General features: G+C 63.7%; 37 protein-coding genes and 3 pseudogenes. 21 read left to right on the forward strand and 19 right to left on the reverse strand.

The genetic code is table 11. The annotated features are described in order from the left end of the window. Positions 1-76: 76 nt before the first annotated feature. Entirely contained in the window at positions 77-2,845 is a 2,769-nt protein-coding gene (secD, locus tag QWZ14_RS11315) for a protein translocase subunit SecD (protein ID WP_456307236.1), read from the reverse strand. A 193-nt stretch (positions 2,846-3,038) separates the two neighbouring features. Here secD and QWZ14_RS11320 point away from each other — a divergent pair, with 193 nt between their 5' ends. Together QWZ14_RS11320 and QWZ14_RS11325 are read left to right on the forward strand one after the other, a co-directional pair. Beyond that, positions 3,039-5,660 (forward strand): PAS domain-containing protein, encoded by a 2,622-nt coding sequence (locus QWZ14_RS11320; RefSeq protein WP_290316767.1) that lies wholly within the window; start codon positions 3,039-3,041, stop codon positions 5,658-5,660. Between the two features lie 81 nt (positions 5,661-5,741). After that, positions 5,742-6,677 carry a Gfo/Idh/MocA family protein gene (locus tag QWZ14_RS11325; protein WP_290316768.1) on the forward strand — a complete coding sequence of 312 codons (936 nt, stop codon included), beginning with the start codon at positions 5,742-5,744 and terminating at the stop codon, positions 6,675-6,677. Between the two features lie 174 nt (positions 6,678-6,851). Here the strand turns inward: QWZ14_RS11325 and lpxB are convergent, their stop codons facing one another. Genes lpxB through hisI form a run of 5 tightly spaced genes read right to left on the reverse strand, consistent with a single transcriptional unit; the run spans position 6,852 to position 11,039 of the window. Continuing rightward, positions 6,852-8,006 carry a lipid-A-disaccharide synthase gene (lpxB, locus tag QWZ14_RS11330; protein WP_290316769.1) on the reverse strand — a complete coding sequence of 385 codons (1,155 nt, stop codon included), beginning with the start codon at positions 8,004-8,006 and terminating at the stop codon, positions 6,852-6,854. After that, the gene (locus tag QWZ14_RS11335; RefSeq protein ID WP_290316770.1) at positions 8,003-8,872 is read right to left on the reverse strand and encodes a carbon-nitrogen hydrolase family protein; all 870 of its coding nucleotides are present in this window, start codon (positions 8,870-8,872) and stop codon (positions 8,003-8,005) included. Before QWZ14_RS11335 ends, lpxB begins: the two co-directional genes overlap by 4 nt. Next, positions 8,869-9,468, reverse strand: coding sequence for a GNAT family N-acetyltransferase (locus QWZ14_RS11340; protein WP_290316771.1), 600 nt, complete (start codon positions 9,466-9,468; stop codon positions 8,869-8,871). The genes QWZ14_RS11335 and QWZ14_RS11340 overlap by 4 nt, the downstream gene beginning before the upstream one ends. 9 nt (positions 9,469-9,477) lie before the next feature. After that, positions 9,478-10,596: a CobW family GTP-binding protein gene (locus QWZ14_RS11345; RefSeq protein WP_290316772.1), complete on the reverse strand. Its 1,119-nt coding sequence runs from the start codon at positions 10,594-10,596 to the stop codon at positions 9,478-9,480. Next, positions 10,593-11,039 (reverse strand): phosphoribosyl-AMP cyclohydrolase, encoded by a 447-nt coding sequence (hisI, locus tag QWZ14_RS11350; protein ID WP_290316773.1) that lies wholly within the window; start codon positions 11,037-11,039, stop codon positions 10,593-10,595. Before hisI ends, QWZ14_RS11345 begins: the two co-directional genes overlap by 4 nt. A gap of 41 nt (positions 11,040-11,080) precedes the next feature. On the opposite strand from hisI, the gene QWZ14_RS11355 reads away from it, so the two are divergent. The 6 genes from QWZ14_RS11355 (at position 11,081) to QWZ14_RS11380 (ending at position 17,430) form a co-directional block, all read left to right on the forward strand. Continuing rightward, on the forward strand, positions 11,081-11,599 hold the full coding sequence (locus QWZ14_RS11355) for a Fur family transcriptional regulator (RefSeq protein WP_290316774.1): 519 nt from the start codon (positions 11,081-11,083) through the stop codon (positions 11,597-11,599). After that, positions 11,599-12,180, forward strand: a complete 582-nt coding sequence (locus QWZ14_RS11360; RefSeq protein WP_290316775.1) for a tetratricopeptide repeat protein — start codon at positions 11,599-11,601, stop codon at positions 12,178-12,180. Before QWZ14_RS11355 ends, QWZ14_RS11360 begins: the two co-directional genes overlap by 1 nt. A 301-nt stretch (positions 12,181-12,481) precedes the next feature. Next, positions 12,482-13,738, forward strand: coding sequence for a sarcosine oxidase subunit beta family protein (locus tag QWZ14_RS11365; RefSeq protein WP_290316800.1), 1,257 nt, complete (start codon positions 12,482-12,484; stop codon positions 13,736-13,738). Continuing rightward, a complete protein-coding gene (locus QWZ14_RS11370; protein ID WP_290316776.1) occupies positions 13,738-14,010 on the forward strand; it encodes a sarcosine oxidase subunit delta in 273 nt (90 codons plus the stop codon). The genes QWZ14_RS11365 and QWZ14_RS11370 overlap by 1 nt, the downstream gene beginning before the upstream one ends. After that, positions 14,007-16,949 (forward strand): sarcosine oxidase subunit alpha family protein, encoded by a 2,943-nt coding sequence (locus QWZ14_RS11375; protein WP_290316778.1) that lies wholly within the window; start codon positions 14,007-14,009, stop codon positions 16,947-16,949. The genes QWZ14_RS11370 and QWZ14_RS11375 overlap by 4 nt, the downstream gene beginning before the upstream one ends. Then, positions 16,942-17,430, forward strand: coding sequence for a sarcosine oxidase subunit gamma (locus tag QWZ14_RS11380; RefSeq protein WP_290316779.1), 489 nt, complete (start codon positions 16,942-16,944; stop codon positions 17,428-17,430). The genes QWZ14_RS11375 and QWZ14_RS11380 overlap by 8 nt, the downstream gene beginning before the upstream one ends. Before the next feature lie 59 nt (positions 17,431-17,489). Here QWZ14_RS11380 and QWZ14_RS11385 read toward each other — a convergent pair whose 3' ends face one another. Beyond that, complete coding sequence (locus tag QWZ14_RS11385; protein WP_290316780.1) at positions 17,490-20,303, reverse strand: PAS domain-containing hybrid sensor histidine kinase/response regulator; 2,814 nt, start codon at positions 20,301-20,303, stop codon at positions 17,490-17,492. A gap of 310 nt (positions 20,304-20,613) precedes the next feature. After that, positions 20,614-20,727 (reverse strand): annotated as a pseudogene (locus QWZ14_RS11390) (DUF2312 domain-containing protein); the annotation flags it as partial. A 345-nt stretch (positions 20,728-21,072) separates the two neighbouring features. Here QWZ14_RS11390 and QWZ14_RS11395 point away from each other — a divergent pair. The 7 genes and pseudogenes from QWZ14_RS11395 (at position 21,073) to QWZ14_RS11425 (ending at position 30,470) form a co-directional block, all read left to right on the forward strand. Further along, complete coding sequence (locus QWZ14_RS11395; RefSeq protein WP_290316781.1) at positions 21,073-22,302, forward strand: tyrosine-type recombinase/integrase; 1,230 nt, start codon at positions 21,073-21,075, stop codon at positions 22,300-22,302. Continuing rightward, complete coding sequence (locus tag QWZ14_RS11400) at positions 22,299-25,811, forward strand: VPA1269 family protein (RefSeq protein ID WP_290316782.1); 3,513 nt, start codon at positions 22,299-22,301, stop codon at positions 25,809-25,811. The genes QWZ14_RS11395 and QWZ14_RS11400 overlap by 4 nt, the downstream gene beginning before the upstream one ends. Then, a complete protein-coding gene (locus QWZ14_RS11405; protein ID WP_290316783.1) occupies positions 25,811-26,608 on the forward strand; it encodes a hypothetical protein in 798 nt (265 codons plus the stop codon). The genes QWZ14_RS11400 and QWZ14_RS11405 overlap by 1 nt, the downstream gene beginning before the upstream one ends. Beyond that, positions 26,595-27,062: a hypothetical protein gene (locus tag QWZ14_RS11410; protein WP_290316784.1), complete on the forward strand. Its 468-nt coding sequence runs from the start codon at positions 26,595-26,597 to the stop codon at positions 27,060-27,062. The genes QWZ14_RS11405 and QWZ14_RS11410 overlap by 14 nt, the downstream gene beginning before the upstream one ends. Further along, positions 27,062-29,269, forward strand: coding sequence for an AAA family ATPase (locus QWZ14_RS11415; protein WP_290316785.1), 2,208 nt, complete (start codon positions 27,062-27,064; stop codon positions 29,267-29,269). Before QWZ14_RS11410 ends, QWZ14_RS11415 begins: the two co-directional genes overlap by 1 nt. A 167-nt stretch (positions 29,270-29,436) precedes the next feature. Then, positions 29,437-29,956, forward strand: a pseudogene (locus QWZ14_RS11420) (IS21 family transposase); the annotation flags it as partial. Positions 29,957-30,041: 85 nt separating this feature from the next. Next, positions 30,042-30,470 (forward strand): ATP-binding protein, encoded by a 429-nt coding sequence (locus QWZ14_RS11425; RefSeq protein ID WP_290316786.1) that lies wholly within the window; start codon positions 30,042-30,044, stop codon positions 30,468-30,470. Positions 30,471-30,547: 77 nt separating this feature from the next. On the opposite strand, the gene QWZ14_RS11430 is transcribed toward QWZ14_RS11425, so the two are convergent. Further along, positions 30,548-33,379: an Eco57I restriction-modification methylase domain-containing protein gene (locus QWZ14_RS11430; RefSeq protein ID WP_290316787.1), complete on the reverse strand. Its 2,832-nt coding sequence runs from the start codon at positions 33,377-33,379 to the stop codon at positions 30,548-30,550. 302 nt (positions 33,380-33,681) lie between these two features. Continuing rightward, positions 33,682-34,763: pseudogene (locus QWZ14_RS11435) on the reverse strand (IS5 family transposase). Between the two features lie 760 nt (positions 34,764-35,523). On the opposite strand from QWZ14_RS11435, the gene QWZ14_RS11440 reads away from it, so the two are divergent. The 4 genes from QWZ14_RS11440 to QWZ14_RS11455 all read left to right on the forward strand — a co-directional run bounded on the left by QWZ14_RS11440 (position 35,524) and on the right by QWZ14_RS11455 (position 38,784). Beyond that, positions 35,524-35,802 carry a hypothetical protein gene (locus QWZ14_RS11440; protein WP_290316788.1) on the forward strand — a complete coding sequence of 93 codons (279 nt, stop codon included), beginning with the start codon at positions 35,524-35,526 and terminating at the stop codon, positions 35,800-35,802. A gap of 343 nt (positions 35,803-36,145) precedes the next feature. Beyond that, the gene (locus QWZ14_RS11445; protein WP_290316802.1) at positions 36,146-36,988 is read left to right on the forward strand and encodes an IS5 family transposase; all 843 of its coding nucleotides are present in this window, start codon (positions 36,146-36,148) and stop codon (positions 36,986-36,988) included. 91 nt (positions 36,989-37,079) lie between these two features. After that, complete coding sequence (locus tag QWZ14_RS11450; RefSeq protein WP_290316789.1) at positions 37,080-38,114, forward strand: IS110 family RNA-guided transposase; 1,035 nt, start codon at positions 37,080-37,082, stop codon at positions 38,112-38,114. Between the two features lie 241 nt (positions 38,115-38,355). Beyond that, positions 38,356-38,784, forward strand: a complete 429-nt coding sequence (locus QWZ14_RS11455; protein ID WP_353959298.1) for a phosphatase PAP2 family protein — start codon at positions 38,356-38,358, stop codon at positions 38,782-38,784. 44 nt (positions 38,785-38,828) lie between these two features. Here the strand turns inward: QWZ14_RS11455 and tnpB are convergent, their stop codons facing one another. The 7 genes from tnpB to QWZ14_RS11490 form a co-directional block, all read right to left on the reverse strand. After that, positions 38,829-39,176, reverse strand: a complete 348-nt coding sequence (gene tnpB / locus QWZ14_RS11460) for an IS66 family insertion sequence element accessory protein TnpB (RefSeq protein ID WP_290316791.1) — start codon at positions 39,174-39,176, stop codon at positions 38,829-38,831. After that, positions 39,176-39,472: a hypothetical protein gene (locus QWZ14_RS11465; protein ID WP_290316792.1), complete on the reverse strand. Its 297-nt coding sequence runs from the start codon at positions 39,470-39,472 to the stop codon at positions 39,176-39,178. Before QWZ14_RS11465 ends, tnpB begins: the two co-directional genes overlap by 1 nt. Before the next feature lie 803 nt (positions 39,473-40,275). Beyond that, the gene (locus QWZ14_RS11470; RefSeq protein WP_290316793.1) at positions 40,276-40,653 is read right to left on the reverse strand and encodes a hypothetical protein; all 378 of its coding nucleotides are present in this window, start codon (positions 40,651-40,653) and stop codon (positions 40,276-40,278) included. 301 nt (positions 40,654-40,954) lie between these two features. After that, a complete protein-coding gene (locus tag QWZ14_RS31970; protein WP_353959299.1) occupies positions 40,955-41,221 on the reverse strand; it encodes an IS66 family transposase in 267 nt (88 codons plus the stop codon). A 1,139-nt stretch (positions 41,222-42,360) separates the two neighbouring features. Next, a complete protein-coding gene (locus QWZ14_RS11480) occupies positions 42,361-44,268 on the reverse strand; it encodes an ATP-dependent helicase (protein ID WP_290316795.1) in 1,908 nt (635 codons plus the stop codon). Beyond that, positions 44,268-46,181: an ATP-dependent nuclease gene (locus QWZ14_RS11485; protein ID WP_290316796.1), complete on the reverse strand. Its 1,914-nt coding sequence runs from the start codon at positions 46,179-46,181 to the stop codon at positions 44,268-44,270. Before QWZ14_RS11485 ends, QWZ14_RS11480 begins: the two co-directional genes overlap by 1 nt. A gap of 428 nt (positions 46,182-46,609) precedes the next feature. Continuing rightward, a complete protein-coding gene (locus QWZ14_RS11490) occupies positions 46,610-46,768 on the reverse strand; it encodes a hypothetical protein (RefSeq protein WP_290316797.1) in 159 nt (52 codons plus the stop codon). Positions 46,769-46,954: 186 nt separating this feature from the next. Here QWZ14_RS11490 and QWZ14_RS11495 point away from each other — a divergent pair, with 186 nt between their 5' ends. Beyond that, on the forward strand, positions 46,955-48,304 hold the full coding sequence (locus tag QWZ14_RS11495) for an IS1380 family transposase (RefSeq protein ID WP_290316798.1): 1,350 nt from the start codon (positions 46,955-46,957) through the stop codon (positions 48,302-48,304). 262 nt (positions 48,305-48,566) lie between these two features. On the opposite strand, the gene QWZ14_RS31975 is transcribed toward QWZ14_RS11495, so the two are convergent. Continuing rightward, entirely contained in the window at positions 48,567-48,914 is a 348-nt protein-coding gene (locus tag QWZ14_RS31975; RefSeq protein WP_353959297.1) for an XRE family transcriptional regulator, read from the reverse strand. On the opposite strand from QWZ14_RS31975, the gene QWZ14_RS11500 reads away from it, so the two are divergent. Further along, positions 48,885-49,697, forward strand: coding sequence for an IS5 family transposase (locus QWZ14_RS11500; RefSeq protein WP_290316803.1), 813 nt, complete (start codon positions 48,885-48,887; stop codon positions 49,695-49,697). The genes QWZ14_RS31975 and QWZ14_RS11500 overlap by 30 nt on opposite strands. Here QWZ14_RS11500 and QWZ14_RS11505 read toward each other — a convergent pair. Beyond that, a complete protein-coding gene (locus QWZ14_RS11505; protein ID WP_290316799.1) occupies positions 49,665-49,829 on the reverse strand; it encodes a hypothetical protein in 165 nt (54 codons plus the stop codon). The genes QWZ14_RS11500 and QWZ14_RS11505 overlap by 33 nt on opposite strands. Positions 49,830-50,059: the final 230 nt, after the last annotated feature.

Consider the following 50,059-nt stretch of genomic DNA (forward strand, 5'->3'; position numbering starts at 1 on the left):
CGCCGCCAGCAGCGCCAGGGCCGGCAGCACCCGCCGCGGCCAGGCGGCCGCGGCCCCGGGGGGCGGGGACAGCGGCCTAGACCCCGGCTGGCGCCCGGCCCTTGCCGCCCGCCGCGGCCGGCGCCGCCTCCGGCCCGCCCCGCCGCAGCGAATGCTGGCCGGTGTAGAGCACGATCGGCGCGGCGATGAAGACCGAGGAGGAGGCGCTCACCACGATCCCGAACAGCATCACCCAGGCGAAGCCCGAGAGCGTGTCGCCGCCGAACAGCGCCAGCGGCAGGGCCGAGAGCAGCAGGGTCATCGAGGTGCCGAGCGAGCGGTTCAGCGTCTCGTTGATCGACTGGTCGACCAGCTGGCGCAGCGGCATGGTCTTGTACTTGCGCAGGTTCTCCCGCATCCGGTCGAAGACCACCACCTTGTCGTTGGCGGAGAAGCCGATGACGGTGAGGATGGCGGCGACCGTCGTCAGGTTGAACTCCACGTTGAACAGCACCATGAATCCGACCGTCTTGGTCGTGTCCAGGATCAGGGTGATGATCGCGGCGATGGCGAACTGCCATTCGAAGCGGAACCAGATGTAGACCAGCATCGCCAGCATGCTGATCGCCAGGGCGATCATGCCGCCGAGGAAGAGCTCGTCCGAGACCCGGTTGCCCACGGCTTCCACCCGCAGGATGCGCGCGCCCGGCGCCACCTGCTCCACGCCCGCGCGCACCGCGTTGACCGCCTGCTGGGTGCCGCCCTCGTCGGCCTGGACCGGCAGCCGCACCAGCACCGTCTCGGCATCGCCGAAGGCCTGCAGCCCGACGTCGCCGAGGCCGAGGCCGGAGACCTTGCTGCGCAGCGCCGCCAGGTCGGCCGGGCCCGGGGTCCGCACCTCCATGACGATGCCGCCCTTGAAGTCGATGCCCTTCTCGAGCCCCGGATAGAAGGCGCCGATCAGGGATGCCGTGGACAGCACCGCCGAGACCAGCAGCCCGACCCGCGCGCCCTTCATGAAGGGGATGCGGGTCACGTCGGGGATGATGCGGAACAGCGGCCGCGCCATCCGGCCCCAGAAGCCGCGGCCATCCTCGATCACCGGCAGGGTCTTCGGCCGGGTCGTGCGGTACCACCAGGAGACCATCAGCCGGACCAGCGTGGTCGCGGTCCACATCTGCACGATGGTGCCGATGGCGACCGTGACCGCGAAGCCCTTCACCGGCCCGCTGCCGAAGGCATAGAGGCAGGCCATGGCGATCAGGTTGGTCAGGTTGCTGTCCATGATGGTGCCGGAGGCCTTGGTGAAGCCCGCCTCCAGCGCGCTCAGCGGTGGCCTGCCGTTCTTGTATTCCTCGCGGATGCGCTCGTTGATCAGGATGTTCGCGTCGAGCGCGGTGCCGAGCGTGAGGACGATGCCGGCGATGCCCGGCAGGGTCAGCGTCGCCTCCAGCACCGAGAGCGCCGCCAGCAGCAGGATGATGTTCACCAGAAGGGCGATATCCGCCAGCCAGCCGAACAGGCCATAGGCGAGGCCCATGTAGAGGAAGACGAAGACCGCGCCGAGCGCCAGCGCCAGGATGCCGGCGCGGATCGCATCCGCCCCCAGCTCCGGCCCGACCGTGCGTTCCTCCACCACCGTCAGCGGCGCCGGCAGCGCGCCGGCCCGCAGCAGCACGGACAGCTCGTTCGCCCCGCGGGCGTCGAAATTGCCGCTGATCTGGCCGCGGCCGCCGGTGATGGCCTCGCGGATGTTGGGCGCGGTGATCACCTTGTCGTCCAGCACGATGGCGAAGGGCCGGCCGACGTTGGCTCGCGTCACGTCGGCGAAGCGCCGGGTGCCGATGGAATCGAAGGTGAAATTCACCACCCATTCGCCGGTGCGGTTGTCCTGCCCGGCGCGGGCATCGGTCAGGTTGGCGCCATCCACCTCGACCCGGCGCCTGACCGCATAGCGCGTCTCCGGCTGGCCGGGCCGGGCCTCGCCCATCAGGAACATCACCCCGGGCGGCGGCGTCGCGGCCGCGACATTCGCCGTCTCGTCCAGCAGGTGGAAGGTCATCCGCGCGGTCTTGCCGAGCAGCTCCTTGATCCGGTTCGGGTCCTCGACCCCAGGGAGCTGCACCAGGATGCGGGCCTGGCCCTGGCGGGCGATCAGCGCCTCGGAGACGCCGGTCTCGTCGATCCGGCGGCGGACGATCTCGATCGACTGCTCGACCGCCGCGGTCGCCTTGGCCCGGAGCCCGACCTCGGTCAGCGTCGCGGTCACCACCCCATCGGGGGTCGAGGCCACCTCGATGTCGGGCGTCGTGGCGCCCATGCTGGTCGGGATCTGGTTCGCCTGCTCGCGCAGCTGCGCCATCGCCGCCGGCACCTGCGCCATGTCCCGCACCCGCAGGCTGACCCGCCGGTTGGCCGGCTCCGCCGCCAGGTTCACGTAGCCGACATTGGCCTGGCGCAGCCGGGTCCGGCTGGCGTCGGCCAGGCTCTCGAGCCGCTCCTTCACCACCGCGTCCATGTCGACCTCGAGCAGCAGGTAGGACCCGCCGCGGAGATCGAGGCCGAGCGAGAACTGCCGCGCCCAGGAAGGCAGGGAGGCCTTGGGGAAGAGGTTCGGCGTGCACAGCAGCACGCCGAACAGGCAGACCGCCAGGATCGACAGGGTCTTCCAGCGGGCGAAGAACATCATGGGGCGGGGTGACTCATGGGAGGGTAAAGCCCTAGGGGAAGGCGCGGCGAGGGCGGCAGCGGCCCCCGGCAAACCGGCGGGAATGTGACGACGGCCGCCGAGGGATGCAACCCTGGCGGCGATCCGATGTTGGCCACCGTAACATGCTTGCTGCGACTCGAACCGAAAACGTTCCATGGACCCTGGCCGGCGGGCCCGCTCCGGCCCTGGCGCGGCCCCGGGGCCGCCCGGCCGTCGGGGCGGCGCAACCGGGGCCCCTCCCGGGCGTCTTGCCCCGCAGCCCCGCCGCGCCGAGTTTGCGCCGGCGCCGCCCCGAAGCCCCGCCCCGCCCGAGTCGCAGCTTGCCGCGGCCTACCGGATGCCCTGCCCGATGAACTCCCCCGCGCCCGCGGCCAGCCCCGCCACCCAGGCCCAGGTCGAGGCCGACCAGGAACGGATCGGCGCCGAGATCCTCGGCCTCGACCTCAGCACCGACCCCTTCGTCTCCGCCGTCCGGGCCACCCGGATGCCGATGATCATCTCCAACCCGCGGCTGCCCGATAACCCCACGGTCTTCGCCAACGACGCCTTCGTCCGCCTCACCGGCTACCCGCGGGAGGAGATCCTCGGCCGCAACTGCCGCTTCCTGCAGGGGCCGGCAACCGACCGGGACTCGATCCGGCGCATCAGCGAGGCGGTCCGGTCGCAGCAGTCGATCGAGATCGACATCCGCAACCACCGCAAGGACGGCTCGACCTTCTGGAACCGGCTGCTGCTGGCGCCGGTGCACGATGCCGCCGGCGAGCTGACCTACTTCTTCGCCAGCCAGATGGACGTGACCATCGAGCGCGAGCGCCTGGCCGGGCTCGAGAGCCGCAACGCCGCGCTGGTCGCCCAGCTCAGCGACCGGCTGCAGTCGCTGAGCGAGAGCGAGGCCCGGCTGCGCTTCGCCACCGAGGCCGGCAAGCTCGGCATCTGGGAGCTCGACCTGCGCCGCGGCGAGCTCACCGCCTCGGCGATCTGCCGGCTGAACTACGGCCGCCCCGCCGACTCCCCCTTCGACTTCGCCACGCTGCGCGAGGTGGTGCACCCCGAGGACCTGCCGCGGCTGCAGGCCGGGCTGGCCGAGAGCATCGCCAGCGGGGCCGATTTCGGCGCCGAATTCCGGGTGCTCCGGCCGGACGGCACCCCCGGCTGGATCGAGGCCCGGGCGCAGGTGGTCACCGGGCTCGACGGCGCGCCGCTGCGCCTCGCCGGCACCTCCCGCGACATCACCAACCGCAAGAACAACGAGGCGCAGAACCGGGCGCTGCTCGAGCTCGACGACTGCTTCCGCGCGCTCGACCGTCCCGCCGACCTCGCCGCCGCCGCCGCCGAGATCCTCGGCCGCACCCTCGAGGCCTCCCGCGCCGGCTACGGCACCATCGACCTCGAGGCCGAGACCGTGACCATCGAGCGCGACTGGAACGCCCCGGGCGTCGCCAGCCTGGCCGGGGTGCTGCGGTTCCGCGACTACGGCAGCTACATCGAGGACCTCAAGCGCGGCGAGACCGTGGTCTTCGGCAATGCCGAGGTCGACCCGCGCACCGCGGGCAACGCCGCGGCGCTGCGGGCGATCAGCGCCGTCTCGGTCATCAACATGCCGGTGACCGAGCGCAACGGGCTGGTGGCGCTGCTCTACATCAACCACGCGACCGCCCGCGAATGGCAGCCGCACGAGCTGGCCTTCGTCCGCGAGGTGGCCCAGCGCACCCGCATGGCGGTGGAGCGGCGGCGGGCCGAGGACGACCTCCGGGCCCTGGCGGAATCGCTCGAATCCCAGGTCGTCTCCCGCACCGAGGCGCTGATGGAGGCCGAGGCGGCGCTGCGCCAGTCGCAGAAGATGGAGGCGGTCGGCCAGCTCACCGGCGGGCTGGCGCATGACTTCAACAACCTGCTGGCCGGCATCACCGGCAGCCTGGAGCTGATGCGGACCCGCATCGCCCAGGGCCGCCTGCCCGAGGTCCAGCGCTACCTCACCGCCGCCCGGGGCGCCGCCGACCGCGCCGCGGCGCTGACCCACCGGCTGCTCGCCTTCTCCCGCCGGCAGACCCTGGCGCCCAGGCCGACCGACATGAACAAGCTGGTCGCCGGCATGGAGGAGCTGATCCGCCGCACCATCGGCCCGGCCATCACCCTCGAGGTGGTCGGCGCCGGCGGGCTCTGGGCGACGCTGACCGACCAGAGCCAGCTCGAGAACGCGCTGCTCAACCTCTGCATCAACTCCCGCGACGCCATGCCGAACGGCGGCCGGCTGACCATCGAGACCTCGAACCGCTGGCTCGACGACCGCATGGCCGCGGCGCAGGACCTGCCGGCCGGGCAATACGTCGCGCTCAGCGTCAGCGACACCGGCACCGGCATGACGCCCGACATCATCTCCAAGGCCTTCGACCCCTTCTTCACCACCAAGCCGATCGGCCAGGGCACCGGGCTCGGCCTCTCCATGATCTACGGCTTCGCCCGGCAGTCGGGCGGGCAGGTGCGGATCTATTCCGAGATCGGCCAGGGCAGCGTGGTCAGCGTCTACCTGCCGCGCCACGTCGGCGCGACCGAGAGCGCGGAATCGCCGGGTGCCGACCCGGAGCTGCCGCGCGCCGAGGTCGGCGAATCGGTGCTCGTCGTGGACGACGAGCCGACCATCCGCATGCTGGTCACCGACGTGCTGCAGGAGCTGGGCTATGCCGCCATCGAGGCGGAGGACGGCGCCGGCGGCCTCAAGCTGCTGCGCTCCCCGGCCCGGGTCGACCTGCTGGTGACCGATGTCGGCCTGCCCGGCGGCATGAACGGCCGCCAGCTCGCCGATGCCGGGCGGGCGCTGCGGCCGGGGCTGAAGGTGCTGTTCATCACCGGCTATGCCGAGAACGCGGCCATCGGCCATGGCCACCTGGAGCCGGGGATGCACGTGCTGACCAAGCCCTTCGCCATGGAGACCCTGGCCAACCGCATCCGGGCGCTGATCGAGGGCGGCTGAGGGCGGCCCGGCCCGCCCTATGGCGGGGCCGGCCGGCCCTGCTAGAGAGGCGGCCGCAGCAGGATCGGGATCCCCTCCACCATGCCCCTTCGCATCGGCGTTCTCGGCGTCGGCCATTTCGGCCGCTTCCACGCGCTGAAGCTGGCCGCGGCCGGCCTCCTCGCCGGGGTGCACGACGCCGACCCGGCGCGCGCCGCGCTGGTCGCCGCCGAGGCCGGTGCCCCGGCGCTGGCGGTGCCGGCGCTGCTGGCGGCCGCGGATGCCGTCGTCATCACCGCGCCCACGGCGCATCACCACGCGCTGGCGATGCAGGCGCTGGCCGCCGGGCGGCATGTCTTCGTCGAGAAGCCGATCGCCGCCACCACCGCCGAGGCCGCCGAACTGACCGCCGCCGCCCGGGCCGCCGGGCTGGTGCTGCAGGTGGGGCACATTGAGCGCTACTCCGCCGCCATCCGCACCCTGCGGGCGAGCGCGGCCACCGACGGGGCGCTGGCCTTCGAGGCGACCCGCGTCGCCCCCTTCCGGCCGCGCAGCCTCGATGTCTCGGTGGTGCTCGACCTGATGATCCACGACCTCGACCTGGTGCTGACGCTGGCCGGCTCGCCGCTGGCCGAGGTCCGCGCCAGCGGCGCGCGGGTGATGTCGGACCATCCGGATTTCGCCGTGGCCCAGCTCCGCTTCGCCAGCGGCGCCGCGGCGACGGTGACCGCCAGCCGGGTCAGCGTGGCGATGGAGCGGCGGCTGCGCATCCTCGGCCCGCTCGGCGAGACCCGTGTCGACTTCCTCGCCCGCAGCCTGGAGCGGCTGCATCCCGGCGGCGCCGAGGCGGTCGGGACCATGCCCGGCTGGGGCATCACCCGCGCCACCTGGGTCGAGCACGACAGCCTGGAGGCCGAGCAGGCGGCCTTCGTCGCCAGCATCGAGCGGGGCGCCCCGGTGGAGGCCAGCGGCGCGGTCGGGCTGGCGGCGCTGGATGCCGCGCTGCGGATCGAGCAGGCGATCGCCGCCGGCGGATAGGGCTGGACGTTGCTGGTTCGTTCCAGTACGCTGCGGCGTCGGGCCGGGCTCCGGCACCCGGTGCGGCCTGAGGCCTCAATTCTAAAATTTCTCCACCGGATTGCAGCGATATCAACGGCTTGGGGCGGTCCAATTTAGCGGATTTGAGTGGAATTGAGCCGTTTTGAGGCGAATTCAGTCCCGCCCGGCGGCGTCCAGCACCCGCAGCACCGCCACCGCCGCCGCCTCGCTCGGCAGCCCCTCCGGCACCCGCAGCCGGGCCAGCACCGTGGCGAAGCCCTCCCGCTGCGCCGCGACCAGCCCCGGGTCCCGCAGCAGCGCGACCAGCGCCGCCGCCAGCCGCGCCGGGGTGCAGTCCTGCTGCAGCAGCTCCGGCACCACCGCCCGCTCGGCCAGCAGGTTGACCAGGGAGACGAAGGGCACCTGGATCAGCCGGCGGACGATCGCCGCGGTGACCGGGTTGACCTTGTAGCCCACCACATGCGGCACGCCCGCGACCGCCACCTCGAGGCTGGAGGTGCCGGACTTGATCAGCCCGACCGCCGCCGCCGCATAGGCGTCGTGCTTCTCCGCCGCCGTGCGGGCGAAGATCGGCGGCACCGGCCAGCCGGCGCTGCCCGCCCGCACCGCCGCCTCGACCGGCCCGGCCAGCGCCACCACCGGCCGCAGCCCGGGCACCTCGGCCTCCGCCCGGCGCAGCGCCGCGCCGAAGACGGCGAGCAGCCGGCGCACCTCGGACCGCCGGCTGCCCGGCATGACCAGCACCACCCGCTCCCCGGGCCGCAGCCCATGCGCCGCGCGGAAGCGGGCGGCATCGCCCGCGGCGGCGCCGCTCTCGAGCACCGGGTGGCCGACGAAGGTGACGGGGATGCCGGCGCGCTCGAAGAAGGGCGGCTCGAAGGGCAGCAGCGCCAGGATGCGGTCGACCCGCTCGGCGATCTCGGCGACCCGGCCCGGCCGCCAGGCCCAGACCTGCGGCGCCACGTAATGCACCACCGGGATGCCCTTCGGCCGGACGCGGGCGGCCAGCCGCAGGGTGAAGCTCGGCGCATCGATGGTCACCAGCACCGCCGGGCGGCGGGCCAGCACGTCGGCCTCCGCCTCGTCCATCCGCCGGGCCAGCCGGCGCAGGTTGGGGATCACCTCGAGCAGCCCCATCAGCGACAGCTCGCGCATCGGGAAGAGGCTCTCGAGCCCGGCCTCGGCCATGCGCTCGCCGCCGATGCCGGCGAATTCCAGGCCGGGCCGCCGCGCCCGCAGCGCCGCCATCAGGCGGGCGCCGAGGATATCGCCGGAGGCCTCGCCGGCGGCGATGTAGATCAGGGTCATGCGAATACCGCCGGCCGCGGCCGCTCGACCGGGCCGGCCGGCCAGTCCCGGTGGTTGAGCACCGCGCCCTCCCGCCGCACCGTGGCGATGCGCTCGGGGTCGAGCGTGCAGAAGACCCAGCCCGGCGCATCCAGCGCGCCGCGGGCCAGCACCCCATCCTCGGGGAAGCCGCGATCCACCGGGCCGAAGACGGCGGCGAAGCCGCGGTTCACATCCAGCGCGGCCGACCAGGGCGCCTCGCCCACCGTCGGCGCCATGGCGACGAAGCACTGGTTCTCCAGCGCCCGCGCCTGGCAGGCGAAGCGGACGCGGTTGAAGCCGTGCATCGTGTCCGTGCAGGTCGGCACCAGCACCAGCCAGGCCCCGGCCTCGACCTGGGTGCGGACGTGCTTCGGGAATTCCGCGTCGTAGCAGATGGAAACGCCGAGCCGCCCCCAGGGCGTGTCGAAGACCTGCGGCCCGGCGCCGGGGGCGATGCCCCAGCGCTCCGCCTCGAAGCGGGTCATCGCCATCTTGTCCTGGAAGGCGAGGCGGCCGTCGGGGGCGATCAGCGGCGCCCGGTTGAGCACCCGGCCATCGGCGCCCGGCATCGGCAGGCTGCCCGGCAGCAGCCAGATGCCGTGGCGGCGGGCGACGCCGCGCATCGCCTCCAGCACCGCCGGGGCCTCCGCCACCATGGCGCGCAGCTCGCCGGCCTCACCCGCCCCGCCGGCCGCCAGCTCGACGCTGGCATACTCCGGCATGAGCAGAAGGTCGGCCCGGCCGGCGGCCTCGGCGACGAAGCCCTCCAGCCGCGCCGCGTAGCCGGCGACGTCGCGGGGATTGCCGACCGGCCAGGCGAGGACGCCGAGGCGGAGCGCGGTCACAGCGGGTCCTTCAGCCAGAAGCCGAGGCTGTGCGGCGTCTCCCGGTCGTCTCCCACTTCCTTCCAGGAGAAGACGCAGGAGAGGTCGGGCCGCGGCAGGTAGCCGCGCCGGCGCCAGAAGCCGTCCAGCGGCTGGTGGCCGGCCGGCCGGCGGGGGTCGTTGGCGTTGCGCACCACGGCGCAGAAGGCCGCCGCGTGCAGGCCGAGGGAGCGCGCATGCGCCTCCCGCGCCGCGAAGAAGCCGACGCCGGCGCCGCGCCCGCGATAGGCCGGCAGCAGCACGCTCTCGCCGAAGTAGCAGAAGCCCGCGCCGTCCACCCCGCGCCGGCGGAAGGCGGCCTGCACCGGCGCATGCGCCTCGGCCAGCGGCTGGCAGGTGGCCATGCCGACCGGCGTTGCCCCGTCGAAGGCGACGACGATCGCCGCGCCGGGGCTGGCGGCCAGGGTCGCGAGGTAGCCGGATTCGAAATTCGGATCGCTCTGATAGAGGTAGGGCCATTCGGCGAAGACCGTGCCGCGCAGCCGCGCCAGCCCGGGCAGCGCCGCGGCCAGCGCGGCGCCGCCGAGGGTTTCGATCCGCAGGGGAGGGGAGCTCATGCCCCCGGCTTAATCGGCCCGCGCCGGGGAGACAACCGGGCCGCCGGCCATCTCCCGCTGCTGCCGGGCGCTCTCGGCGAAGGCGGCGAGGCCCTTCTCCACCGTGGCCCGGTCAAGGTCGCGCAGGATGAAGACCAGGCGGGAGCTGCGGTCCTCGGTGCCATCGGCCCGGCGCGGCCAGGCGGCCAGGCGCACCGGCGGGTGGAACAGGTGCTGCACGCCATGGATGGCGATCGGCCGGTCCTGGCCCTCGAGGTTCAGGATGCCCTTGATCCGCAGCACGCTCTCGCCCCGGGTCATGGTCAGCACCTCGAGCCAGGTGGAGATGCCGTCCCAGGGCAGCGGCGCGTCGAAGCTGAGGCAGAAGCTGTGGATGCGGGCATCGTGCCGGCTGGGGTCGTGCCCATGCTCATGCCCGTGATGGTGGTGGTGGCCATGGTGGGCGTGCGCGGCATAGGCCTCGGCATCCAGCCAGCGGCGCACGTCGGGGTGCTTAGCGGCGGGGTCATAGAGGCCGCAGTCCAGCAGCTCGGCCGGCGCGATCTCGCCATGCAGGGCGTTCAGCAGCGGCGCGCCGGGGTTCAGCGCCCGCAGCCGCTGCCACAGCGCCGAGACCTGCTCGGGCGTCGAGAGGTCGGTCTTGGTCAGCACCAGCCGGTCGGCGACGGCGGCCTGCTTCACCGCCTCGGCCTGGGCGTCGAGGGTCGCCATGCCGGTCGCCGCATCGACCAGCGTCACCACCCCATCGAGGCGGTAGCGGGCCAGCACCAGCGGGTCGCTCATCAAGGTCTGCAGGATCGGCGCCGGGTCGGCGAGGCCGGTGGTCTCGACCACCACGCGGCGGATCGCGTGGCCGGCCGCGACCCGCTCCGCCAGGTCGCGCAACGCGCGCACCAGGTCGCCGCGCACGGTGCAGCAGAGGCAGCCGGCGTTGAGCAGCACGGTATCGCCGTCCAGCCGCTCGACCAGCAGATGGTCGAGGCCGATCTCCCCGAATTCGTTGATCAGCACCGCGGTATCGGTGAGGCCAGGGTGCCGCAGCAGCCGGTTCAGCAGCGTCGTCTTGCCGGCGCCGAGGAAGCCCGTCAGGACGGTGACCGGGATCGGGGTCCCATGGCTTGAAATCATCGGCCGTACAGCGCCTCCGGGTCGGTGGTCGGCTGGGCGATCTCGGTGACCGCGCCGTCGCGCAGCGCGACGAAGAAGCAGTTCCGCCGGCCGGTGTGGCAGGCGACCCCGGTCTGGTCGACCAGCAGCAGCAGCGTGTCGCCGTCGCAGTCGACCCTGAGGTCGACCAGCCGCTGCGCCTGGCCCGAGGTCTCGCCCTTCCGCCAGAGCCGGTTGCGCGAGCGGGAGAAGTAGCAGGCCCGGCCGGTGGCCAGCGTCTCCTCCACCGCGTCGCGGTTCATCCAGGCCAGCATCAGCACCTCACCGCTGTCGTGCTGCTGGGCGATGGCGGGGACCAGGCCGCGCAGGTCGAAGCGGATGGCCTCCAGCAGCCGGGCGCGGGCCTCGGCGGCGGGGGCGGCCCAGGATGGGGGAGGGGCGAGGCTCGTCGGATCGGGGGTCATCACCCTATATAGGACCCGGAGCCGCCGATGGAGGAGCCCCGATGCCGGCCATGGACCAGGACGCCGAGGTGGCGGCCAAGCAGGACGCCCAGATGGAGGCGAGCCTGGAGCGGGCCGCAGCACTTTGCTCCCGCCGCGGCGCCCAGCTCACGGAGCTGCGCCGGCAGGTGCTGCGGCTGGTGCTCGATTCGGCCCAGCCGGTCGGCGCCTATGCCCTGCTCGACCGGCTGAAGGCCAGCCGGGCCGGGGCGGCGCCGCCCACGGTCTACCGGGCGCTGGATTTCCTGGTGGAGCAGGGGCTGATCCACAAGGTGGAACGGCTCGGCGCCTTCATCGGCTGCGCCGAGGTCGACGACCACCCGGCGGATTGCGACTGCGGCACGGCGCACGACCACCCGCATCAATTCCTCATCTGCTCGCGCTGCGGCACCACGACGGAGCTGAGCAACCCCGGCGTCGCCCTCGCCCTGTCGCGCGCCGCCGCCGCCGCCGGCTTCGCCCTGGCCCGCGCCACGGTGGAGGCGGAGGGGATCTGCGCCGACTGCCAGGCGGCCGCCTGATGCGCCGCCGCCTCGTCCTGCTGCTGCCGGCCGCCTGGCCCATGGCCGGCCGGGCGCAGCCGGCCGCGCCCGGGACGCCGCCGCGCGGCCCGGAGGCCCGCAAGGCGGAGCTGGACCGCGCCTTCGAGGCCTTGCGGACCGCCCCGAACGAGGAGGGCGCGGCGCTGGTCGAGGGCCGCATCCGCATGCTCTGGGCCCAGGGCGCCAGCCCGGCGGTCGGGCTGCTGCTGCGCCGGGGCGGCCGCAACCTGGAGGCGGAGCTGCCGGTCGAGGCGCTCGAGGATTACGACGCCGCCATCACCCTGGCGCCGGATTTCGCCGAGAGCTGGTTCCTCCGGGCCCAGGCCAACCTCCGCGCCGGCGCCGGCGCCGCGGCGGCGCGGGACCTGCAGGAGGTGCTGCGGCTGGAGCCGCGGCACTGGCCGGCGCTGACCATGCTGGCGGCGATCCAGAACGAGGCCGGCGACCCGCAGGGGGCGCTGCGCAGCCTACGGGCGGCGCTGGCGATCAACCCGCAGATGCCGGGCGGGGCGGAACGGCTGCGCGAGCAGCGCCGCAAGGCGGAGGGCGACGCCACCTGAGGCCATGCCCATGTTGCATGGCAGCGATCCCCAGGAATGATTGCCCTGTCATGCGAAGCGGTTCAACATTGCCGCCATGACATGTTGCCCGCCGCCGCCGCGGCGGTGCGGCGCCGGCCCTGGGGACCCTGCCATGAACGAGTTGCTGACTATCCTGCCCTGGGCCTTCTGCCTGGTCGCCGCCGCCGCCGCGGTGAAGCTCTCCCGCTGATCCCTCGTCGTTGATCCCTCCTGGCCGGCCGGCCGGGCCCGGGCTACACCCGCGGGGGTGCTGTGGGGTCGGGATGGCGGGCTGGTGACGATGCGCTTCTCCTGGAGGGGCCTGGCGCGGGAGGCGCTGCGCGGGCATGCCGGCTGGACGCCGCACTGGCGCAGCCCCGAGCAGCCGCAGCCGGGCTACGACGTGGTCATCCTGGGCGGCGGCGGGCATGGCCTGGCCACCGCCTACTACCTCGCCAGCCAGCACCGGCCCGGCCGCATCGCCGTGCTCGAGAAGGGCTGGATCGGTGGCGGCAACACCGGCCGCAACACCACCATCATCCGCAGCAACTACCTCTTCCCCGAGAGCGCGGCGCTGTATGACCATGCGCTGCAGCTCTGGGAGGGCCTCTCCCTGGCGCTGAACTACAACGTCATGTTCAGCCCGCGCGGGGTGATGATGCTGGCGCATTCGCAGCACGACGTGCAGTCCGGGCTGCGCCACGTCCATGCCAACCGCCTGGCCGGCGTCGACAACGAATGGCTGACGCCCGCGGAGGCCAAGGCCTTCTGCCCCCCGCTCGATACCTCGGCGGCCATCCGCTACCCGGTGCTCGGCGCGGCGCTGCAGCGGCGCGGCGGCGTCGCCCGCCACGACGCCGTGGCCTGGGGCTATGCGAGGGCGGCGAGCGCGCTCGGCGTCGACATCATCGAGGGCTGCGAGGTCACCGGCATCGACCGCGACCCGGTGAGCGGCGCGGTCACCGGGGTGCAGACCGGCAAGGGCCCGATCCGCTGCCGCAAGCTCGGCGTGGTCGCCGCCGGCAGCACCAGCCTGGTGATGGCCATGGCCGGGCTGCGGATGCCGCTCGAGAGCTTCCCGCTGCAGGCGCTGGTCTCGGAGCCGGTGAAGCCGGTGTTCCCCTGCGTGGTCATGTCCAATACCGTGCACGCCTATATCAGCCAGTCCGACAAGGGCGAGCTGGTGATCGGCGCCGGCACCGACCAGTACCCGAGCTACTCCCAGGCCGGCGGGGTGCAGATCCTGGGCCATACGCTGGAGGCGATCTGCGAGATGTTCCCGATCTTCCGCCGGATGCGGATGCTGCGCGCCTGGGGCGGCATCGTCGACGTGACGCCGGACCGCTCGCCGATCCTGAGCCGCACGCCGGTGCCCGGGCTCTATGTCAACTGCGGCTGGGGGACGGGGGGCTTCAAGGCGACGCCCGGCTCGGGCCATGTCTTCGCCGCCACCATCGCCCGCGACGAGCCGCACCCGATCGCCGCCCCGTTCAGCCTCGACCGCTTCGCCGGCGGCCGGCTGATCGACGAGGCGGCGGCGGCGGCGGTGGCGCACTGATGCTGCTGATCGCCTGCCCCTGGTGCGGCGATCGGCCGGAGCTCGAGTTCCGCCACGCCGGCGAGGCGCATGTGACCCGCCCGGCCGATCCCGCCGCCGTCTCCGACGCGGCCTGGACCGGTTTCCTGTACGAGCGGCAGAACCCGCGCGGCCTATACCGCGAGCGCTGGCGCCACCTGCATGGCTGCGGCCGCTTCTTCAACGCGGTGCGGCATACCCTGACCGACCGCTTCCTCGGCAGCTACCCGCCCGGCGGGGAGCCGCCCGCGTGAGGCTTCCCGCCGGCGGCCGGATCGACCGCGACCGGCCGCTCCACTTCACCTTCGACGGCCGCGCCTATACCGGCTACGCCGGCGACACCCTGGCCTCGGCGCTGCTCGCCGCCGGCGTGTCGATCTTCGGCCGCAGCTTCAAGTACCACCGGCCGCGCGGCCTGCTGGCGGCGGGTGCCGAGGAGCCCAATGCGCTGGTCGAGATCGACCGCGGGCCGGGGCGGCGCGAGCCGAACCAGCGCGCCACCATGGTGCCGCTCGAGGCGGGGCTGGTCGCCCGCAGCCAGAACCGCTGGCCGAGCCTCCGCCTCGATGTCGGGGCGCTGGCCGGGCTGGCGGCGCCGCTGCTGCCGGCTGGCTTCTACTACAAGACCTTCCTCGGCCCGCGGCGCGATTCCTGGCACCGGCTCTGGGAGCCGCTGATCCGCCGCATGGCCGGGCTCGGCCGGGCGCCCGATGCCCCCGACCCGGACCGCTACGGCAACCGCTTCGCCCATTGCGAGACGCTGGTGGTGGGCGGCGGCCCGGCCGGCATCGTCGCCGCCCTGACCGCCGCCGAATCCGGCGGCCGGGTCATCCTCTGCGACGAGCAGGAGGAGCTCGGCGGCAGCCTGCTGGCGACGCCGGAGGTCATGATCGACGGCCAGCCCTGCTGGGAGAGCCTGGCCGCCGCGGTGGCCGAGCTGCGGGCCAACCCGCAGGTGCGGGTGCTGACCCGCACCACCGCCTTCCACTACGGGCTGCAGAATTTCGTCGCCCTCGCCCAGGTGCTGGACCGGGCCGATGGCCTGCGGGAGCGGCTCTGGCAGGTCCGCGCCGGGCGGGTGCTGCTGGCGACCGGCGCCATCGAGCGGCCGATTCCCTTCCCAGGCAACGACCGGCCGGGGGTGATGCTGGCCGGGGCGGCCCGGAGCTATTGTGCCCGCTGGGGGGTGCTGCCGGGCCAGCGGGCGGTGCTGCTGGCGGCGCACGACAGCGGCTATGCCGCCGCCTTCGCCCTGGCGGATGCCGGGGCCGCGGCAGGGGCCGGGGCGGTGGTCCCGGTCATCCTCGACCTGCGGGCGGCGCCGCCCGAGGCGCTGGTCGCCGCCGCGGCGGCGCGCGGCATCACCGTGCTCGCCGGCCACGGGGTGGTGGAGACCATCGGCGCCGGCCGCATCAGCGGCCTCCGCGCCGCGCCGCTGCGGCCGGACGGCACCCCCGACCGCGGCCGGGCGACGGCCATGGCCTGCGACCTGCTGCTGATGGCCGGCGGCTGGACGCCCAACGTGCAGCTCTTCTCGCAATCGCGCGGCCGGCTGCGCTGGGACGCCGCGGCGGATGCCTTCCTGCCGGGCGGGAGCCCGGAGGCGCAGGCCAGCCTCGGTGCCTGCAACGGCACCACCGAGCTCGGCGCGGTGCTGCAGGAAGCCGCCGCCGCCGGGCGGGGCGAGGCCCAGGCCGCCGCCGCCCCCGCGGTCCCCACCGCCCTGCCGATCCGCGCCATCGCCGCCGGGGCGGTGGCGGCCCGGAAGGCCTTCGTCGACTTCCAGAACGACGTCACCACCGCCGACCTCGCGCTGGCGGTGCGGGAGGGCTTCCGCTCGATCGAGCACGTGAAGCGCTACACCACCACCGGCATGGCGACCGACCAGGGCAAGACCAGCGGCATGATGAGCCTCGCCGTCACCGCCGCGGTGCTGGGCCGGGACCTGCCGGAGGTGGGGCTCACCAGCTTCCGCCCGCCCTATACCCCGACCAGCTTCGGCACGCTGGCCGGGCGGCACCGCGGCGCGGTCTTCGATCCCGGCCGCACCGCGCCGATGCACGACTGGGCGGTGGAGCAGGGCGCCCTCCTCGAGCCGGTCGGCCAGTGGCTGCGCGCCCGCGCCTTCCCGCGCGGCGCCGAGGACCTGCAGGCCGCGGTCGCCCGGGAATGCCTGGCGGTGCGCCAGGCGGTCGGGATCCTCGATGCCTCGACCCTTGGCAAGATCGAGGTGGTGGGGCCGGATGCCGCCGAATTCCTCGAGCGCTGCTACGCGAACGCCTGGCACGGCCTCGCCCCCGGGCGCTGCCGCTACGGACTGCTGCTGCGCGAGGACGGCTTCCTGCTCGACGACGGCGTCGTCGCCCGGCTGGCGCCCGACCGCTTCCATGTCACCACCACGACCGGCGGCGCGGCGCGGGTGCTGCACCTGCTCGAGGATTACCGCCAGACCGAGTTCCCCGAATTGCAGGTCTGGCTGACCTCGACGACCGAGCACTGGGGCGTCGCCGCGCTGCAGGGGCCGCGGGCGCGGCGGGTGCTGGCGCCGCTGGTCGAGGACCTCGACCTCGCCGCCCTGCCGCACATGGGGGTCGCCGAATGCCGCGTCGCCGGCTTTCCCGCCCGGCTGTTCCGCGTCAGCTTCAGCGGCGAGCTGGGCTTCGAGGTGAATGTCCCGGCCAACCGGATGCCGGCGCTTTGGCAGGCGCTGTGGCAGGCCGGCGCGCCGCAGGGCCTCACCGCCTACGGCACCGAGGCGATGCACGTGCTGCGGGCCGAGAAGGGCTTCATCATCATCGGCCAGGAAACCGACGGCACGGTGACGCCGGACGACGTCGGCCTGGGCTGGGCGATCGGGCGGAAGAAGCGCGACTTCATCGGCAAGCGCGGCCTGGCCCGGGCGGGGATGGCGGCGCCGGACCGGCGGCAGCTGGTCGGCCTCGCCCCGGCGGACGGGCGGCGGCCCGAGGAAGGGGCGCAGCTGCTGGCCGGGGCGCGCCGGGCCGAGGGCCATGTCACCTCGGCCTATGACAGCGCCTGCCTGGGCCGGCCCTTTGCGCTGGGCCTGCTGGCCGGCGGCCGGGCGCGGCACGGCGAGACCGTCTTCGCCACCCGGCGCGACGGCCCGCCGCAGCCGCTGACCGTGGGATCGCCGGTCGCCTGGGACCCGGCCGGGGAGCGCCTCGATGGTTGAGACCGCCCGCATCAGCCTGCAGGCGCCGCCGGCGCTGACCGCGGCCTTCGGCGAGGCCTTCGGCATCCCGCTGCCGGAGGCCCTGCTCACGGCCCGGTCGGGCATGGCCCGGGCGGCGCTGCGGCTCGGCCCCGACGAATGGCTGCTGCTGGCCGAGGATGCCCCGGCGCGGGTGCTCATCGCCGCGCTGGAGGCGGCGCGGGCCGGCGCCGCCGCCTCGATCGTCGATGTCTCCGACCGGCAGGTGGCGCTCGACATCGAGGGGCCGGAGGCGCTGGACCTGCTGGCCGAGGGCTGCCCGCTCGACCTCGCGGCGATGCCGGAGGGCGGCTGCACCCGCACCCTCTTCGGCAAGGCCGAGGTCATCCTCTGGCGCCGGGCCGAGGACTGGTTCCGGCTGGAGGTGGCGCGGTCCTTCGCGCCCTATGTCCGGGCGCTGCTGGCGGAGGCGGCCGGAGACCAGGACCGGGATGGCGGCTAGTACAGGCCTGAGCGCCCCGGCCCGCGGACCCCGCTCCGGCGTGCCGGCCGGGCTGTGCTTCAGCGCGCCTCGATCAGGCCGCGGATGCGCCGGGCCAGGCCGACGGCCTCGAAGGGCTTGGTGATCAGCGCCATCCCCGGCTCCAGCACGTCGCCGGCCAGCCCCGCCGCGTCGGCATAGCCGGTGACGAAGAGCACCCGGAGCCCCGGCCGAAGCTCCCGCGCCGCATCGGCGAGCTGGCGGCCGTTCATGCCGCCGGGCAGGCCCACGTCGGTGACCAGCAGGTCGATCCGCCGGGCGGAGCGCAGCAGGTCCAGCGCCTCCTTGCCCTCGCCCGCCTCGAGCGCGCGGTAGCCGAGGTCGCGCAGCACCTCCACCACCACCCCGCGGACCACCGGCTCGTCCTCCACCACCAGCACCGTCTCGCCGGCGGCGGCGCCCAGGGCTTCAGCCGGCGCCGCGGCGGCCGGGCTGCCCGGGTCGACGGGCTCCGGACCATCCCCGGCCGGGTGGTGCTGCGGCAGGCAGAGCCGGACGGTGGTGCCGTCCCCCGGCGCCGAGCGGATCCGGACATTGCCGCCCGACTGGCGGACGAAGCCGTAGATCATGGAGAGGCCGAGCCCGGTGCCCTGGCCGGTCGGCTTGGTGGTGAAGAAGGGGTCGAAGGCGCGGGCCACCACCACGGGGTCCATGCCGACGCCGGTATCGGCCACGGCGAGGCAGATGTAGTCGCCGGGGGCCACCTCGTCCCCGGCCAGCAGCCGGACATGGCCGGCGTGGATCCGCAGCCAGCCCCCCTCCGGCATCGCGTCCCGCGCATTGATGGCCAGGTTGAGGATGGCGTTCTCGAGCTGGTTGGGATCGCAGAGGGTGGGCCGCAGCCCCGGCTCGAGCTCGACCGAGAGGACGATGGCCTCGCCGATGGTGCGGCGGAGCAGCTCCTCCATCGAGCGGATGAGCGCGGCGACATCGACCGGGCGGGGGTCGAGCGGCTGGCGCCGGGCGAAGGCCAGCAGCCGCTGGGTCAGCGCCGCGGCCCGCTGGGCCGAGGTGGTGGCGGCTTCGACGTAGCGGCCGACCTCCGAGGCGCGGCCCTCGGCGACCCGCTTCTTCAGCAGCGCCAGGGAGCCGATGATGCCGGTCAGCAGGTTGTTGAAGTCATGCGCGATGCCGCCGGTGAGCTGGCCGACCGCCTCCATCTTCTGCGCCTGGCGGAGCTGGTCCTCGGCGGCACGGAGGGCGGCGGCGGCGGTCCGCTCGGCGGTGACGTCGCGGCCCACAGCATGGATCAGCCCCTCGGCCGGCACCGCGGTCCAGGAAACCCAGTGCCAGCTGCCGTCCTTGTGCCGGTAGCGGTTCTCGAAGCGCAGGGTGGCGAGGCCCTGGCCAAGGCGGGCGGTCTCGACCAGGGTCGCCTCGTGGTCCTCGGGATGCACGAGGTCGAGGAAGCGGCTGCCCACGAGGTCTGCCTGTCCCCAGCCGAGCTGGCTGGTCCAGGCCGGGTTGACCGCGGTGACGGTGCCGTCGAAGTGGGCGACCAGCATCATGTCCTGCGACAGCAGCCAGATCCGGTCGCGCTCCCGGGTGCGTTCCACCACCCGGCCCTCGAGCGAGGAATTGACCGCACGCAGCGCCGCCTCGGCCCGGCGCTGCTCGTCGATGTCGATGTTCATGCCGACCCAGGCCCGCAACTCGCCGTCCGGGCCCAGCAGCGGGACGTTGCGCGCCATGGTCCAGCGGTGGCCGCCGGCGTGGTGGCGCAGCCGGTAGGCATGCTCGAAGGGGCGGCGCCGGGCGACGCAGTCGCGCCACAGCGCGGTGGCGGCCGCCCGGTCCTCGGGGTGGATCGCCTCGGCCCAGCCGTTGCCGCGCCATTCCGCCTCCGCCTGGCCGGTGAAGGCACGCCAGGATGGGCTGTCGCCCACCGCCAGCCCCTCGGCGTCGGAGGTCCAGACGATCTGGGCCGAGGCCTCGACCAGGGCCCGGAACCGCGCCTCGCTCTCGCTCACCGCCTGGGCGGCCGCCTGGCGCTCCGAGATGTCGATGACCGAGCCGATGTAGCCGAGGTACTCGCCGGCGTCGCCGAATCGCGGCGCCGCCGCGTCGATCACCGCGGCATAGCTGCCGTCGCCCCGGCGCAGCCGGTAGTCGATCTGGAACGGGTGGCGGGCGGCGTTGTGGGCGAGGAAGGCGGCGTAGGCCGTGGCCTGGTCGTCCGGATGGATGGCGGCCGTCCAGCCGAAGCCCTCGCCGGCGCCGGATGGCTGGCCGGTGAATTCGTACCAGCGACGGTTGAGGTAGGTGGAACGGCCCTCCGGATCGGTGGTCCAGATCATCACCGGGGCATGGTCGGCCATGTTGCGGAAGCGGGCCTCGCTCTCGCGCATCGCCGCCTCCGCCTCGGCCCGCTGGCGGTCGGCGAGCACCTGGCCGGTGGTCTCGGTGCAGGCGCAGAACATCCCGGCGATGCGGCCGGTCTCGTCGCGCAGCGGGCTGTAGCTGAAGGTGTACCAGGTATCCTCGGGATAGCCGTGCCGCTGCATGACCAGGTGCATGTTCTCGACCCAGGTCGCCTCGCCCTCCAGGGCGCGGCGGACCAGCGGGCCGATGTCGTCCCAGATCTCGGACCAGATCTCCCGGAAGGGCCGGCCGAGCGCCGCCGGATGGCGGGTGCCGAGGATGGGCCGGTAGCTGTCGTTGTAGAGGAAACTCAGCTTCTCGCCCCAGGCGAGGAACATGGGCTGGCGCGATTCCAGCATCAGCTGCGCCACGACGCGCAGGCTGGCGGGCCAGCCCTCGGGCGGGCCGAGGGCGCTCCGGCTCCAGTCCAGGGTCCGGATGGCCTCGGCCATCCCGTCGCGGCAGCGGGGCATCCAGGCCAGCGGGGCAGGGGGGGCCGTGCCCGGGCCGCCGGCGGGCCCGGTCGCAGGGCCACTCATCAACGGCGGGCCGGGCGCCACCGGGCCGGCCTATTCCGCATGCTGCGCCGCCGCCCTGGCCCCTGTCTCGTGGTCCATGCCCCTGCCCGTCTGCCAAGGTTGCCGGTCCGACGCCGGTGCGGCGTCCGGCGTGCATCCTTCCATCCCAGCGGCGGCGGAGGGTTCCGGTTCCATGGGGTGCCCAATCCGCCGCAACGTCAACCCTGGGTCGAAGGCCGGGCCGCCGGTCCGGGCCGGCCGGTCCTCACATGCCGAGGGCACGCTTGTAGAGGTCGAGCAGGGTCTCCTGTTCCTCGACCTCGGCCGGCTCCTTCTTGCGGAGCGAGATCAGGGTGCGCACCACCTTGACGTCGAAGCCTTTTCCACCCCTCGAAAATTTGTATCCTCACCCGAAGATCCTTGCCACCTCGCGACTTTGCAACCCGAATTCAGACCCTACATACTTCGTATTATCACCCACGCAATGGAGGGGGAAGCCGTGTTGGAGGAGATGAGTATAACGGAGTCCTTAAGCGCACCTTTTAGCGTTGTCCGAACGCTTCCGACGATTACCAAGGAGGGGATCGAGCACCTACCATTCCTTTTTATGGACCAGGACGGGGCGGATTCATGTTGGCATCTGGAAGCGTTGGTGTATGCGCGTAGTGCCCGAGCCGGTTACGACTTGCCGACAGTCGAGCACGATCTTGAGGTAGTAGGACGCTTGTTCGATTTCTACCGTGTGTTTTGGACCGGAGCTACGTTGACTGAAGATGATTTTGATTACCTGATTTATGCGTTTCTTGCTTGGCGTCATCGGGGCACAATTCAGAATGGGGCTTCTGTTCTGGGAGGGCTGCGGTGGCAACCGCTCGCTTTTACTTCGCTCCAAAGTGAATTTAGGTCGCTTGTTAGATATTGCCACTTTTCTTCTCGGACCTGGGGGCACGTCTCCATCGGGCGCTTCCGCCAGCAACTTAATCCTGACGGCGTTGCGCTGGCGAGAATGAAGAACTTAGGCAAAGAGCGCGAGCGGGATTTCCTCGTTCATCTCGGCGCATCAAGGGACCGCTGGGCTTCGGCGCTTGAGAAGGCCGTTGTAGAGATGCCTCCCGTCGCTATTCCGGAACGAAATGCGTCCAAAGCCGGCCTGAGCATTATGAATGACGCGCAGGTATGGGCTATTATCAATGCAGAAAAAAATCCAGTCTTCCGGGCACTGTGGTTGGTGGGCGCCTTCGGTGGCATTCGCATCAGCGAGCAACTGAACACCTGGCAAATCGATGTTCTTCCTGGATCTTATCGTAAACTGGCGTTTGACTATGATGAAGGCGCTGAAATTTTATTTCTCCGCGCTGATCCAGTTCATTCACGATACGTTGGTGATCTCGGAAAACAAGGCGATACGCGCAAACAGTATTTGCACAAACAATACAATCTCCTACCGAGGAACGCGCTCGGTCGGCGGGATCCACTGTATGCGGGATGGAAAGGTACCCTGTCGATTAACAGCGATTTCCGTATTTCGGAGGTGTTTTGGATTGACAGGCAGGCCGCCGCCTTATTCGCAGAGTGTGCAAGAGAGATAAGGGAGTTTCACCGACTTCACAAATCGAGTGAACGGCATCCCTATCTCTATGTAAATATGGCAGATCCAACATTAGAATACCGCGGTGCGCCTTTAAAAAAGAGTAATGTCGAGGCTGCATTTGAGCGAGCATGTCGTCGCTGTGGAATAGAGCCCCATCGGTGGGGCGTCAGAATTCACGGGCTTCGACACTACTACAAAAGCTGCGCGGAGTCTCTTGGGATAGCTCCTGATCATATTCAGCTAATGATGGGACATAGCCGGATACAGTCGCAGCAAAACTATGGACGCGGGGCACGAGAGGTCGCCAAGCAGCTATCTGAAGCACGCGAGCAACGTAAAAGCATATCTAAGGATCAAAAGTGACCTACCGGTATGAAGTAACGAGTGCAACCAATACAGTTACGCTAGATACAGATGGTGTAGCCTATTCCAACGCTGCGGGATCGTCGGTGCTAGTTGGAATCCGCACCATCTCGATGTCGGAGCTTCGCTCACTTTGGGCTTCTTTCAAAGATCAGCTTCGGCACGCGTTGAGCGATGCGCTTAGCAAAACGCCGCCTGAATTTGTGAGTTGGCACATTTACGGCGAAAAATTTGATTTAAGTCCAAAGATTATATCTTCGAACAGCTGCGTGGGCTTCAAAAGGAAGGCTGTCGGGTATCCAAAGCTGCATTACATGCGGCAATCAGCTATTGTCCAAGCTTTGCTCGATCTAGGCTTGGTGCCCAAAACCGATGCGCACGGAAAACCAAGAAAGAATATTCCAAGAGGCGCTGGGGGGGCACCCGCTTTTTGCCAGGATTTGCCCTCAGAACTGCAACTCAAAGTTATGCGACAGGCATTCAGCGACCCTTACATGTCGCTTGATGACATCCTGACGCTTCCCAGCCAAAATAGTGTCGTGGATATTGAGGCCATAGAAAAAGCGTTTGCAGAGTGCCGGGATGCTGATGACGTTATGCGGCACTTGGCCGCAATGTTATGGGACTTCGATCGACTGCAGGATACGATGGCTCTAGGCGGTAGGGGTGCCGGTCTCCATTACGCCGCACCTTGGTTCCTTATGTATCTCGCACGAGAGGATTACATTCTCTTTCCTCGTCTTATATATCCAGACTCCTTGTTACCAAGATTTGTGGCGCCCTTGCTTTGGACATTTTTTATGCCGAAGGCAGCAAGAAACTTAGCGCTTCATCTAGTCAAGCACCCTGGTGAAGATCAGTGGACATACACGCGTCCCGTCCTCCGAGAACTTTTTCTTTATACGAATTTTTTTAGACTTGAAACAAGTACCATAGCATTTGCACATTTCGTAAATTTTAAGCGTGAATATACATTATCTGAGACTGGGGCAGAAGTTGTACGCGAGGGTGCTGGGGTACTATCTCATGGCCTAAATCGTCTCTTTGATGCTTACTTAAATTTTCATGGAAAAACCTGGGAGGATGTCGGCTCAGACGCAAGATATTTTGGAGGTGGGTACAGAATTACTTCCGACAATTCAAGAGATGCCTTTTCCTGGGTGGAGCAACCTAAGGGCCATAAGCTTGTGCTTTATCGCAAGCACATCGGAGAGCCTCCAGAGACATTCCCGGGGCATATTCAGGAGTGGGCACGTGATCTGCGAGCTATTTTGCTCTTGTATGGAGTTCAGTCTCCCGCGAATAAGATTGATTCACTAAACTATTGGCTAATTTTCTTGATGAAATTGGGAGATGACGCACCGAGAAACTGGTGCGAAGTTGAACGCGAGCGACACATTAATCATGTTGGTTTAGCTGTCCACCTAACCTTTGTCGACTTCATACGCAGTCTTGATCGGGACACTCGTTTTCGTATTTTGCCGGATATCCAACAAGCTTGGCATTTGGCCGCAGTGCGAGATGGTTTCCTGGGAAAACTTACTAACCCAATCGACCCAAATGTCGACAATCTAGGATTTACTGATCCAAATTCGGGGGAAAATCGTACGCGGCGACAGGCAATGCCCGACGATCTCTACCAGCTCGTTATCAGAGAAAATCGACGGAATAACTATGAGTTTGCCAAGTCGACGGTTTCCAAAGCAGGAGCACGGCCTGCGCGAAATATTCATTGGCGGTCCGTTAATGATCCGAGCACCAAGCAGCGAGTTGAGGTGTTCTGGCCTGGTATACCTATCATGCTCGACATGATTTTAAGCCAAGGCCTGAGGCAGGCCTCTGCGATGTGGGCAGACTCGGGTGAGGGCGACGAGTTTTGGGTGAATACCGAAACCCTAGAATACTATCCAAACCCACTTCCTATGCGCACGTTAGGACGGCAGCTGGGTTTTTTACGTGTCTGCCAACTTGGCCCCAAGAAGGATGACAAGGTTCTTGGGATGTACGTCGCTGTGAATAAGACTGGGCCGTACGAAGTTGCTTGGGTCGATCCTGCGACCGCGACAGCCTATCAGGAAATGCGCGCTTGGCAGGCCCGATATACCCCAAGGCGGACACCGACGAAGGCTAGCCGCGATGATATTCAAAAGCTTTATGCGGGTCAGGGTACGATTCCTGAAGTGTACCCTTTATTTAGGGACCCGGAGTCTCGGTCTGGACACCCACCTTCATCGACGACCCTTTACGCGTATTGGGGCACGCTGCTTGGACACTGCGAAAAAATCTTCGAACAGACGACTGGGCGGTTTGAGTCTTGCTTGGTAAATGGCAAGCCAAGATGGGATTTACATTCGTTACGCGTAACCACGATTTCGATCTTGCTTGAGCACGGTGTCGAACCCTGGATCGTAGCTGAGCTTGCTGGGCACGCCTCTGTCACCATGACATGGCGCTATAAGGCACGAGATGGGCGTAAAACACACGCCGCGCTACAAAAGATCCATGAAGAACGTCGCCTACTGGCGATTCAAAAATTGCAGGAACTTGGTGACCATTTTATTGAAAATGAGGACGACTTAGATGTCCGTTTGAAGGATATTCTGGGGCCGTTTGTTAAATTCAGAGAAGATAACAACGGAGAAACGCTTTTACGTCAGCAGATGACGGAGGGCGGTCGCTATGAGACGTATGCACATGGCCTTTGCCCGGGTGGTGATTGTGCCACTGGCGGCGTGATCTACAAAAATGCATATCAACCAGTTTTTAGGCCGCGTGCTTGTTCACAGTGCCGGCACCGGGTTACAGGTCCACAGTTTTTGGCTGGGCTTGTAAACCGCTTGAACAGCTTCATGATTGAAATTAAGTCGTCTATGGACACAGAGGCTGATTTAAATCGGCAGATCGAGGAGATCGAAGATCAGGGGAAAGGCGGTGGTGGAAAGGTTGTCGCTCTTGGTGCGCTCATTCGACGGGAGCGGGAGTTGCGCGACAATCTCTGGGGTGAATGGTGCGCCGAATTGGCGACCATTCGTCAGTGCGAAAAGGAGCAAGACAGCGCGAGCAAAGGGTCAAATATGCCTTTAATTACACGTCAAAGCGGGGAAGATTTCAAACTGCACCTTGACACTGTGCATCAGATGGCTCTGTTGCACAATGTTCTTACAGATAGCGATATTATTCTCGGGGCCAGCCTCGAAGTTCCAGCCGGCTTACGAGAGCGTCGAGACACATTGTTACTCGAGGTAGCTCGTAATAATGATCTGGCGCCAGTATTCTATAAGCTTGCCCCGAGCCGGCGCAAGAAGGCATTGCAGCATTTTGGTGACCTGCTTCTCGGCCATATCGACGGTGTTTCCGAGCTTCAGCAACTCATTGATGGCGACCTCACGACACGCGAACTTCCTGCGCTCGAGGTTGAACTAGAGGAATTTGTAGCAGCGGTGGAACGCGATTCGGCTCACCAACTCGATCAGATTAAGCCAGTGGCGTTGCGCGGGAGAGCCGACTGATGGTGCAGCGAGCGTCAGAGCACATTTTGGTACGGCTCAGGAGTCAAGCGGAGACCTATGAAAAATCTGAGGTCCGGCTTGGTTCGATTGAGCGCCTAGTTACTGCTTGCGATGCGATAGAAAGTGGCGCGGCCGCCATCCTTTTATGCAAAATAGAAGGGTCCGACCTGGGCCTCGCTCGAACTCCCAAGATAAATCCTTCTAATATAGAAAAATACGTGCGAGCGCGGCAAAAACAGGGCTCTCAAGAGTGGACCGGCCCAACTCGGGTCTTTATAGCCTCAGACAGCGAACTAAAAGCGTACGTCACTGCCCGCGAGGATGAGCGACTTAAGCCAGCAGAGATAAGTAAGCGTCCCTCGCAGCGACAGAAGGATATTGAAGACACGGTGAGCCAGATACAGAGCATTGAAATGCGCCAAATCGTCAGGCACGATTTGGAAGAGGGCCGTCTTACAAGAAGGCGGTTAGATATCCTCACCGCTGGGCTTCGGACCCTGCCGGGCATTGATGTAGATGCATTACTGCGCGGCACACCTGGCGGTTCCCAAAACCGACCGGCGATTGGTGGCGAGGGCGTTTCGGCCTCCCTTACCCTTAGCCCTGAAGAGAAGGGAATTCTAAAGCGACTTTTGGACAGGCTGGCAGATACAGCCGAAATGGCCCGGGCAGGTCTGGAAAGCGACGGGCGTCGTCTTCGGCTGGCAATAGCGCCTCGAACAACCATTATTCGCCCCGATGAAATGAGTCTCCTGCGTCAGTTAGCGCAATTGGAGGACGTAAATGGCAAAGCGTGATGTGGTGGCTGATATTCTTTGCCGCCTGAACGCTTTTATTGAACAGGGTGGCCAAATCCCGGGCACGGTTGATGGCAAGGTAAACGTGCTGGCCCTCTGTCGGGAACTCGGCTTGGCGGAGGCTGACGCCCAGCATTTCCATCGCAAGGACGCTATAAAGTCCGCCGTCAACGTACTCGCCGAGGAGCGAGCGTTGCGGGCCATCGGGGCGCGCGGTCAGCCGATGGAAGTGGCCGAGCAAAAACTGGAGGAGCGTATCAGTCGTGCTCAGAGCGATGCTCGTCAGGATGCCATTGCTGCGACCGAAGCGTCCGCAGCGATTTCTGCGCTGGCTGAGGAACTGCGGGCCGCGCAAGGTGAGGTTTCAGAACTTCGAACTCAGAACCGAGCCCTGACCGAACGCCTCCGTCTCGTAGAAGAGTGCGGTTTGGTATTTGATACCGGGAACTGGTGATGCGACTCGCCGTGATGTCGATTCTCTCCTCCAGGAGCTTCGGATGCCTTTGGGCCGGAGTTGGCGAAGCTGGTGAGCGCATCAGGGTTAAATCAGACGAGCCTGTTTGGCCTGTCGTGGGCGAGGTTTATGACGTCGAAGGCGCCGAGGAAGCTTTCGAAGACAGTTGGGGGCGCAGGCATCGTCAAATCAGCGGTGCACGCCTGACCCGGATCCGTGCCTCTGGGCGGCTTCTAGTGCCTTGGCTTAGGCAACTTCCTGGCGTGGGCGAGACGCGTGCTACTCGCCTTTTGGAGCGTTTCGGGAATGACCTGCTTGACGTGCTGTCTGACCCAGCGCGAGTTGGAGAAGTTGCAGACGCCCTCGATCCGGAACGGCAGGCTCTGGCTGCACGGCTCGCCATCGCTTTGCAAGTCGCCTATGCGAAGCAAGCCTGCGTTGAGCGAGATAAAATGTCCGAAGGACACTTTTATGCCCGTCTGGAAGAGGTGGGCGTAGCAGATCGTACAGCTGCGCGGTCCCTCTGGCGTCTCCTAGGCAACGACGCCTGGGAGCGGCTTTGTCAGCGGCCTTACACAGCTGCCGTTGTAATTCCATGGGAACGAGCCGATCACTTAGGCCAGCGTCTCCTCTCAGCCGCAACGGGTACTTTGGACCTCCGAAGGCACCCTGATCGGCTTGCCGGGGCCTGCGATAGCGTCATTCGAGATTTACTGCGGCAGGGAGACACGGCTGCCGACCCGGATGAATTTAGGAGGCGCCTAAGCAACAAGGCGGTGTCGGCAAAAGAGGCGCTGAAAACCGGCCTTGAGCGTCGCCGAGTGCTGGCATTTCAAGATCTTATTGTTGCCCCGGGGGCGGCATACCTGGAAGGCGAGATTTACCGTCATATCCAACGCTTGCGCGCGGCGTCTGCGCCTTACTCCCTGGCCACAGATGACCGAGCAGAGAAAGCCATAGAAACAGCCGAACGGACCACTGGGCTTGTCCTCACCGGCGAGCAGCGAACGGCCGTCCGGGTACTCCTCCATCAGGGTGTTGGCCTGCTGCAGGGAGGGGCCGGCACGGGTAAGACGACGTCCATGCGCGTGCTCGTGGCTGCCTGCAATATTATGGGGCGCCGTGTTGAACCCGCCGCCCTGAGCGGAAAGGCAGCACTCAAACTAGCGCAGGCGTCCCAGTTCGATGCGCTCACGATTGCCCAAGTCATTGAACGTCTAAAGCTGCGGGACGAACTCGAAGCTGAAGGGCGCCTCAGCTCAAATGACGATTATCTACGGGGCGAGAATGGCTTACCTCTCAAGCGCTTGCCGCGCCTTACCTCCGACACGACCCTGCTCCTCGACGAGGCAAGCATGGTCGATATCGCTAGCCTCCACCGGCTTCTGGGGCGCCTACCGGATGGTGGGGGTCTAATCCTCGTCGGCGACTTTAGTCAGCTCCCACCGGTAGGCATCGGGCAAGTCTATCACGACTTGGTCGAGGCACGGCACGGGGTCGTCGAGCTGACGCAAATCTTGCGGCAGGCCGACGGCAACCCGCTACTCGCCGTGGCGGCGGCGATCCGGCACGGACAGGTTCCGCTGCTTCCGAAATTTACCGGCGCCGCAACCGGCGTGCAGTTTCAGGAATGTACTTTGAAGGGGGTTGCCGATCAGTTGAGGGTGGTTCGGCACCGGTTGGTTCAGGAGACTTTTGAAGATGACCTCCTTGTCCTCTCCGCCCGAAAGACGACAGCAGGAAGTGTCTGCCATGGAGAGATGTCTCGACGACAAACAGAAGGTGCGGAGGGCGTCCGCCTTGGCCCGCTCTGCGTTTGGGTCTCCATCGGAGATCCCGTGATGATGGGGGTCAACCATTACAAGTACGGCTTGGCGAACGGACAACTTGGCCGGGTCACGTCGATCAACCCCGTCCAGATCCAGTGGGACGGCTCCGACCATTCGTTCGAGGTCAATGAGGATTATCGTGGCGATGTGGTCTCTGCTTGGGCAATCACCTGCCACAAGAGCCAAGGTTCGGAAGCTCGCCGGGTGATCATCGCGTTAGACTCAAAGCGGATGCTGACCCGCCAATGGCTTTACACAGCGGTTACACGAGCTCAGGAGCAAGCCGTTCTCGTTGGTCCCGGTGAGCTCTTTAATCTCGCCATTCAGCAGATTGCTATGCGAACCACGCTGTTGTCGCGGCTCTGCCAGCATAAGTAGGGCGGAGCCGCTCTGAATGATGCACGATCGATCAGCAACTTGGGAAAATGTGCACGGCGGAGAGAAAGTCGGCCACTGGAGCGGCGGCGTGATGCTGCTGCGGGCGGTGTAAAACCTGGCCAGTGGCAGGCGGCCTACCCTGAGGGCTTAGGGTAGGGCGCCGGGAGATGTTCGTGATGGAGACCTACGCGGCGGTCCGTCAGTTCGTGTTCCTGGAGGGGGGCAAAGCCAGCGGGAGGCGTTCCGGGTTTTGGGCTGAGCCGGGATACGATAGCCAAGATGTGCCGGTACTCGGCGCCGCCGGGGTATGTGCGGACGCGGCCGGCGGGCAAGCCCAAGCTGGGGGCGCTGCTGCCGGTGATCGCTGCCATCCTGGAGGCACACCGGGCTGGCCCGCCCAAGCAGCAGCATACCGCCAAGCGGATCTTCGAGCGGCTGCGCGACGAGCATGGCTATGGCGGCGGCTACACTGTGGTGAAGGATCACGTGCGGCGGCAGCGGGCGCGTAGCCAGGAGGGTTTCGTGCCGCTGGCGCATCCGCCGGGCCATGCCCAGATAGATTTCGGCGAGGCGGTGGCGGAGATCGGCGGGGTTCGCCAGAAGGTGCACTTCTTCTGCCTGGACCTGCCGCAGTCGGACGCCTGCTTCGTGAAGGCCTATCCGTGGGAGACGACCGAGGCCTTCCTCTCGTCGTGCTGCCGCACAAGGGCGAGGATGTCCACCATCTCGCGGTCGCCTGTTCACCACCGTGGCCCAGCTGGTGCACCAGCTGATGGAAGCGCGTGACGAGAAACGCCTGCTTAGGCTGCAGCGGGAGTTGCAGGCAGCCCCGCTGCTGATCGTCAACGAGCTTGCCTATGTGCCGCTCTCGCCGACCGGGGCGGAGCTGCTGTTCGAGGTATTCAGCCAGCGCTACGAGCATGGCTCCACCATCGTCACCTCGAACCTGCCGTTCGAGGAATGGACCGCGGTGTTCGGCTCGGAACGTCTTACCGGCGCCCTGCTCGACCGGCTCACCCACCACGTCTGTTTCCTGGCCGTGACCGGCGAGAGTGTGACCGTCAGCCTATCACCACGACTTGACCTGATCCCAATAGGGTTCAACGGAGTTGAACCCTTGCCCTTTGGCGAGAATGAAGGCGCAAGCGGAAAAGCGCTTTCGCAAGGGCCCGGCTGTCCGGAGCAACGCGACCGAAGTTAGGTGGAAGGCGCTTCGAAGCGCGCTGGGGGCGACGCCCTAAGGCGTATTAAGCCAACTCGGGTGGGTTCTAGTCACGGCTATGTCAGCCTCCTTTCTAATAACTCAACTTCGTCTGATGTAAGGCCGAACAGCGCGTAGACAGCGGCATCAATTTGCCTAATATGCATCTTGATTTGACGCTCGACCACAACAGACTGCGGCCCTGTTTTGAGTTTGATTATTGAAGTAGCGATTTTTTCCAAGTGGCCAAGATTTGTAGGATTCGGAATGGGAAGCAGTTCAACAAACTCCTTCTTAACTTCAGCCAATGCTTCGCCAGCTTCTGGATTCATGACTCGCAGGCACCAAGTCATCAATTTACAGTTCAAAAGGGCTAAGATACCCATTAGATTTTTTAAGCCGTCGTGAGGAGCCAAAACATGAAGATTATTTAGGCACAAGAATTGCTGATCATCAAGAGCCGCTATTATCTCATCCCCTGTCTGCCTAACTAGAATTTTAGTAATGGCGTCGAAATTCGCAGATGGCCTTGGCTCTGCCAACCAAGGCCCATATCTTAGAAAACGCTGTTCTAGGGGCTTGATTTCAAAACGCCCAATGTCTCTTCCGCGCAGGTACTGCCGGTACTCGTTGGATATTTTTTTAGAGGCGTCGAAGGTGCGGTTCTCAACTATGTCCTTCGTTTGTGCGGGTTTTCCCTTACCGATCTGATAAGGCTTCACTCCAACATTTACTTTAAAAAGCGCATCGACTGTAAACGGTTGCTTAAAAATCTTATTGCGCAGCCGCCGCTCCGCATCAGATAGAAAGACATTTATCGGCTTATCGGCAAGCTTTAACCAATCATCCTGGTTGCCCTCAATTAGCTCTGCATGCTCGAGAAGTTCGCCCACCGGCTCAGACGGAACTATATGAACCTGAGGCTTGAAATTTTTCCTGTATCCATTCTGAAGCACTACAATTTCTGTATCGACAACCACTCTTCTGAAAACAGAATAGCGAAAATGCACTATTTGTTTAACGGCAGTGTGGCCCATTACTAGTCGCCGCAGCTTGTCTTGGCGAATGTTGCTAATCCATGGATTAGGTATGATCATTCCCCATAAGCCATCTTTATGAAGCAATTTCTTTATGCTGAGCTCCATAAAAAGCAAGTAACTGTCGAGTTGGTACGATTGCTCTTTGTAATGCGTCTGAAGAAATTTCTTCTCAAGTGGATAAAGTGTGGCTCCGTATGGAGGATTACCAAGTACGACGTCAAACTTGCCTTTTTTAAAAATTGCGGCGTATTCTTCCTGCCAGTCAAAAGCATTAATTCGATAGACATCTTCTTCTGTTAACAGCGGTAGGTCACCCTGGTCATGAAACTCACTTCCAATCAGACTGTTGCCACATTTTATATTATTTCCTAAATCTGGAAGCGCACGCTCATGAAATAGAGACAGGTTCTTACCAATTGCCTCTCCCGTTTCGCCCTCAAGAACCTTAAGCAAAAGCGATAGCTTAGTTACTTCTACCGCCTGCGCGTCGATATCAACGCCGAATATATTGTTAAGCAAAATTGCCTTGCGAACTTGTGTGGTGAGCCTCAACGCTCCCTTCTCCGTGTGCCTGAGCTCTTTTTTAAATTTGGCTATTCCACCGTTGGCCACAAAATAATTCAAATGCCAATCCAATAGGTGCTGATATGCGACAATAAGAAAAGATCCGGAACCGCATGCCGGATCAAGAATTTTCAGTTTCTCGACCTGTTTAGGAGTTTTTCCTTCGAGAAGGCTATCCACCGTCTCTTTGACGATGTGCTCAACAATATAACTGGGGGTGTAATATACGCCGCCGGCTTTTTTAACTTCCGGCTTTTCCTCGATTATTGCTTTCTTGCCGTCGACTCGAATGACTTTTCCTAAAAATCTTTCATAGATTTGGCCTAAGATGTCGGCAGGAATAACCGAGAATTCGTATGGATTAGGCGGATATAAACTTTCAACGATTTCTCGAAGTGGGGCATCGTCAATTTTAAGTTTGAGAGTTAAAAGGTCGGGATCAGTTGCATTTTTTTCCTTGGGATTAAAATGAAATAGTCCCGAATTGTATTTATCGTCTGCGTCCTTGAATAGATTTGTGAGGCGCTGGTAAATGCCTTTTTGCTTTACCGTTTTTAGAAGACGCTCGTATAGCTCAATGCCGCGGTCCTCGCATATTCGAAGAAATATTACACGATCAATAATTAGTTGGACGGCGAGATTTAAGTCGCGTTGGGTCATTTGATTGCCCTGCAAGATATTGCTTGCAAGAGACTGACGCCATCCTTCTATCTCAGAAAGAAATGCCTCATCTACGGTGGTGGTGCCCTTCTTCTTGGCGTCAGCAAATTTATCGAAAGAACCTTTTAGGATCGCTTCCTTAGAGAAAAGAGCATAAATCTCGTCCCATTTGTCTTCATAATCGGTATATTTATAGTAGTATAGACGCGCTTTTGCGGCGGAGTGATTTTCTTCCGGTTTGTGCGTGCAATCATATACTGCAAATTCCTCAAAATCAGTCAGAATGCTTATCGGCAGCTTTGCACTCCAACCGTACCGCCGCAATTGAAAAGCCGGCTTTGGATCACCGCTGATCGATACCGAGGGCCTTTTCGCCTCGACGAAAAACTTCCGCATCCCTCCCACGCGAAAGGAGTAATCTGGTGCCTTTTTGGCGGTTCCAACTAGTACCATATCCTCATGTATTACATCTCTATAAGCTTCGGCGTAATCATTATTGTTGTGGATGTCCCATCCGAGAGCTTTAAAAAACGGGTCGATAAAATCTATCCGCACCTGCGTCTCATTGTATGAACCCAACAAGTAGGCCGGACTTTGCTCATCGAATCTTTTAACTAGCTTGCGAATGCTATCGGGGATTGTCATATACCCACAGTTCCTTATCAATTTTAACACTAACTTCTTCGTTATTCTATCTTAGGTTCCGGTCCTGAAGGTGTCACCTTATAAAATTCCATACCATGTACCCTAGCTGCTGTGATCTAATCTATGCGGCGTCGCATTCGAAGGCGCTGGCGCATATTCTAACAGGCTGCGGAAATTCGCCGCTACGGGCCTGATTTGTCGTTGGTGTGATGGCGGTCGGGTAGCGAGAGCGGAGCCGTGACGCCGGGTTTGCGGCGGCTAACCGCCAAAATTTACGGTGCCCTGCTCCTGTCCGGAGGCCATCAGGCAGGCGCTGCCAGCAGCTTCGGCAGGCGGATCAGGTTGTAGGCCGCCACCCGCAGCGTGAAGCCCCATCCGACGCGCTCGAGGCCGCGCAGCAAGGTCCGGCGCATGCCGCCAATCTCCTTGCCCCAGCCGAATACCTCCTCGATCCGCTTGCGAATGCGCTGGCTGACCGCGTAGCCCGGGTGACGCGTGGTTCGCCCGTCAATCGCTGAGCGCCGACCATTCTTGTGCTGCGCCACGTGTGGCGTTACTCCCAGGCCCCGCATCGCCGCCACGAAGTCCCGCGTGTCGTAGTCCTTGTCCGCGCCCAGCATGCTGCGCGGCGCGCGATCCAGCCCTGCCATCATCGCCTTGCCCGCATCCCGCTCGGCGGTGCCGGTCGCCCGTGTCGTGGTCGCCGCCACCGCCAGGCCGTGCCGGTTCTCCATCACCACATGCCCGGCGTAGCTAAGCTTGGAGGCCTGTCCGTTCGACTTCCGCGCCAGCCGCGCATCGGGATCGGTCTTCGAGGCGTGGGTCTCGTTGCTGCGCTTCTCGCCATGGAAGTCGCGCTCGCCGTTGCGGCCCGGCCCGGGTGGCGCGCCGGAGCCGTCCTTCGGCCGGAAGCTCTTCATCGAGGCCCAGGACTCGATCAGCGTGCCGTCCACCGAGAAATGCTCCGGCGAGAGCAGCGGCTTTACCCGCGGGTCGGCCAGTACCGCGGCGAAGAACTTCCCCGCCACCTCGCCCCGCAGCAGTCGGTCCCGGTTCTTGGTAAACACCGTCACGTCCCACACCGGGGCGTCCATCGACAGCCCAATGAACCAGCGGAAGAGCATGTTGTAGGTCACCTGCTCCATCAGCCGCCGTTCGGACCGCACAGAGTAGAACGCCTACAACAGCAGCGCCCGCAGCAGCTTCTCCGGCGCGATCGAATCCCGCCCGCCTGCGGCGTAGAGCGCATCGAAATCCCCGGACAACCGCTCCAGCGCCGCATTCACCAGCAGCCGGATTGCCCGCAGCGGGTGGTCCGACGGCACCAAGGCCTCCGGGCTCCATAACTAGACATCGACCCCGTCTGCCGATCCGAACCGCGCATCGCCCAACCCATCGCCGCTGACAAACGCCACAGCGAATCAGGTCACAGCCGTTCTGAACAGCCAAATTTCTGCAGCTTGCTAAAAACCTGACTGCGAACGATATAGTAACGGATAAGATTGGTGAGAAGTCAGGGTCTTGGCCGCAGCGCGATTTCACTGCCCGGCCGCCTCATCCTATTCACAGCCAATACGTTGAAGCCATTTCGAATTCGTTCACAGTCAGGCTTTGAGTTCCGATCGAACGCGAAATGCGACCTTAAGAAGGACCTCTGTCCCTACAACGCCGAGGGTGCCGAGTTGCGCGTCTTCGAGGTGACCTCGACCCGCCTGCCTCCCAGGGACGCCCTGCGCCTCGTGCTGAACTGCCTGACCGCCGCCGACGAGGACTGGGCACTGTCTGGAACGCCTCGGACTCCCGAAGCCCGACAGCGAGCTGGGCCACGTGCTCAAGGTACATGGAGTCAAAAGCGTGCAAGATGCGGCAATAGCGCTAAAATTGGTGTGGGGTTTCCGGAGGCAGCTCCCCGCCGATGCGGTGCAGACCCTGTTCCCCACGCATCAGGACCCGCGCAGCATGATGGAGTTCATATCATGGGGCGCCCCGCTGCTTCACGCGCTAGGACCATAGTGGCTACTGATATCTGGCCCTCGTCTTAAGGTAGAAAATTTCGATAAATTGAAAGGTCTGGATGCGCGTATGGTCTAGACTGATGTCGCATCCTTATGCGCAACAATATTTGTCTGGAGAGGAATGGAGAGATGAAACTGCCGCCGTACGGAAAGATGGGCGAAGGATACTTCGAAGCGATTGCGGCTGAAAATGTGCCCCCTGATTTCCTGCCATCTGACACTAATCGAGATGTGAGCTGGCACAAATGGCTTCTATCAATGAAAGATTTGATGGCGGATAACCTTTGGCCTTCTTATGACACTACAACGGGTGGATGGAACGGGGCGGCGCAGGATTTTGCGGAAGACCTGGTACGGTTTGAAGTCGCCATGATGATGGAGTGCTATCAAACAAATGGCAGTTTTTAGACAAAAAACCTGAATCTCCTACCTTAGCTGCTGATGCTCATACTCATCTATTACATTTTCGGTCCGAAGACGGCGGTAAGCCGTTTGGGACGGAATATTTCGAGTACGACTCATCGGCGCCATCGTGGCAGGCAGCCATGGTAGCTCCGATAATGAGAGAGGCATTGAGAAAGAAACTGGCTTCGGGTATTTTATATCTTAAAGCCGCATTTGTAAAGTTGCGTCCTTATCAAGCCTCCATGATTATCAGACCCCGTTTGAGAAGGTTGTCTGGGTCTGATGTAAGCGTCTAATCCCGGCCCTTTGGCCAGCGTTGCCGGCGGTTTCCTTGTTGGAGACCGCGATGTGGACCCCTGCTGATCGCACGCTGGTTGGGAATTTCGGCGCCGGGCGGGCGCTGACGGATGAGCAGTTTCAGTTGCTTGCGGCGTTGATCCCGCCGGCAAAGCCCGGCGGGCGGCCGCGCACGACAGACCCCCGGAGTTTGCTGGACGGGCTGTTCTACCTCGTCCGCACCGGCTGCCAGTGGCGGCACCTGCCGCCGCCTCCGGCCTTCCCGCCGTGGCGCACGGTGTACGGCTACATGCGCGCCTTCCTGCGGGACGGGGTTTGGGAGAGCATCCGCCACCATCTCGTCGTCCTGCTGCGCGAGGGCGCCGGGCGGGAGGCCAGCCCCACGGCGGCGGTCGTCGACACCCAGAGCGTGAAGACCACCGAAAGCGGCGGCCCACGGGGCTGGGATGCGGCGAAGCGGCTGAAGGGGCGCAAGCGTCACATCGCCGTGGACGCGGGCGGGCTGCTGCTGGGCATCGTCGTGCATGCCGCCAACATCCAGGATGCCGACGGCATCGGCGATCTGCTGAAACGCGTGAAGCCGCTCTACGCCTGGCTCCGCGCCGTGTTCGCCGACAGCGCCTACAATCGGCTCGCGGCCTTGCTCGCCTGCTTCCTGACCGGGCTCGCCTTGATCATCGTGCGCCGCCTCGCCGGCACCATCGGCTTCGTCGTCCAGCCGCGCCGCTGGGTGATCGAGAGGTCGTTCGGCTGGTTCGGCCGATGCCGCCGGCTGTCCAAAGATTACGAGGCGCTGCCCGAGGTCTCCGAGGCTATGGTGACCTTGGCAGCCATCCGCCTCATGCTCCACCGCCTCGCCCATCCCAACCGCAGGCGACTGCCAGCACCATAACTTCGCAAACATGGGATAATCGGGGCGGGCGACTTCCCCGAGCTTGGGACTAAAATCAATTTCGGGCACACCAATCTCGGGAGAAGCCGCTATGGAGCAGTATGTCGCACTCGACGTGTCGCTGAAGGAGATCAGCGTCTGCGTGATCGACGGCAAGGGCGCCGTGACGTTCGAAGGCAAAGTGGCGGCCGAGCCCGCTGCCCTTATCAGCCTCATCCGTAGCAAAGCGCCGCAGTTGGCGCGGGTGGGCCTTGAGACCGGCGCCACCTCGCCATGGCTGTATCATGCGCTCAAGGCGGCAGACCTGCCGGTGGTGTTGATGGACGCCCGGCATGCCCATGCCGCGCTCTCGATGCGGCCGACCAAGTCGGACCGCGGCGACGCCCGTGGCCTGGCCGAGATGCTGCGCATGGGATGGTACCGCGCCGTCACCGCCAAGAGCTTCACCGCGCACGAGCGCCTGGCCCTGCTTGCCGCCCGGCACCGTCTGGTCAGCATCCGTACCGACCTGGACGCGCAGATCCGCGGCTTGCTCAAGACCTTCGGCCTGATCCTCGGGCCGGGAAATACCGATGCCCTGATCCGGCGTGCCGAAGCCCTGGCGGAGGGTCATCCCATGGTCAGCAGCCTGGTGGCCAAGCTGGCCGAGGTGCGGCGGCATGTGGTGGCCCAAGTTGCGGCCTTGGACCGCGACCTCCGCCGCCTGGTCAGAAGCGAGCCTACCCTCCGGCGATTCATGACCGTGCCGGGGGTCGGGCCGATCACCGCGGTGGCCTTCCTCTCCACCATCGACGATCCGGAGCGGTTCAAGCACGCCCGTGACGTCGGCCCCTATCTCGGACTGACGCCCACCCGCTACCAGTCCGGCGAGACCGACCGGCACGGTCGCATCTCGAAGTGCGGCGATGCGTTTACCCGCACCTGCCTCTATGAGGCAGCCAATGTGCTGCTGACCAAGGTGCAGCGGTTCTCGCCGCTCAAGGCCTGGGGCACCCGCCTGGTGCAGCGGATCGGCGCCAAGAAGGCGCGGGTCGCGGTGGCTCGCAAGATCGCCGTCATTCTCCGCTGCATGTGGACGGACGGCACCGAGTTCTGGTGGACCCGCGAGGAGGCCAAGATGGCCTGACCCGCAGTTCACCACCCAGGCTCCGCTCCGGCGGAGAGGCTGTCTCTGCCGGGACGGCGGGTGGAAGCGACCGCGCAGAACCCGTTGGCCGGTCTGGCAGATATTGTTGGATCAGGCCGTCGCAAACATCGCGGCGCCCCATCCCTGACCCCCATCATGGGGCGGATCACACCGACCCCGGAGAGAACCATGACCCCGGCAGCGGTCAGCCTCCACTTCGGCGCTTGACCTGGAAACCCCGATTAGAGAACGGGGTCTCAGACAGAACGAGTTTGAGTCACAAACCGCCGCGACCTCATTAACCTCTTCAACATTTAGCGGTCACTGCTTGCAGGGCATCGTCGCTGGTTGCGCGGTTTTCGAAGTTTGGCAGCATAACAACTTACTCAGGAGCGCAGATTCTGCTGCTTGTTTGGCACAATTTTCAGTAGATATTGGTGACCGAAGAGTCTTTGCGGGAGTTCATTACCCGACAGACAATGTAGCATCATGGATTCTCGCAATGAACTTAATTCCGCATATTTTCAAGGAGCCAGAGCCAATCCTGAAATTTGCAAAGTTTGCGATTACCGAAAGAAGTCACGTCTATAAAGAATTACAGAAAAGAGCAACGGCGACGGTAGCTCTCACCAAACCCATCGCAGCCTTGGACGCTGCCCTTTCTATTTGAGCGTCCCATGATGCATTCCAGGCAATTCGGAAGCGGCACCGCCGCTACACCGCCGTCTCCGGCCGTACCGTCCAGGCCGGCATCCGCCAGTCGATCCCCTCCAGCAGCATTGAGAGCATCGCCGGCGTCAGCGACACCACGCCGCTCGCTGCCTGTGGCCAGACGAACTTGCCGCGTTCCAGCCGCTTGGCCAGAAGGATCAGGCCCTGGCCGTCCCAGACCAAAATCTTCGGCAGGTCACCGCGGCGGCCGCGAAAGCAGAACAGCGCGCCGCCATAGGGATCCTGCACCAGAACCGTCTGCACCTGGGCCGCCAGCCCGTCGAAGCCCTTGCACATATCGGTCACGCCGCAGGCAAGGAATACCCGCGTGCCGGGCGGCGGCCCGAACATCAGCGCCCGCCAAGCTCCGCCAGGACAACCCGCAACATCGCCGGATCCACCGCGCCGCTGACGCGCACAGTCGTCCCGGATGGGAACGCCACCTCGAGCAGGCCAGGCGCCTCGTCCGCCTTTGCCGGCGCGACCGCCGCGGCCACCGCAAGTTCCGGCACGACCGCGACCGGGGCAAAGCCCGACATGGCCGTGGCCAGCATCTCGCGCGGCCAGGTGAACAGCAGCCCGGTGCCGATGCCGTGCCGGTCCGCCACCACCTTGGCTATCGCACCATGCGCCAGCGTCTCGCCCACGATCCGCAGCTTGTCCTCGGCAGACTAGCTGCGGATTGGGAATGCTTGAATCGCCGCGCGCTGGCTTTCCTGCGCTGGGCCTCGGTCGGCCGGATGCTCCGAAGTCTGTGTCAGAAAACCGTATGATCCCGGACGGACTTTAAAGCGGAGCAAGTCCAGGGATAGAGGCGCCCCTGTGGGGGATAGCGGCACCCTGGTGAGGGATAGAGGCGCCCGGTGGGGGATAGAGGCGCCCCGATGGGGGATAGAGGCACCCTAGTTAGGGATAGAGGCGCCCGGTGGGGGATAGAGGCGCCCCGGTAGGGGATAGAGGTACCCTGGTGAGGGATAGAGGCGCCCCGGTGGGGGATAGAGGCGCCCCGGTGGGAGATAGAGGCGCCCCGGTAGGGGATAGAGGCGCCCCGGTAGGGGATAGAGGTACCCTGGTGAGGGATAGAGGCGCCCCGGTGGGGGATAGAGGCGCCCGGTGGGGGATAGAGGTACCCTGGTGAGGGATAGAGGCGCCCTGGTGAGGGATAGAGGCGCCCGGTGGGGGATAGAGGCACCCTGGTGAGGGATAGAGACGCCCGGTGGGGGATAGATGCACCTCAATCAAAACCTATTCAAATATTGGTTAAATTTTCATTGACTAAGAAGCCTGTTCGCTCGCAAACACACTATCTTGCGTCGTGGCGACATTATCGTACAAGCTTTGTTATAAGCTTAGCGGATCCACAGTAGAATATCAAAATAATATCGGAAAAATATGCATTTTGTTTTTATTTTTGGAAGAAAAAATTAACTATCTCCTCACTGTCTGCACACTAACTGGCTGAAGCAGTTCCAAGCGGCGTAAAAATTCCATCCTTTGCCAACGTGCCGACCTCTTTTCTGCCGTCTAACTCACGGATGACAGTACCCGACTGATATTTGTTGGCGTAAATCAACGGGACTCCAGGCTTACGCTCGATCACTACTCCTGGAATAGCCAAGCCCGAGGCTAAACGCCTCAGAGCAGCTTCGCTCTCCGCGGAATTACGCGCTCGTTGCTCAGGAGTAGGTTCCGGGCCAGTAACCGTCACACTACCGAAAGTAACGGTCCTCCTGGGCCTGCCGCCGGCCTCATTGACATGGACTGCCCATGTCTCAGTGAGTTCCATCTCCGCTTGCTCCTGCTTCAAGTCTCTCTCGAATTTGTCCATGGCTGTATCATACCAGAAAGTAAGCAAATACAATACGATGCCCAAATAGGCGATTGGAGAAAAACCGCATACCAACCTGGCACCAGCGGCGTACCATCCGCCCTTTCTGATCCACCTCGTTGAATGCATTGCGTTCAGCCGTCCTGATACCAAACTCGATCGCTCATTCTTGGGAGCGCCGGCGGCGACTTATGCGAACGTCCGCACGAAGCCTCCTCCTTGCATCGCTCCTAGCGGCGCTATCGGTCCATCGCACTAATTATCCAAAAGCCCGGCGGGCCTACTCAAATTACGTAACTGTTCAACCTGGGGCGAGTACCGATTGGCTCTGTAGGGCGGCACGGATGGCCTGATAGGCATCGGTACTGCGTCTCGCTGCAGTGCCGATGACAGAGCGAACGTCGGCGTAAAGATCAGCGCCCCAAGTGGATCGAAAACCACCGGTGACCTTGCGATCGGTGTCGGTCGGTCGAAGCTTTTGCTCGCTCCCATTGTTGTCGGTGGTAACGTCGGGATGATCGAGAAGGTGAAGAGCTGCTGACGTAGTTTCCCGTAGCGGTTTCGCAATCGCTGGCCGTGCCGATTCGTCGAGGCGAGCGCCATGACGGTATTGAGCGCATGCTCGAGGCGGCGGCGGTACTCACGCCGTGTGCTTTCGGCCAGACCGCGATGTCGCCGGGGAGAACGACGGCGCGTAGCAGCAACGCCTTTATGCGCGGGGCGAAGATGGCGTCGCCCGCCTTGGCGGCGTAGCGACAGTCACGCAGCTGATGCGCCAGGCAGATTTGCCAGGCCTCGGCGTGGCCACGCTGGGCGCCGTAGAGGTCGGAGACCCAGATCGCCGGACGATGATTGGCCATCACCTCGGCGACGATGCCGGCATCACGGCTGCGGCGGACCGCATGGATCACCACCTCGTCGTTCTGGAACACTTAGGTCCAGCAGCCGTCGACGCGCACGCAGGTCTCGTCTGAACAGACCACCCGGGACCCGGCGCAGCCGGGCCAGGATGGGCGCCTCTCCGGTGAGGAAACGAACCGGATATTCGCAAATCTAGCTGCGTGGGAGCAAGTGCTCCGGGATACATCGCTAGGTAAACCGCGCCCGCCCTCATTGTGACGGGGCCGCTCAGTGTCCCTGCAACAGCCATTCAGCGCCGCCACAAGCGGCAAAGCCTTCCCGTTTCCCAAACGGCGACCCGCGCCGTTCAGCCTTCGCCTGTCAGAGGCTGAGCGCGCCCGACTGGTGGATGAGGCCAAGGGCGCGCCCCTGGGGCATATATCAAGGCGAAGCTGCTGGGCTCGGCGCTGCCGGTGAGAACAAGGCGAAGCGGCCTTGCCGTCTGCGACCGGCAAGCGCTGGCCCAGGCCCTCGCTGCTCTTGGGGCCTCGCGCCTGTCCAGCAATATCAATCAGCTCGCAAAGCTCGCCCATATTGGGGCGCTGCCGGTGACCCCAAAGCTAGAAGCCGAGTTCGGCTCGGCGTTGGCTGACATCCACGAAATCCTCCGCCTGTTGGTTTCCGCCCCCGGCCTCAAGGCGGAAGGAAACGCGCCAGATATTCAAAGGATCGCAACGAAGCGGCGGCGCGGACCTTGCCGCGCGTCTGATGCGCATCGATGAGAACCAGCATGTCCGCGTCCATGAGATGCGCGGCTTCGTCGCCGATGATCTGCGCGGGGCATTCAATGAGGCGGAAGTACAGCGGCTAATCAGAGTAGGTCTGTGGTAACTCAAACCCCATCTCGGTAAGAAATCTAGACGGCATCTTTCCCCAGTTGCCGTAAGTATCCGCATAAGAAAGGCATAACCATTCTTTAGCTCGCGTAATCGCAACGAAGCAATTTCTCCTTTCTTCTTCCATTTCGGGACTATTTTCTCCGAGCTTAACGCTATGGAAACTAGGGAGAATGCTTTCTGCCATACCAGCTAAAAAGACATGATCGAACTCTTTCCCTTTAGCAGCATGAATGGTCATTAAAGCAACCATTGATTTCACAGGCGGAGGCTCTTTTGACCTGATAGACAGCTCTTGGAGAAATTGTTCAAGAGGCGCATCGCGACCAATAGCTCTTGAGATGTTTCGATTTAAGTCGTTCCAAGCGTTCCTATCTTCTGCAAGATCTACGAGGCTTTCGTCACCGGTCGGTAGATCTTGTATCACGGCATCTATGAAGTGTCGAAAACGCGATGGCTCTTTCCCATATTTGGCAGTGAGTTCCGCCAGCTTTAATCCCGCAGCGTCAATCTGAGGTGGGACCGCGGCTGCCCATTCGTCCAAATACGACCGGTTAGAAACCTCTGCTGCTGCTATAATATCGCCAACTTGTAGTTCTGTACCCCACCAACGATTGAACGCGCCAATCAAAGCCTCAAGAGCTCGCGTATCTAAAGGTCTAAGCGTCTGTCGGAGCACAGCTGATAGCCATAGAAATTCGGGTGAACGAAAGTCGTCGCGCCGTTGAGCAATCGCCGCAGGTACGCCAGCTGTGCTTAGAGCTTGCTGGATGCGTTCGAGCATGGCACGTGTGCGGGCCAAAACAACGACTTCGCTCCAGAGGCTTTTGTCGATACTTTTAATCCCACGTGCAACTGCAGCTGCTTCTGCGGTATCCGACGAAAAGCGCAACAAAGAAATATGAGTGCCGTCAGGGTACCTAAGATTTTTTTTGCCAGCTTCCAATGGCAATTTGGTCTCAGTTCGTTGCGAATTGTGTATTACGAGGCGGTTAGCCGCCATAACAATACTGGGGGGGCACCGGTAATTCGTTGGAAGCTGGATTTCTTGTGGTGCAAAGTCTGCCCGGAATCGTTGTATCTGCTGGTAACTTGCGCCGTTCCATTGATAAATTATTTGGTCGTCATCTGCCACTGCAAAAATATTCTTGAAACTATCACCGGCTAGTGCCCGTATTAGTCGATATTGTCCATCGTTTGTATCTTGGAATTCGTCGAAAAGCCAATATTTGTACGTTCTACGATAGGTGGTAGCAATTCCTGGATTGTTGGAGATTAAACTATGGGCGGCAGATATGAGAGAGCCGAAGTCTAAGGCATTCGCACGTAACAGCGCATTCTCATAAGCTCTGTAGGAATTCGCGATTCGACTTCCAGCCTCTTTATCTCGAAAGCTATTGGCGCTTTCTTCTGGCGAAATCAGACGCGATTTTAGCTTATCGATGATATTTAGGAGTTTTATATCTCCGTAACCCAGCCCTGCCTGTTTTAAAGCATCTCGTAGAAGCTCTTGTCTATCTGCATCAAGAGAATAAATAGCAAAATCCGGTCTTATGCCGATGTGAGAACCGTGCTGTTGCAACATTTGCATACAAAATGAATGAAATGTACCTATCAGGGCTCTACGCTCCTGATCTGGAACCAAGACGCTGACGCGCGCCGACATTTCATCAGCTGCTTTATTGGTGAATGTTAACGCTAGGACGCGGAAGCTTTTATCCGGACTGTCGGATAAAAGTTTTGCAATTCTCGTTGTCAGAACCCGAGTCTTGCCCGAACCCGGACCAGCCAAAACAAACAGAGACCCTTCATTCCAACACGAGGCAGATGCCTGAGGGGGCGTTAGCTCAGCAAGAGCTTGTTCCACTAATATCGTCATCACTCTAACCCTCTAAGCGAGATGATTGCATCTCGAAAAGCCTTTGGCATGCGCGCCGCAAGGGCCGCATCCTGTGCACATTTGCGGCCTAGAACGGCTCCGTAGGCACTTTTGCTCGCAACCAATGCCTTCAAAAGTGCCGCGTCATCGTAGGTTGGCGCTTTAGTTTCGCCGATATCCAGCAAAGATGCCTTTAGTTCGGCTTGCAATCCGTCCGCGATGAGCTGCTGTTCAATATCGCCTTCGGCTAGTTGATAGGTGCGGTGGGCAATCTCGGCAACATTAAAGCCCCGAGGCGAAAGTTTCTGAATATAAGATGTTCCAGCTGCGTCCCCATCAACGATCATTAACCATGGGTAGCCTAAAGCTCTTCCTAAGGCACAAAAACATTCAGGATTGCCGTTGTTTTGAAAGTCGATCACCGAAACTCCGTGTTCGTCGAGATTATAGCCAAGGCCCTCCGCAATGCCATGAACCAAATGATATTCGCATTGGCCTTCGACAAGCAACCATCTTCTCGCAAAGAAAATCTCGCCTCGTATTCGCCTTGCGAATGTTTCTAGCTGCGCCAGCTCTTCATCCGGTATAAAGCGTTGTGACAGTTCATACACACGTTTGAGCTCAACGCCAATTGCGGCACGATCAGGGTGGGTGCCATATGCGGTTAAGAGATCGCGGTAGATATTTTGGCCGAGAACTTGATGCACCACAATTTGGCCGAGTGAGCCATCATAACTTAACCGACCAGCTGATTTCGCCATTACCGCAAAAATAGAGGGTAGGTTAGGACACGACGCGCGATATTCTGTTGGGAGTGAATGAACAGTTGTTCCATTATTTCCAACACGAACAATCCGGATATCACGGAAGGGTACGTGTTCAAGGAAATAAGGTGAGTGTGTGCTGGCAATTTTTTGCCCAGGCAGTTCGGAAATGTGACGCCAAAGGGTGCGGGCTGCTTGTGGATGCAGATGTGTCTCTGGTTCTTCGATTGCAAGAACTGGAGAACTTTCTGGTCTGTATAGTTCATCGAGAAGATGCTCTATAAATGCTTTGAATAAAAACATTACTGACAGGCTTTGTACGCCTTGACCGTGCTTATGCAGTGGAAGCCAAGGTTTGTTAGCTTCAGACTTATATATCACTTCAGCTTTGGAAAGTATGTCCCATGTGTTTAAAGGCAGAAGCCGAAGGTCGGCTTCACCCGGTTGGTCCGCGGAAGCAATACGACTAATTGTTGAAAGTCCCGAAGATAAAGTTCCAAGAAGTGGGTCTGCTCGCAAAAGCTTTTTGTTGAGTAGGTCGAATACTCGTTGCGATTTTTTTTCAAGATCATCAGGTATTTGAACGGCTTTGAGTAACCGTCCCCAAAACTGGCTGCGGCTAGAAAATTCGTCCCCAGCGTCCCTGATTGCTTCCATATAAAATGCTGGGATGAACTGGAAAAACTCTTGGAGATTTAGCGCTCTAGCGCCCCGGCCAACAAGCGGTTGTCGGGTTACATTGAGGAATTCCCATTTAGGTATAAAGCTTTCTTCTAGAGCGTCCCAAGCACAACTCACGCGAAGAATAATTGATGCGACGCCAGATACAGGGTCGGTTTGGATAATATCGGCGAGATCTCCATGAATGTTTTCATGCCATTCGTTTGCAACGTTCTCTTGTATTTCAAGCTCAATTACAACCGGGTCTCCAATCTTTGGATCTGGCCGGGACTCACATAAATGTATGTCGTATTCGGTAAATCCGGTGCCCCGTTGTCCCCACCGCCTCGTCAGCGCTATGCGTATTGCTTCTAAAATGGCTGTCTTGCCCGAATTATTCGGACCAATTAGAACAGTGTTTTCGCCGAATTCAATATCTGCTGACCGGATCGACCGAAAATTATTAATTCTTACCCTCTTTAGCCGCATCAAATAGTACCCCTTTCCAGTCCGCACTAGTTATTCAACCCTACTATTTAAGCGTAACGAGCTCCAGCGATGTTTCCTTATTTCATTATAGGCATGTAAAAAAACCGAAACAAGCTTGCTCTCAGGTAAAGCAGCGTTCCAAGGGGCAAGCACGCTCCTTGGTCGATGGGGTCCAGGGGAGAGCGAAGTCTCCGCTTGGTCGTGATCCACCCGGGAGAGGGTGGCGGACATCCAAACCGCGCAGGGTTGGCTATGGGGTGTCGGGGAGCGCGGAGGCTCCCTGACTGGTGGTGCGTCGGCCAAACGACTCATGGCGCAGATCCGGCCCAAAGCCGGTGAATGCGCCATAGGCTGGGGATATCCAACGGGGGCGGGCACCGCCCCCTTGGCAAGATTGCGATACTACACCGCATATCTTGCACTCTTCGCTACGGCCAGTTTGAGCGTAGGCGGGTCATCCAGTTCTTCGAGTCGGCTTCCTGCGCTTCCATAATGAGCGCTTTCGCCTGGTTGACGGTGATCCTGGCGTAGCTTGCAGGGATCATTGGGAACATCATGTCGGCACCGATCACCTCACCATGCGTCACGATATGAATCGCCGTATCGACCGGGTTCTGCCCATCCTTCGTTCCTACCTGCCACCCGGTTGAGTCTGGTGAAACCGGAACAGCTGCTAGCCCGGATTATGCACGAGGGCTGGCGGACATGGCGCAAGCCATTGATCGAGCATAGAATTCGGCTGCGAGACCAGAACCCAGCCGATTTCGGAGCCCATGCCCGCCAAGGTTGAAGCTACCTCTGCGTTGCCCGGCCTGTCACCGGTCTGCGGCAAGCCGATCATCGCCCGCTTCGACGGCGGCCAGCTCTCCTCAGATGCCGGTGTGCTGGCGCTGCGCGAGATCGAAAGCCGCCTCGGTATCGCTGACCGCCTGGCCGCCTGCGTGGCCGATCCCCGCGCGGCGGGGCGGGTCGTGCATGGCATCGCCGACATCCTGCGGTTCCGGATGCTGATGATTGCCGCCGGCTATGAGGACGGCAACGACGCCGACAGCCTGCGGCACGACCCGGCTTTCAAGCTCGCCCTCGGCCGGCTGCCGGATGGTGCCGCGCTGTGCTCGCAGCCGACCATCTCGCGGCTCGAGAACCTGCCCCGGCCGCGTGACCTGCTACGCATGGGCCAGGCCATGGTCGGGCTCTACTGCACCAGCTTCCGCCAGGTGCCACGCCGCATCACGCTCGACATCGACGACACCTTCGATGCGGTCCATGGCGGCCAGCAGCTGCGGCTGTTCAACGCCTACTACGACGCATACGGCTTCCAGCCGATCGTCGTGTTCGACGGCGAAGGCCGCCCCGTCGCCGCCCTGCTGCGCCCGGCGTGTCGACCGACCGGGCGAGAAGTGCGTGGCTTCCTCCGCCGCCTGGTACGCGAGATCCGCGGCCACTGGCCGCGGGTCGAGATCCTGCTCCGTGCCGACAGCCACTACTGCGCCCCTGAGGTGCTGGATTTCTGCCGGGTCGAGCACATCGATTTCATCCTTGGCGTCGCCACAACCACAACGCTGCGCCGCCATGTCGAGGCCCTGGAGCGCAGCACCGCGGCCCGGCAGGCCGCCACGGCCGGCCCGGACAAGCTGCGGCGCTACAAGGAATTCCACGACGGCGCCGCCAGCTGGAGCCGGGTCGAGCGCATCATCGCCCGTGTCGAGGCCAGCGTGCAGGGCACCGACACCCGGTTCGTCGTCACCAACCTGGCCGGCGGCGCGCCGCGCACGCTGTACGAAGAGCTCTACTGCCGCCGCGGCCAAGCCGAGAACCACATCAAATCCTGGAAGACCCACCTGGCCGCCGATCGCACATCCTGTCACCGCGCCAGTGCCAACCAGCTGCGCCTGATGCTGCACACCGGCGCCTACTGGCTCATGTGGTCGCTGCGCCGCCTGATGCCGGCGCGGTCGTCCTGGCGCGTCGCCCAGTTCGACACGCTGCGGCTGCGCCTGCTGAAAATCGCCGCTCGCATCGTCGCCTGGAAGACCAAGGTGCTGGTCCATCTGCCCAGCGGCTGTCCCGACCAAACCATCCTGCGGCTTGCGCTCGAACGCCTGCCGCGGCTGGTCATCTGAACACCGGGGCGATGTCGCCCTGACCGAGCCCGTCACCGCAGCCCCAAGCCTCGCAATCAGCACCCCACCGCCGACCTCACAGCCGGCGGGCCGTCAGCATGCCCGCGCAACCAGGCCGTGCAGACAGAAGAGCCCGATCAAGCCGCGCAGAGCCCCTGCTGAATTTTTCGGGCTAGCCGCTTCGTCGGACCCGTCCGCCATGCGACTGAGCCTTATGCCTGGTAGCGCTGCGCTTTAACCTGCCCCGGCTCGGAAACCTTGCTCAGGTACGTGCTGGTTCGGGCCTTGCCGGTGTGGTCCTTGGAATGTGCAAGTCGATGACCGTCACCTCCACATCCTGGCCAAGCTTGCCGAGCATCGTCAACAAACGGTTTACGGTGAAACGATCTAGGTTAGCACGGCGGATGCGAGAGAAATCAGCGGCGGCATAGCCTGTGAGCTCTGCTGCCTTTCTGACGGTGAGGGTTTGCTCGTTCAGCGCCTTAGAGCCTGACTGTGAACGCTGCCGCAATGGGGGTTGGATGGTCGGGTAGGCTGTGATTCCAACAGGTTGTCGAGACCGAGTTGGATGAACAGCCTGATGTGGACCCCGACCACCCGTGCCCTTCATAGGCGGGAGGGCCTGCGCTTCGCCAGTGATGTGACCGATGCGGAATGGGCGGTGCTGGCACCACTCCTGCCGCCCGCTTCTCCGGTCGGCCGGCGACCAAGCTGGCCGATGCGCGAGATCATCAATGCGATCTTCTACGTCCTGCGTGGCGGCATTCCCTGGCGCATGTTGCCGGATTGCTTCCCGCCTCGGCAGACGGTCTATGCCTGGTTCCTGGCCTTCCGCGAACGCGGGGTCTGGGAGAGCATCAACCACCACCTTGTCATGCTCGACCGCGAACGGGCTGGCCGTGAAGCCAGCCCAACCGCCGCGGTGATCGACAGCCAGAGCACCAAGACTACGGAAGCAGGTGGTCCGCGCGGCTACGATGCCGGCAAGAAGATCAACGGCCGCAAGCGCCACGCCATGGTCGACACCGATGGCCGCCCACTGGTCCTGCAGTGCCACGCAGCCTCGGTCCAGGACCGCGATGGCGCCATTCCGCTGCTGCAGGCGTCACGTGCCCGCTTTCCCTTCGTCGAGCGGGCCTTTGCCGATGCAGCCTATGCCGCCGACCGCGTTGCCCAGGCCACCCGCATCGCCATCGAGATCGTCCGCAAGCCGAAAAACCAGGTCGGCTTCGCCGTTCACCCGCGCCGCTGGGTGGTCGAGCGATGTTTCGCCTGGCTCGGCCGCAGCCGCCGGCTCGCCAAGGACTTCGAGGCGACCATCGCCTCGGCCACCGCCTTCCTCTACGCCGCTTCCGTCTTGCTACTCATACGCAGGCTGGCACGTTCCGCATGAGTTCACAGTCAGGCTCTTAATAATTCGGGCCGCCAGGATCAAGCGAAGCTGCTCCAGCGTGGCATTGGGCTGTTTTAGATAGCGCAAAAGGTTGCCGCTTCCCCGCACCAGTTCAACATCATCTTTGCTCATCTTAGCTGCTCCTTCAGTCGTTTAAGCCTTTACGCAATTAGGTCGATCTCCCCTTTTGGGGTTTTGATGCCGCTCTTCGATTTCTTCTGGAAGGCATGCAGAATCCAGGTATCATTATCGATCTGGACGGCGTAAGGCGGCTGATCGACCTCTGCCAGTGGCTGTGGGAGGAATACCGGGTCACGGTGGCCAAGCAGACGCTGAGCCGCGAGGTGCGTGCGCTGGGCTAC

Source organism: Paeniroseomonas aquatica (assembly GCF_030409335.1).
Lineage (GTDB): Bacteria > Pseudomonadota > Alphaproteobacteria > Acetobacterales > Acetobacteraceae > Belnapia > Belnapia aquatica.

Coding starts and splice junctions, on each gene's coding strand:
- QWZ14_RS11485 (WP_290316796.1), bottom strand. CDS start 46,181: ATGCGGCTAAAGAGGGTAAGAATTAATAATTTTCGGTCGATCCGGTCA.
- tnpB (WP_290316791.1), bottom strand. CDS start 39,176: ATGTTCGGGCCGCCGCCCGGCACGCGGGTATTCCTTGCCTGCGGCGTG.
- QWZ14_RS31975 (WP_353959297.1), bottom strand. CDS start 48,914: ATGAAGGGCACGGGTGGTCGGGGTCCACATCAGGCTGTTCATCCAACT.
- hisI (WP_290316773.1), bottom strand. CDS start 11,039: ATGACCCCCGATCCGACGAGCCTCGCCCCTCCCCCATCCTGGGCCGCC.
- QWZ14_RS11340 (WP_290316771.1), bottom strand. CDS start 9,468: ATGAGCTCCCCTCCCCTGCGGATCGAAACCCTCGGCGGCGCCGCGCTG.
- QWZ14_RS11365 (WP_290316800.1), top strand. CDS start 12,482: ATGCGCTTCTCCTGGAGGGGCCTGGCGCGGGAGGCGCTGCGCGGGCAT.
- QWZ14_RS11430 (WP_290316787.1), bottom strand. CDS start 33,379: ATGACAATCCCCGATAGCATTCGCAAGCTAGTTAAAAGATTCGATGAG.
- QWZ14_RS11385 (WP_290316780.1), bottom strand. CDS start 20,303: ATGCCCCGCTGCCGCGACGGGATGGCCGAGGCCATCCGGACCCTGGAC.
- QWZ14_RS11445 (WP_290316802.1), top strand. CDS start 36,146: ATGTGGACCCCTGCTGATCGCACGCTGGTTGGGAATTTCGGCGCCGGG.
- QWZ14_RS11480 (WP_290316795.1), bottom strand. CDS start 44,268: ATGACGATATTAGTGGAACAAGCTCTTGCTGAGCTAACGCCCCCTCAG.
- QWZ14_RS11345 (WP_290316772.1), bottom strand. CDS start 10,596: ATGATTTCAAGCCATGGGACCCCGATCCCGGTCACCGTCCTGACGGGC.
- QWZ14_RS11505 (WP_290316799.1), bottom strand. CDS start 49,829: ATGAGCAAAGATGATGTTGAACTGGTGCGGGGAAGCGGCAACCTTTTG.
- QWZ14_RS11450 (WP_290316789.1), top strand. CDS start 37,080: ATGGAGCAGTATGTCGCACTCGACGTGTCGCTGAAGGAGATCAGCGTC.
- QWZ14_RS11440 (WP_290316788.1), top strand. CDS start 35,524: ATGAAACTGCCGCCGTACGGAAAGATGGGCGAAGGATACTTCGAAGCG.
- QWZ14_RS11325 (WP_290316768.1), top strand. CDS start 5,742: ATGCCCCTTCGCATCGGCGTTCTCGGCGTCGGCCATTTCGGCCGCTTC.
- QWZ14_RS11320 (WP_290316767.1), top strand. CDS start 3,039: ATGAACTCCCCCGCGCCCGCGGCCAGCCCCGCCACCCAGGCCCAGGTC.
- QWZ14_RS11360 (WP_290316775.1), top strand. CDS start 11,599: ATGCGCCGCCGCCTCGTCCTGCTGCTGCCGGCCGCCTGGCCCATGGCC.
- QWZ14_RS11355 (WP_290316774.1), top strand. CDS start 11,081: ATGCCGGCCATGGACCAGGACGCCGAGGTGGCGGCCAAGCAGGACGCC.
- secD (WP_456307236.1), bottom strand. CDS start 2,845: ATGGAACGTTTTCGGTTCGAGTCGCAGCAAGCATGTTACGGTGGCCAA.
- QWZ14_RS11425 (WP_290316786.1), top strand. CDS start 30,042: ATGGAAGCGCGTGACGAGAAACGCCTGCTTAGGCTGCAGCGGGAGTTG.
- QWZ14_RS11410 (WP_290316784.1), top strand. CDS start 26,595: ATGGCAAAGCGTGATGTGGTGGCTGATATTCTTTGCCGCCTGAACGCT.
- lpxB (WP_290316769.1), bottom strand. CDS start 8,006: ATGACCCTGATCTACATCGCCGCCGGCGAGGCCTCCGGCGATATCCTC.
- QWZ14_RS11495 (WP_290316798.1), top strand. CDS start 46,955: ATGCCCGCCAAGGTTGAAGCTACCTCTGCGTTGCCCGGCCTGTCACCG.
- QWZ14_RS11405 (WP_290316783.1), top strand. CDS start 25,811: ATGGTGCAGCGAGCGTCAGAGCACATTTTGGTACGGCTCAGGAGTCAA.
- QWZ14_RS11380 (WP_290316779.1), top strand. CDS start 16,942: ATGGTTGAGACCGCCCGCATCAGCCTGCAGGCGCCGCCGGCGCTGACC.
- QWZ14_RS11415 (WP_290316785.1), top strand. CDS start 27,062: ATGCGACTCGCCGTGATGTCGATTCTCTCCTCCAGGAGCTTCGGATGC.
- QWZ14_RS11500 (WP_290316803.1), top strand. CDS start 48,885: ATGTGGACCCCGACCACCCGTGCCCTTCATAGGCGGGAGGGCCTGCGC.
- QWZ14_RS11470 (WP_290316793.1), bottom strand. CDS start 40,653: ATGGACAAATTCGAGAGAGACTTGAAGCAGGAGCAAGCGGAGATGGAA.
- QWZ14_RS11370 (WP_290316776.1), top strand. CDS start 13,738: ATGCTGCTGATCGCCTGCCCCTGGTGCGGCGATCGGCCGGAGCTCGAG.